Here is a 55,924-nt window from a genome sequence, read left to right on the forward strand (position 1 = left end):
CACGATCGCGCGACGTGCGATCGGTTCGTCGTCGACGACCAGGGTGGCGATGCTCATGCCGGCGCCAGCTCCTGTGCGGCTCCGGCTTCGGCGTCCTCGATCTCGCGGAACGGCAGGCGGATGCGGCAGGCCACGCCCTGCGGCCAGAGCATGTCCAGCCGCACGTCCGCGCCATCCCCATACAGTTCACGCAGGCGCAGGCACGTGTTCGCCAGCCCGATGCCGTGTCCCTGCGCGTTCGCGCCGGATTCGAGCGTGCTGTTGCGGTTGCGTACTTCCAGGCACAGGCGGTCGCCTTCGCGCCGGCTCTCGATCTCGACACAGTCGCTGCCCACACGGTTGCCGATACCGTGGCGGATCGCATTCTCGACGACCGGCTGCAGGATCAGGCTGGGCACCGCGCAGGCGAGCGTGTCCGGCGCGATGTAGATCTGCGTTGTCAGGCGATCCTTGAAGCGGGTGCGCTGGATGCCCAGGTACAGCTCGATCAGGACCAGCTCCTGGCGCAGGCTGATCTCCTGGCCATCGTAGTCCTCGAGAAACGCGCGCAGCAGTTCGCTCAGGCGCAGCAACATCTGCTCGGCCGAAGCCTTGTCCTCATCGAGCAGGGTCACGATCGCGTGCAGCGTGTTGAACAGGAAATGCGGCTGCAGCTGCGATTTCAGCGCCAGCAGGCGCGATTGCGCCAGCTCGGTTGCCAGACGGCTCGCCTCCACTTCGCGACGAGTCTTCTCGGCATGGAAATGCAGCGCCTGCCGGATCGTGAACAGCACCCAGTAGGTGAAGAATCCGGTGGCCGAATGCATGCTCAGGAAATACCGGAGCTGCTGCCCGAACGAGCTGGGCTCGAACGCCGTCGACACAAAGGCGCCGATCACCAGCGCCAGCAGGGTCACGCCCACGCTCGCCGGCAGTTGCATGCCAAGTCCGCGCAGGCGCACGGGCGCCTGGATCGGATAGCGCTCGGCCAGGCGGAACACCAGCGGCGCCAGCGCGGCCCAGGTGTACCACTGGATCATCGACCAGCGCAGGTAGACGTGCCCGGGCCAAGTCGTCCCGTTGATCGCATCGTTCATGGATCGCTGAACCGCGAACACGACCACGACCGCCGTCCACAGGGCCAGGTAGCGGAACAGGCCGATTTCCGTGCTGCCGAGGCGGATCTGCATGCCGGTGATCCAGATGAGGCACGGGCATCGTAGGCGCGCACCACGGCCCTGCAAAGCGCCGCGTTGCGCCGGCTACGATTCGCCACCGCGTCACGACGATTCGTCCCGAACCGATAGGCAGGGGCGGCGGCAACCGGCCTGATGGCCGCGCCGGCAGGCAGCGCACATCGCTCGCGCACCGCACCGGCGCCCTCACCTGCAGCCGGAGACACCGCCATGCTGAATCGCGCCGTCCTCGTTTCGTTCCTCGCTTCCCTCCTCGCCGCTACCTCCCATGCCCATGCCGGGGGCGCCGCCACGCGTTACTTCGACCTGGTCAATGCGTCGCACGACAGTGTCACTTCGCTCGCGGTTGCGCCCGCAGGCGACAGCGCCTTCCATCAGATCGACCTCGGGGCACCGCTGCGCGGCGGCGTGACATCGGCCACCGTGGAAATCCCGGAAGGCGATTGCGTGCGCGATTTCCTCCTGGTATTCGCCGATGGCCGCACCCTGATCTATCCCGGAATCGACGTGTGCCGCTACCGCCAGTTGCGTCTGACCCAGCGTGATGGCCGATCTGGCCCGGTCGCGCCGGACCGGGCGCTGGTCCGCGTTCCCTAGGTGTCCGCGGGACCCGGCGCGGCCGCCGATATCGCGCAGCCGCGCTCATAGGCCGCGCGCTTTCGGTGCGACGCCGCTGTCAGTGCTGGTTGGGGTAGCGGACGCGTCTCTACACGCACCGTCAACGCATCTTCGATCACAGTAGCGACGATGCGCGCCCCGCCACGCACTGCCGACCCGCCCTGGTGGACGCTGCAACGAAGCGACGATTGCGTCCTGGCCACCGCGATCCACGACGGCCATGGTCTTCGTGCCGACCTCTCTGCAGCCATGCGGCTGCCCGAGGCCGAGCGCCTGCGCGAGGAAGATCCGCATACCGGACAGGCGGTGTCGGCCGTACCCACCCACATCATCGCGTGCCGCTCGCGTTTCGAGGTGGATCTCAACCGCAGCCGCGAACAGGCCGTATACCGCACGCCTGAACAGTGCTGGGGCCTGGACGTGTGGATGCAGCCGCCATCGGACGCGATGGTCGAAGCATCGCTGCGGCTGCACCGCGGCTATTACACGATGCTCGGCGCGCTGCTCGATGATGTCGTGGCCACGCACGGCCGCTTCGTGCTGCTGGACGTGCACAGCTACAACCATCGCCGCGACGGCAGCGATCGCGACCCCATGCCGCAGGCGCAGGCGCCGGACATCAACATCGGTACGTTCTCGATGCCGCGGGCGCAGTGGGATTTCGTCGTGGATCCGCTGATGGAAGCGATACGCGGGTTCGACTTCAACGGTCGCAGCCTCGACGTGCGCGGGAACGTCGCCTTCCAGGGCAAGGGCGAACAAACCCGCTTCGTGCACGAGCGCTATCCCGGCACCGGATGCGCGATCGCGTTCGAGTTCAAGAAGTTCTACATGGACGAATGGAGCGGTCAGGCCGATCCGGCCGAACTGGCTGCGATGCGCGGCCTGGTCGCGTACGCCGCCGACACCTGTCGGGAGCTGCTGCGTGGCTAGGGCGCGCGCTGGCGAACAGGTGCTGGCACCCGAGCAGTTCGGGCGCGATACCGCGTGGGTGCAGGCGCTGCCCGGTGCCGGCCGCGCCTATGTCGACCGTCCGCTGCCGTTCCTCGTGCTCAACCGCCACCCCGAGGGCGACGCGATGGGCCTGGCCAGGCGGATCGCGACGATCAGTCCTTCCAACATCGTCTGGTCCGCGACGGCCGACGCCGACCGTGCAGCGCTGGCCTGCCTGCGCACCGTCCTCGCCCACCAGCGCGCAGAGGACCAGCGGTTCCTGGTGCTGACGCTCTACGACCTGCCCTTCGATCCGCAGCTGGACGAAGCCAGTGCGCGGCTGGAACCTTTCCGCTTCGTCCTCAGCGCCAGCGCCGATGCGGCGGCCCAGGCAGCGGCCCGCTGCATGGGCGAGGCGCTGGCCGAGCTGCGCATCGACCTGCGCAAGCCGCAGATCGAGCCGGTCGACCATGCCGCGGAGGAACCCGGCTTCGCTGCGCTGCTCGACGAGGTGCCCGGGTTGTCGCGGCTGTCGCTGGGGCTGCCGCAGATCCATCGTGTGCGCGGCGAACACGACCGGGTCTATCCGCAGATCCGCGACGAGCTGGAAACCGCGGCTTTCGACTCCGTGCTGCAGGCATGCGCAGCCTTTGCGCGCGCGACGACCGCGTCCGCCCAGACCCTGCATTACCGTGCGTTCGGGCGCAGCCGTCTGGTCGAGGCCGCCCTGCAGATCGACCGCGAGCTGGACCGCATCAGCCGCTCGTTCGACTTCCTGCTCAGCGTCTCGCCAATCAACACCACCGATGCGTTCGAGCAGTTCCAGGCCGCCAAGTGCGCCAAGCCGCCGACCTTCCGCTACCGTCCGCTGACCGTCAGCCCGGAGCAGACCAAACGTGCGCTGTACGCGATCGACGTGCACGCGGCGGAGGACCCGGTGCTGGAAACCCTGTTCAGCGAGAAGCGGCGCGAACTCGACCTGCAGCTGCTGATGCTGCAGAACCGCAACACCGCCGACTTCCGCTATACCTCACTGCTGCAGTACGGACCGGTCGAATCCGACCTGCTGGTCCAAGCGCACGCGATCCTGGCGCAGGTCGCGCCGGGTTCGCGCCCGGTGCGCGATTCGACCCCACTCGACTGCCACGCGGTCGCCCACGCCGCCGAGAACATGATCGCGCGCTACCGCAGGCGGCTGCCCGAGTTCGAGGCCGAGGTCTGCCTGCGCGAGGATATCGGCATGGGGCTGATGGTGAGCGGCCAGCAACTGCTGGTGTCCACCGCCACCCGGTTGCCGCGCGGCCGGCTGGACGCCCTGCTGCAGCACGAGATCGGCGTACACGTGCTCACCGCGGTCAACGGCAACCGGCAGCCGCTGGGGATCTTCGGCGCGGGCCTGGCGAACTACGAGGGTATCCAGGAAGGCCTGGGCGTGTTCGCCGAGTTCCTGGTCGACGGCCTGACCGATGCGCGCCTGCGACTGCTGGCCGCGCGCGTGCTGGTGGTAGAAGCGATGCTGTCCGGCGCCGGGTTCGTCGACTGCTACCGGATCCTGCATGAGCAGCACGATTTCTCCCCGCGCGCGGGGTTCAACATCGTCGCCCGCATCTTCCGTTCGGGCGGCCTGACCAAGGACGCGATCTACCTGCGCGGACTCCAGCAGGTGTTTGCGTTCGTTGCGCGCGGAGACGACCTGGCGCCGTTCTGGTTCGGCAAGATCGCCGAGCACCACGTGACCGTGGTCGACGAACTGCAGCAGCGCGGACTGCTGCGCGCGCCGCTGGCCACGCCCGAGTTCCTGACCCGCCCCATCGCCCGCCGCCAGCTCGAACGGATCCGCAGCGGCACCGCCTTCATCGACCTCATCCGGGAGGGTCCGCCATGCTGATCGCCTTTTTCGTCAACGACATGGCGGACGAATACCCGCGATACACCACCACGGTGCTGGCCTACGAGGCCGCGCGCCGCGGGCACGAAGTCTGCTACATCACCCCGGGGGATTTCGTGCTGAGCCCGGACGACACCATGCGCGTGCACGCGCGCTTCGCGGGCAGGATCGAGGCCCCGACGCGACCCAGTCGGGCGGTCGCCGGCAAGGCGACCAAGACCGCGAAGAAGACGGCAAATAAGGCCTCGAAAAAGACCGGCAAGAGCACGGCAAAGGCGAAGCCGTCGGCGAGGTCCGGCGCGCCGACCGCCAAGCCGGCCGCGCTCACCGCATTCCTGAAGGCCTTGCAGGGCACGCAAAAGACCCGCCTGGTGGACGTCGGCGATATCGACGTGCTGATGCTGCGCAACGATCCCTCCCGCGACGCCAACGAACGCCCCTGGGCCGAGGACATCGGTATCCAGTTCGGGCGTCTGGCCGCGCAGCAGGGCGTGCTGGTCCTCAACGATCCGTCCAGCCTGTCGCGCGCGATCAACAAGCTCTACTTCCAGGGATTCCCGCGCGAGGTGCGCGCCGAGACCCTGATCACGCGCTTTCCCGACGACATCAAGGAATTCGCAAAAAAGCACGGCGGCAAGGTCGTGCTCAAGCCGCTGCAGGGTTCCGGCGGCCAGGGCGTGTTCCTGGTCAACAACAAGGCGGCCGCCAACCTCAACCAGATGATCGAAGCGATCAGCCGCGACGGCTACATCATCGCCCAGGCGTACGTTCCGGAGGCCGAGAAGGGCGACATCCGCCTGTTCCTGATGAACGGGTCGCCGCTCGAAGTCGACGGCAAGTACGCGGCGATGCGCCGGGTCGGCTCGGACGAGGACATCCGCAGCAACATCCACGCCGGCGGCACCGCGAAGCCGATACGGATCACCGAGCGCCAGCTGCGCGTGGCCGAACTGATCCGGCCCAAGCTGATCGAGGATGGCATGTTCCTGGTCGGCATCGACATCATCGGCGACACCATCCTGGAAGTGAATGTCTTCAGCCCGGGCAACCTCCACTCGTGCAGCGAGATGGCCAAGGCCAACTTCGCCGGAAAGATACTGCAGTCGATCGAGCGCAAGCTGGAGATCCGCGAGGAATTTCCCGGACACTTCGGCAACTCTTCGCTCGCGGTGATGTAACGCTACCGCGACGGCTACGCCTCAGATCAAGCCGTGCCTGCGCAGGATCGCCTGCTCGTCGGTGGCCACGTACGCGAAGATGCGCACGCTGCCGCCCAGCAGGGTCAGGAAGTAGTAGTGCGTAAACCTGATCCGCACCAGCCGGCCATCGCTGCGTCTGCGGGTGCGCGAATCCCAGGTCACGCGCGCCATCGCATGCAGGTCGTCGAGCGGCGTGACTTCCAGTGCATCGATCAGCATCGATTCGACCCCGATCTTGCGGTAGCGGGCAAATCCACGCCGCGCCATCAGGCGGAAGACCACGCCGTTCCTGCCGCCGTGGACCCCCGCCGGGCTGGCTTCGACGAAGTAGTCCGCGAACGCCCGGGTCACCGCCTTGTCCACTCCTGGTTTGTCGGCCAGGGCGCGGGCGTAGGTTGCGGCATATCGCTTGAAGAACGCTTCGACCTTTTTCCTGATTGCGGTCCGGGTCATGGGAACTCCGACTCGAGGCAGGTCGGGAGTGTTGCGCGCCGCACCTTGAAGCCCGGTGAATCACCGGCGCCAGGCCAAGCCTTCGTCACGACAGCGCAACGGCGACGGAGGCGGCGGTGTTCACGAGGCCCTGCGCTGTGGCCCGATCCGCTTCTCGAACCAGTGATGGGCATAGGGGTTGTCGTTGTACGCCGGGATTTCGCGGTAGCCGTTGCGCAGGTACATCGCACGCGCCGCTTCCAGCGATCGATGGGTGTCCAGGCGCAGTGTGCGCAAGCCTGTCGCCGCCGCATGCTGCTCGAGCGCTTCCAGCAGCCGTTGCGCGACGCCGAGTCCGCGTGCCGATGGCGCCACCCACATGCGTTTGATCTCGCCCACGCCGCGGGCAATCAGCTTCAAGGCTGCGCAGCCCACGGCCTCGTCGTCCAGGCGGGCAAGCAGGAACAGGCCGACCGGCGGCACCAGTTCCTCGGGCTTGGCGGATGGTCCCTGCGCCGGGTCGAAACCATTCTCGAAGGTCCGGTCCAGTTCGCCCAGGTACGCATCGACGCACGCGCGCGCGTCCGCGCCATCGGGGTCCGCAGGCACGATGACCACCGCGGCCGCGCGCAGCAGGCGCTCCACCTCTGCCATCGCCTCGATCATGCGCGCGCGTTGCGCGGAGCCCAGCGGCGCCAGCAGCGATATCGCGAGCCCCTGCGAACGCTGGTCGAGCGCCTCGAACTCGCGCAGGCCCTTGCGCGTCAGGGTCGCGCGCCGCACCCGCGCATCGGCCGCAGCGGGGTGCGACTTCACCAGACCCTGTCCCTCCAGCGCGCGCAGCAACCGGCTCAGGTAGCCAGAATCCAGCGAAAGCCGCGCCCGCAGCTCGCGCACGTCCGCGCCGTCGCGGCCGATCTCGAACAGCAAGCGCGATTCGGCGAGCGGGCGCCCCCGTTCCAGGTAGTTGTCGCCCAGCACGCCGATCCGCCGGGTGAGGGCACGGTTGAAGCTGCGGACCTGCTGGATCTGGCCTTCATCCATTCTCTGACTTTAATCAGAGAATTGATTCCATGCAAGGGGCCTTGGCTGCGCGCCGCGACCCCGGTACGACGGGCGCCGGGTGCGCCCGCTCGCGCACTCCTGTGGTCAGCGCCCCAACTCGTACAGATATTCCACGAAGGACATCACCGCGCCGTCGTAGCCCTGCACCGCCGGATTGCTCGATTCGATCAGCAGATATTCGTCCGGCGCGTGCGCACCGCTGCCATGGCCCAGGCCGAAATGCCCCGAAGCCAGGCTGAGCGGCGGATTGGTGAACACGAAGCCCGGATACGAACCGGCGTTGCGCGGCGACAGATAGGGCTTCAATCCGCGGCGCTCGAGCACCGTCCGCTGCGCCTGGATCAGCGGCGCGTCCAGCGCGGTGCTGGTGGGATCGTAACCACCGCTCACGTTGACCTCGATGTCGCCGTAGCCGCGTTTGGCCAGGTGCGCCTTGAGCGCGGCGACCGCGTCGTCCTTCTTCATCCCGGGCACCAGGCGCAGGTCGATCTTGGCCAGCGCGCGATGCGGCAGGATGGTCTTGCCGCCCGGTCCGGTGTAGCCGCCGACCAGGCCCTGGATGTTGACCGTGGGCTGGGAGATCAGGCGCTCGTTGGCCTGCTGCCACGACAGATCGTCGATCCAGTGCGCCACGCCGAACTGTTCTTTCGCCTTCGCCTCGCTGCGCAGCTGCGTGGAGGCGGCGATCATCGCCTTTTCCTCCGCGCTGATGGGCGGCGCCTTGGGGTAACCGTCGATGGTGATCGTGTTGCCGTCTTCCGAGACCAGGGTGTCGAGTGCCTTGACCAGACGCCAGGCCGGACTGTCGACCATCGCTTTGAGCGAGGAATGGATGTCCTTCTTCGGGCCCCGGCCCCATTTCTCCCCGCTCGCGACCAGTTCCAGTTCGACCACGCCCTTGGCCCCCAGGCTGATGCCGACCTTGCCTTCGGTGTCCTGCGAGGCCGCTGGCATGAACACGCCCACGGTGTCGCGCAACGCGGCTTCGACCTCAGGCCGGTGCACCAGCTGGCCAATGTGAGGCGAACCGATTTCCTCCTCGCCCTCGGCCACCAGCACCAGGTTCACGGGCATCGGCTGCTTGGCGTCGCGTATGGCGTGCAATGCCGACAGGAATGCGGTCTGCGGGCCCTTCTGGTTCACCGCGCCGCGCCCGACCAGCACCTTGCCCAGGCCGGGCTTGTCGATGATCTTCGATTCCAGCGGCGGCGAACTCCACTCCTTGGGATCGAACTGCTTGACGTCGTACATGAAGTACAGGCCGACGGTCTTGGCCGCACCGGCATCGAGCGTGGCGAACACGCCCGGCTTGCCATCGGTGTCTAGGATCTCGACTTTCTGGAAACCGGCTTCGCGCGCGAGCCTGGCCATGTACTCGGCGCCTTCGCGCGAGTTCAGATCTTCGGCGGCGATGGACGGCAACGCGATCCAGTCCTGCAGGCGTTTCACCGACGCGTCGTGCTGCCCGGCGACAGCACGCTGGATCGCAGCAAGATCGGGTTCGGCCGCGAGCGCCAGCGCGGGCACCAGCAGCGACGCACAGATCGCAGCGACGAGGGTATGACGGAAACGTACGTGGGTATGGGCGAAGGTATCCATGGCTTGCTCCATAAGGCGCGGGTCGAGGCCGCGATGCTAACCCGTGACGACCGCGCCAGCAGTTGCGATCCAACGTGGGCCGTGACAGCGGGCACGGGTGGCACTAACCGACGTGCCCCGGAGCGGCGCCTACGCGCGTAGAATCGAACCCGGACGGCTCTGCGTCGAACCGTTCGCACCAGGCACAGGGGGAGCCGACGCAGGACGGACCCATTCGCGATAATCGGCCGGCAGGCCGGGGAGGCGACCATGCGTTACACCCTGTTCCTGAAATACAAGGATGGGCTGCTGCTTTGCGCCCGCATCCTGCTGGTGATCCTGTTCCTCAAATTCGGCTTGGGCAAGCTGACCAGCTTCGCCAGCACCGCCGATTACATGGCCTCGACCGACCTGCCGGCGCCTTCGCTGATGACGATCATCGCGGTGGCGGTAGAGCTGGGTGCAGGCATCGCGATTGCGGTGGGCTTCTACACCCGCCCGCTCGCCCTGCTGCTTGCGTTCTACACCCTGCTCGCTGCAGTGATCGGTCACCCGTACTGGAACATGCCGGCGACCATGCAGTACGACGGCATGATCAACTTCTACAAGAACTTCAGCATCGCCGGCGGGCTGCTGCTGTTGATCGTGGCCGGGCCGGGACGCTATTCACTGGACAAGCGGTAAGGACGGCTGCCGCGCTGAGCGCCGGGGATCGAAGCCAGCCAACCCCGACGCGATGCTTTGAGCCGGGAGCGAGCCGGCGCACCCGGTATCGTCGCATGATCGGCTCCGCCTTCCGTTCCTTGCCCAAACGCCACCTTCACTGCCCGTCGACGCCCCGCTGCTAGGGTGCGCCGCTGGCAGTTGACGGGGGGCGACATGGGGCTGGACTCGATATCGAAGCTGGACGAGTCGCGTCAGTTCCAGATCCTGATCAACGGCGTCGTCGATTACGCGATCTACCTGCTCGACCCCACCGGCACCATCTCCAGCTGGAACACCGGCGGCGAACGCATCAAGGGTTATACGGCGCGGGAAGTCCTGGGCCGCAACTTCTCGATCTTCTACACCCCCGAAGACGTCAACAACCGCGAGCCGGAACGGGCACTGCGCACCGCTGCGGCCGAAGGCAGGTACGAGCGCGAAGGCTGGCGCGTACGCAAGGATGGCACCCGGTTCTGGGCCAGCGTGATCGTCGATCCGATCCACGATGGCGAACAGTTGATCGGCTTCGCCAAGGTCACCCGCGACATTTCCGAGCGGCGTGCCGCAAGCCTTGCGCTGCAGGAGGCGCAGGAAGCCTTCATGCAGTCGCAAAAGGCCGAAGCCGTCAGCCGCCTGACGCTGGGCCTGGCGCACGATTTCAACAACATCCTGACCGTGATCACCAATTCGCTGGACCGGATCGTGGCCGGCGCCGGCGACGTCGAGAAGATCGCCCGCTCGGCCGACGTCGCCCAGCGCGCTGCGGACCGCGGCGCGCTGCTCACCAAGCAACTGCTCGCGTTCTCCCGTGGCGACCTCACCCGCGCCAAGGTCCAGGACCTCAACGCGGTGATCACGGCCAGCGAACCGCTGCTGCGGCGCGCCTGCGATGTCAGCATCCAGCTCACCTTCGATCTCGAACCCGGTCTGCCACGGGTCGCAATCGATGCCACCCAGGTCGAGGCCGCCCTGCTCAACCTGGTGATCAACGCCCGCGATGCGATGCCGAACGGAGGCCAGATACAGGTCACTTCCCGCGTGCGAACCACCGCCGGCGGCACAAGCAGCGTGGTGGTCGGCGTGCGCGACAACGGCAGCGGCATGAGCGCCGACGTGGTGGCCAGGGCGATGGATCCGTTCTTCACCACCAAGGCCGTAGGAAAAGGCAGCGGGCTCGGACTGAGCCAGGTTTACGGCACCGTGTCGCACCTGGGAGGAACGGTGGCGATCGACAGCACACCAGGCAAGGGGACGAACGTGACGATGGCATTTCCGGTGGCGGCAACCGTCCGCCCTGACGAGAGCGCGAAGCTGGTGAAAGTGCTGATGGTCGATGACGACAAACCGATCCTCGACGTCGTTTCCGAGGCGCTTACCGACCAGGGTTATTGCGTGATCACCGCAAGCAACGGCGATGAGGCGCTGGAGAAGATCCAGAACGACGCGAGCATCGATATTCTGTTTTCAGACGTCGTGATGCCGGGGCTGTCGGGCGTGGACCTGGCCCGCAGGGCGGCCGACATCCACCCCGGGCTGAAGATCGTGCTGGCGTCGGGCCATGCCGAGAGCTGGATCGAGGGCCTGCCGCAGGGCGTGGATTTTGTCGCCAAGCCCTATCGCCTGAGCGAAATCCTGCAGTCCCTTTCCAGGCACGTGGCCGCCTGAGGGCGCTGCGGCGGCCGGGTGGGGGTGATCCCAGCAGGCTGCACGCATGCGTTCGCTACACACCTGGGACAAGGCCTGTTCTATCCAGCTTGCCGTCAATCCCGACCCGCCCGCCTGGGCGCATACTCCCGCGCGCAGTCCACCCTTTGACAGCTCGAGGAGGCTCCGCATGATCCGCAAGCACCCGCTTTTCGCAACCCTCACGGCTCTGCTGCTGGCCGGGCCAGCCATGGCGCAGGAAACCGCCGCGCCGCAGATGACGCCGGAAATGCAGGCCATGATGGCCGCGTACCAGAAGGCAGGCACGCCCGGCGCCGAGCACAAGCAACTCGCTTCGATGGCCGGCAGCTACGACCTCACCATCAAGAGCTGGAACGAGCCGGGCGCGGAACCCAGCACCGAAGCCGGCACGGCCACTCGCCGCATGATCCTGGGCGACCGCGTGCTGGTCGAGGAAGTGACCTCACAGATGATGGGCCAGCCCTTCACCGGCCAGGGCCTGCACGGCTTCGACAACGTCACCGGCAAGCACTGGGCGACGTGGAACGACAGCATGACCACCGGCCTGATGGTCAGCCAGGGCAGCTGCGACGCCCAACTCGCCTGCACCTACACCGGCACCTACCACGATCCCGTGACCAAGCAGCCGGTGACGACGCGCATGACCAGCCGCTGGAGCGACAAGGACACCGAGGTATTCGAGATGTACGCGCCCGGCCCAGACGGCAAGGAAGCGAAGATGATGGAGATCACCTACAAGAAGCGCGCGCAGTAAATCGCGACGCCGGTGCCGGAGACCGCGTCCTTGCCGGATGCAGGCTCCGGCTCTGGCCTGTTGCCCTGTATTCCGGTTGTTCCACGGCTCGTTTTGTTCCGGACCCGTTCCGTTAGCGTGTTCCCATCCGCACGGCGCCACACTGGCCTGTTCCGCGCACGGCCTGTCGCCAGCCCGTCGACGTATTCAACGCGACGTCGGCATAGGTGGAGAACGCGGAGGGCGCGACGTCACCGCTGCGATGCACCGGCATCGCACCGAGCTGGTTGATCGTGTCCAGCGAGAGCGCATGGGTCGGGCCACTGGGCTGCGACTGCGACATCAGGCATCCCGTCGCCTCGTTGGCAGCCGCGCGCGCCGCGGCAGCTGCTTCGACAGCCGCTCCAGCGGCGGAGTTTGCGGCCTGCAGCGCCTTGTCGCCATACGCCAGCGACGGATTCGATTCGACGGCATTCGCGACGGCCTCGGCGGCGGCCTGCGCCTTGCTGGCGGCTTCCTCGGCCCGCTCTGCTGCGGCCTGCGCCGCTGCCGGATCGCAGGCGGCCGCGGCACGCTGCGCGTCGGCGGCGGCGGCCTCGGCATCGAAACCCGCACTGATCGCCGTCTCGGTTTGCTGCGCTGCTTCGTCCGCAGTGTGCGCTGCATTTGCTGCATCCGCAGCGCCCGACGAGCCGGAAGTCGCGCCGGAAGCGCCAGAGGTGGAATCCGTCATGAAGAAGCATCTCCTTGAAGGTGGACATCACGGCCGCCGATAGTCGCGACCGGCAGAAATTCGCAGTCGGCTACCTTAACGACCATGCGCAGGCCCTTGACCTAGGGTGTGCTCCAGGTTGTGCCGGACGCTTTTCCGAGTGTGCCCCCGCACGCGCGTCGCGTCTCGCGCATCCGGGTGTGTGAGGGCAAAGCTCGCGCAGCTGTCCTGCAGCGCACGACGACTCCGTTGTTGTCCACCATGGCGGATGCAGATCGATATTTCCACGGCACGATGCGCGGAGACCACCCATGAACCCCGCGCTGGGCAGGTTGCTGGCGGGGGTGGGCGTCATCGCGCTGGTCGTGCTGGGTTCGCTCGGGCTCCTGCTGTTGCGCGAAGGCGATGACGCGGAGCTGCGCGAGTTGCTCACCACCGGCGAGGTGCGCGAACTGCAGCCGGCCCTGTTCCAGTCCGCACCACTGCGCACGGCCCAAGGCGGCGCCGATCGCGTCTACCTGATAAGCAGCCAGTCCGAAACCATTACCCGCATCGCAGATCGGCGCAGCCGCAGGCCCTCGCGACGCGAGCTGCTGCATTTCGACCTGTGGGCCATCGACCCAACCACGGCGACGGTGGCTTGGCGCAAGCGCCTGCGCACGCTGGAAGGCGCGCAGCGCGCGGGCGTCGACCTGCGCAGCTTCGATCTGCTGGGCGTGGATGGCAGAACCCTGTGGCTGACCCTGGATGGGCCGCTGGGCGTATCGCTGGTCGATGGCAACGTGGTCGCTGACGGCGCCCGCATCGATGCAGCCAATCCGGCCATGGCCGGCAAACGCGTCAACGATCCCGGCTATATCGCCTTCGGCAGGCACGGTCTGCAGCTCACCCTGTCCGACGCCAGCCAGTGGCGCATCGACGCGAACGGCCTGCGTGCGGCCCCGCGCGACACGCCGGTGCGCGACCCACGCGGCATCGTGCCGCCGGCCGATTACGCGCGCGGCGCCTCCTCGACGTTCATGACCCGTGCGCTGCCCATCGGCGAGCGCTGGCTGGGCCTGATGACCGAGCAGGAAGCCGAGCTGTATCGCAACCCGCCGGTGGTGCCCGGGCGCGCGCCCGGTGAACGACCCGGCGCGATGCAGCAGTTTCTGGAGGCCAATCACGTGCCTCCCCCGCTCCACCAACCAGCTCCGCAGCCGTATCGACTGTGGGCCGCGCGCGTCGTGCGGGTGTCGGCCGCACCGCCGGACTGGCCCCGGGAATGGCCGGACAACTGGGGCACGCGGCCACAGTTCAGCGCTTACGAGGTTTTGCCGGACGCGCCGGGTTTCCTGCGCGCCGGCCTGCTGCGCGACAGCGGCAAGCACGACCAGGCATTGTGGTACCGGCAGCCCGACAGCGTACTGGTGCTGCACGCTGACAAACTGGGCAAGGAAGGCCGCCTGCAGCTGACCCGGGTCTCGGGCCCGGTGGGCAAGCCGGTGTGGAGCGTCGTGCTACCGATGGATGACCTGCATGCGGTCATGCCCAAAGAGCAGGATCTGGTGCTGCTGGGCAGCGAGCCGCCTCCTGCGTCTGCGGATCAGAAAACGACGGGCCAGGGGCCGCACCTCAAACTGGTTCGCGTCGACGCTCGCACTGGTGGAACTAAAACACTCGACCTGACCGCGAAGAGCCTCGAGCAGTCCAAGTGACCCCGCCTGCCCTGCTCCTTCTTTCGATTGCCGACCATCTAGACGCGATGCAGCGGTATCAGCAAAGCCGAAAGTTTGTCCTCTTCCAGCATGCGCCGCAGGCGCATCTCCACCCGTTCCAGGTCGGGCAGGTGTTGGGGCGCATACAGCGAATACGTCACCCCACGGCTGCCGCTGGAGACCGTATCCCGCCCCACGCTCACCTCGGACGTCCCGCAGCAGCGCCGCCACAGGCTCTGCAATGCCGCGGGCCCGATGCTCTGGCCGTTACCCAGCGTGAATTTGAACATGGCGATCTGGTGCTGCATGCAGTCTGACTCCGTTGGGCGTGCGCCAGTATGCGCCCGCAGCACCGGACAAGGCCGTTTCCAGGCGTCTGGGAACAAAAAGAGGGCGGAACAGCCCGTTCGGGTTCATTTTCAGCGCATGGGCCGTCGGAACGGGCGCACCGAACGCCCGCGATCCAGTCCGCACGCCCCCAACCGTCGTCTCAAACCTCCTGCGCCGCAGCCTCGCGGCCCTGCTGGCGGATCAAGGCCTCTTCGCGCGCATCGTTGATGGCGTGACGCACGCCATCGATATCGGGCGCCGATTCGTCATGCGCGAACTCACCGGTCAGCTCGCTGTCCGGCCGCAGCGCGCCGGCCTCGAACAAGGCCCACATCTCCTCGCCATACCAGGTCTCCAGCAATTCCGGTGCCCAGGCGCCCAGGCTGGCGGTGAGATTGTTGACGTCGCGCAGCAGCATCGTGCGCGCGGCGTTGTTTCCGGCGGCGCTGACCACCTGCGGCAGATCGATGATCACCGGGCCATCGGGCGCAACCAGTACGTTGTATTCCGACAGATCGCCGTGGATCAGGCCTACGCATAGCATCTTCACCACCTGACGCATCAGAAAGCGATGAAAACCGCAGGCCTGGTCGTGCGAAAGCTCCACCTCGCCCAGCCGCGGCGCGGAATGGCCATCGGCATCCACCACCAGCTCCATCACCAGCACGCCGTGGAAGTAGCCGTACGGTTCGGGCACCCGCACGCCAGCGTCGCGCAGCTGGTACAGCGCTTCCACCTCGGCGTTCTTCCAGGCGGTCTCCTGCTGCTTGCGTCCGTACTTGGTGGCCTTGCCGATGGCACGCATTTCACGGCTGCCGCGCACCTTCCGGCCTTCCTGGTACTGCACGCGCTGCTGGAAGCTGCGCTGCGCCATGTCCTTGTAGACCTTCGCGCAGCGCACGTCCTCACCGCTGCGTACCACGTAGACCGACGCTTCCTTGCCGCTCTTGAGCGGACGCAGAACGGCGTCGATCACGCCGTCGTCGATCAGCGCCTGCAGCGCGGCGGGGGTCTTCATGGGCACCTGGGGGAAAAGCGGGGGCGGCATTCTCGCATTGGCGGACGTGCCCCTGCGTCATGGGACCAAGGGACCTGCCGAGCAACGGTCGTGGTGAAATCGGGCAATGCGATCGCAGGGCGGCGCGACGCGCCGGGACGGATCTGACCCACAGGAGTATGCTGTGTCTGCGGCTGCGCACCTGCCCGCGCAGGCCGTCGCGATGCGACGCCGGATGCGCGCATCCACCCACCAGACGGCACCGCGACGCGGGATGGCCAGCGGTACCGAACGGAGGCGAGCATGCTCTCCCCGCGCCTGCACCATTTCCTCGACGAGCGCCATGCGCCCTACACCGCGCTGACCCACCACCGCACCATCACCGCCCAGCAGACCGCGCATGCGGCCCATGTCGGCGACCGCAATTTCGCCAAGACTTTGATGCTCAAGGTCGATGGCAGCCTGGCGATGATGGTGATGCCGGCCGCATATCGCGCCAACCTCACCCGCCTGTCGCGCGCCCTGGGAGGCGCGGTCGTCGAACTCGCGGAGGAAAACGAGTTCAAGGACGCATTTCCCGATTGCGAAGTCGGCGCGATGCCGCCGTTCGGCAATCTCTACGGCATTCCCGTGTACGTCGATGCACGCCTGACCGGCGAGGCCGAGATCGCGTTCAACGCCGGTTCGCATACCGATGCGGTACGGATGCCCTACGCAGAGTTCGAGCGGCTGGTCCAGCCTGAACTGCTTTATCTCGCGCATGTGATGTGACACAGGCCGATCGCGGCGCCGGTGCCGGCGCTGCGATCCGTCGCTCCACATCCGGGTTGCGAAAGGAAGACGCCGTGGCGGGTCTGATCGCACCCTGCCCTGTTCCTGCGCACGCCAGTGCTCCAACTGAAACGACGACCTGTGCCCTGCCGTGGCCGGCGCGCACGCGGAGATGCGTTTTGTTGGCGAATCCGCTGCGAGGAACCCCGTCGTGTCCGAACGCTTCATCAAGATCGCCGCCCTCTACCTGGTCTTCGGCGCTGGCCTGGGCATGTACATGGGCATGTCGCAGGACTTCAGCCTGACCCCGGTGCATGCGCACGTGCTGCTGGCCGGGTGGCTGACGCTCGCCATGGCGGGAGTGGTCTACCGTGCCTACCCTGCGGCCGCAGGCACGCGCCTGGCCGTGGCCCACTTCTGGCTGCACAACCTCGGCCTGCCTGTATTCATGGCCGGCCTCGGCCTGATGGTCACCGGCAAGGCCACGCTGGAGCCGGTCATCGCCGCAGGCGCAAGCGCGGTGCTGCTGGGCCTGGTGTGCCTGGCAATCAACCTGTGGCGGCGGCTGTGACCGATACGGTTTCCTCGAGCGCCAACGGCTGACGATTACCTGGCAGGGCGGGCCCTATCCTGCCCTACGCGGATCGCGGAGGCGCATGCGCAGCGTGCGTCCATTCGCACAGGTGGAGCAGCACGCCCGAGGGATCGTGCACGAACGTCACGATCGCCCCATACGGTTGCAACTGGGGTGGCTGTACACGCGCGCCGGCAAACCGGTTGCCCTGCAGCACGGACGCCACGTGTCGATGCCAGGCCTGCGCGTCGGCCACGGTCAGGTGCAGCATGCAGTTCTCTGCCACCTCCTTGATGTAATAGTCCTGGATGTAGAAGTGCTGCTGGTCCGCAAGTGTGACCAACGCCAGTCCGTCCGCGACATCCCGGGTTTCCCAGCCCAGGCCGGAATAGAACCGCTTGCAGAGCGCGAAGTCCCTGGCGGGAATGAACGGGCGAAGATCGGAGACTTTCAGGTTGGGCATGGGCCTGTCCGGACGCATGGGGAAGCTGGCAGCCGCGACGAGGCATCGCCGGCTGGCACACGGTAGCAAGTGGAACGGCGCAGTTTCCGGACAATCGACGGCATCTGTCCGCCCGATGCCGTGGGACACTGCCGGCATGGGCCAGGCTCCGCATGACCTCGATCCCCGTAGGCGCAGGACCCGCGAGTCGCTACAGTCCGCCTTCACCCTGCTGGCGCAGCAGCGGCGCTACCACGAGATCCGCATCGACGACATCCTGAAGGCGTCGGGGGTAAGCCGCTCGACGTTCTACGAACACTTCGCCGGCAAGGATGCCCTGCTCGCTGCCAGCATGGATGGCGCACTTTCGCTGCTCGCCGATCTGCCCGCGGGCAAGGCGAGCGTGCCGCAGGTTGCAGCTTTGCTCGCGCACTTCTGGGACAACCGCGCCCTGGCGCGCAGCCTGCTGCAGGGCGCCGCGCTGCGGGTGATCCGCAGCGCGCTGATGCGCCAGGTGGAAGACCGACTCAAGCTCGCCGGGAGCGCCCGCTTGCGGCTTCCCCGCCGGCTGGCCGCGCACGCCCTGGCCGATGGCATGTTCTCGCCGATCGTAGCCTGGCTGTCGGGTGAGGCCGCGTCCAGCCCGGCCGATCTCGCCGCAGCGCTGGCGACATCCTCGCAGGCGATGCTCGGGGGGATGCGTACCGTACTGCACCTGCGACAGTAGTCTGCGTCGGGATCTCCATGATTTCACTGCCATCTTCATGGATACCTCCATGCACACGACTGCGTCTTTCGGTCTTATCGCTCCGGGTCACCAGCCATGATGAAGGCACTGACCGCCACGCCCTCCGGAACGGAGACGACGACCTTGACCGCGCTGTCGCTGTCCCAGAACGCGCCACGCTCCGCGTGCGGCGGAGGGCACTCGCGCGATGCGCCACGCGGCGGTGGATAGGCATCGAAGACACGCAGCGCGTGTCCGCTCCGCATTTCATGGATCCTCAAGGCAGCGTCGCGGCGTCTGCCCACCCGCTTCCACGCGTCGATCCGGATCGCACCGGGCCTGCGTACGACTTCGACCTCGCCCCTGACCAGCTCGACGTGGATGCGATCGATCGTTGCCGGCCCATGGGTCGTTAACCAGAACGGCTCCGCATGCTCCGCGATGCCTCTTCCGACGGGCAGCACATGGGCAAAGACCGGTGATGCAAGCACGAAAAGCAGGGCAAGCGGTGCGAACGCCATGGGCGGGGCCGCGGGATCGGGAGTCGCGCCCAACCTATGGCGGATGCAGTCCTATGGATATCCGATTCTTGCGCCTCCCGACGGCAGTGGCCGGCACGGCCGCGGCCTTGCGCAGTTCGATCAGCGTCGCGCGCGCAGCTCGCGGAAGACGCGCAGCATCGCGGCAGCACTGACGTCGACGTCGGCCTCGCTGGTGGCCCAGTTCGAGACCGAGATGCGCATGGCGGCCAGGTCGTGCCAGGTGGTTCCGCTGGCCCAGCACGTGCCATCGAGCTGCACGCCGGTAATGACTTCGCGGGTGAGCGTGTCGTCGTCGCCGAAGCGCACCAGAACCTGGTTCAGGACGACGTCGTTGAGGATGCGCACGCCCGGTTCGCCTCCCAGTACGGCAGCGAACTGCCGGGCGCGGGCGCAACAGCGATCGACGAGGTCGGCGACGCCATCGCGTCCCACCGCGCGCAGCGTCGCGTAGACCGGTATGCCGCGCGCGCGACGCGAGAATTCCGGCACCCAGTCCACCGCGTCGCGTTCAGCGCCGCGGGTCTGGATGAGGTAGGCCGCGGCGACGGTCATCGCCGCACGATGCGCTTCGGCATGACGCACGATGGCCACGCCGCTGTCATAGGGCACGTTGAGCCACTTGTGCGCATCGGTCGCCCAGGAATCGGCCAGTTCGATACCGTCGGCCACCCCGCGCCGTTCCGCGCTGGCGCGCACCCACAGGCCGAAAGCGCCGTCCACGTGCATCCATGCCCCGTGCATGCGCGCGAGTTCGCCGATCTCGGCAAGCGGATCGAAGGCACCGGTATTCACGTTGCCGGCCTGCGCGCAGACGATGGTCGGCCCCTCGAGTGCGGACAGCACCTCGCCCAGGCGATCGGCGCGCATCCGGCCCTGCCCGTCGGCCTCCACGCGGACCAGCGCACGCGTGCCCAGGCCAAGGTAGCGCAGTGCCACGTCGAGCGTGATATGCGCATCCTCCGAGGCGACCACGTGGATGCGCGGCGAACCGTTCAGCCCCTCGGCTTCCACGTCCCAGCCCACCCTGCGCAATACCTCGTGGCGGGCTGCCGCAAGACAGGTGAAATGCGCCATCTGGCAGCCGGTGACGAACCCTACCCCGCTGCCGCGCGGCAGATCGAACAGTTCAAGCAACCAGCGGCCCGCGATTTCCTCCATCGCTGCCGCCAGCGGGGAGATCACGTGGATGCCGGCGTTCTGGTCCCAGGTCGACACCAGCCAGTCGGCCGCCAGCGCCACCGGCAGCGAGCCGCCGATGACGAAGCCGAAATAGCGCGGTGCGGCGCAGCCGGAAACGCCGCGCTGCGCCTGTTGCGCAAGCAGATCGATCACCGCGCCGGGGTCCTCGCCATGCTGCGACAACGGCGCGTCCAGCGCGGCGATCATCTCCTCGCGACCGGCCCGTGCGCCTACGAAGCGGTGCGGCAGTTCGCGCAGGAAATCGCTGGCATGCGCATGCGCGCGGGCGAGCAGCGGATCGAAGGGATCGGTGGACATGGCGGCTCCCGAGTGGTCGATCGGCGACAGTGACCCATTGTAGGTGGCGCCGCGGCGGCCGCGGCAAGTGCACTCCGGCCTGTGTTTCGCCGCCTGTCTCTCCCCAAAACCGCTCGGAATTACCGCTCGATCCTTGGTCCATCGACGTCAGCGATGAAGCCTGCCTGCACGCCACGCGCTAACATCACCGTCCATCTTCGCGACGCTACAGCCGGGCACGACGTCTCCGGCAATCCCATGCACTCGAAGCTGCCTCCGCTCGCCGACGTCCTTCACCTGATGCCCGATGCGGTGTGCGTGGTCGATGCCGAGGGATACTTCCTGTTCGTCAGTGCGAGCTTCGAACACATCTTCGGCTACACCCCCGACGAAGTGCTGGGTTTGCGGACGTTCGATCTGGTTCATCCGGACGATCGCGCGGCCACCGTTCAATCCGCGAACCAGGTCATGGAGGCAGGACTGCAGCAGCATTTTCGCAATCGCTACATCCACAAAGACGGTCACAGCGTGGACATCCAATGGTCTGCGCGATGGCTTCCCGACTATGGTGTACGCATCGGTGTAGCCAGAGAAGTGACCGAACTGCGCCGCGCGGAGGAAGCCCTCGAGCATCTCGCGGCCCACGACGCGCTGACCGGGCTGCCCAACCGGCACCGGCTGCAGCGCGAACTGCAGTACGCAATGGCGCACGCCGCGCAGACGGGCGATGGCCTGGCCCTGCTCTATCTGGACCTTGATGGGTTCAAGGAAGTCAACGATCGCGGCGGCCACGACGCCGGCGACCGCCTGCTGCGCGAGGTCGCACAGCGCCTGCAGCAGGCGCTGCGCCAGGGTGATCTCGTGGCTCGCGTGGGTGGCGACGAGTTCATCGCGCTGCTGCCCGGTTGCCGCGACGCCGAATGCGCCCGCGTCCTGGCCAACGCGCTCCGTGCCCGCCTGAACCCGCCCTTCCAACTGGCCGATGGTCAGTTGCATCTGGATGTCAGCATCGGGATCGCCTGTTTTCCCGCAGACGGGAGCGACCCGGACGCCCTGGTGGCGCATGCCGACCGCGCGATGTATGCGTCCAAGCGCATGCGGTCGCGGGGCGGTGACGCCGACCTGGATCGTGACATCGCCGCGGACGGCTGAAATCGCGCAGGGCCTGCTCAACCCCTTGGGTGCGCCGTCCCGGATGGCGCGCCGGGCTTGTTCGCCGCCATGGCCGATCGTCGACGACCGGCGCGTTCACGCAGTGCGTTAAGCGTCCGCATCCGCACCCCGCGCCCTCAGACGCTGGAAGGATTTCCCATGCACATCCTGAAACAAGCGGCACTGCTTTGCTGCGGCCTGCTGGCATTGGCGGCGGCGTCCATCGTCTCGGCGGGCGATGATTCATCGCCCGACGCTACCTTCCGTGCCGGCACCGCCCAGTGGATCGCGGCCTACAACGCCGGCAATCTCGACCGGATCCTCGCCCTGTATGCCGAAGACGCCATGGTTATGCCGCCGGACGCTCCCGCCGCCAGCGGTCACGCAGCCATTCGAGAATTCCTGAACAAGGACATCGCTTCGTCCAAGGCCGCGGGTATCACTCTCTCCGATCTCAGCAGCGGCTCGACAACCGGGACATCGGGCGATCTCGGCTGGCATACCGGCACCTTCGCGGTACTCGATGCGAACGGCAAAACGGTCGTTACCGGCAAGTACGCAGAGATTTGGCGACGGGATGGCGGCAAGTGGATGATCATCCGGGATATGTGGAACAACGATGCCCCGGCCGCTGCTGCGGCAGCTCCCGCCATGCCCTAGGACACGCCCAGGACAGACCTGGAACCAGCCGCTCGTAAGGCGGGCCAGGCCCTCCTTACCGGCGTTTCCCCTGTCATGGATGGCCGCCGCGGCGCCCTACGTCAGGTCCGCCTGCCATCGTCCGTCGATACCAGTGATCCGAACTGCGCCCGCAGTTCGTTCATCCGAGCCGCGTCGATGTCGATGCGCAGGAAATCGCGCAAATGCGCATGCGCGCGGTCGACCGGAAGGCCGATCGGCGACAGTGACCCATTGTAGGTGGGGCGGCCAAACGGCTCGGAAATCCGGAACCGGGATAACGGTCCAGGAGGTGGCCAAATATGACGTCCGAGGTCATGGCGGCATGACCTGCGAGGGCATTGCCGGCATGCAAGGCGACGCCCAGGCTTGCGGCCCTCCAACATGCCGCCTCCGGCAAAGGACACGACAATGCTTCGCAGGGATTTTCTCGCCATTGCCGGCGCCGCGCTCGCGGCTGGAGCGATGCCCAAGGCCCTCGCGCACACGCGCGATGCCACGACAGCCGCCGCGCAAACCGGCAGCGGTCACCCCTTCGATATCGTCGCGTTCCGCGCCGCGCGACGCCATGTGCGCACCGCGATGGGCAATATCGCCTGCGTAGAACACGGCCGCGGCGATGCGGCGCTGTTCCTGCACGGGTTTCCGCTCAGCAGTTTCCAGTGGCGCGGCGCGATCGAGCGGCTGTCGCCGTACCGCCGCTGCATTGCCCCGGATTTTCTCGGCCTCGGTGAGACCGAAGTCGCCGAAGGCCAGGGCGTGGCGCCGAACGACCAGGTGGCGATGCTGGTCGCCCTCCTCGACGCCCTCGGCGTCCCCGCGGTCGACGTCGTCGCCAGCGACAGCGGCGGCGCGGTCGCGCAGCTGCTGCTCGTGCGCCATCCGCAGCGCGTGCGCTCGCTGCTGCTGGCCAACTGCGATACCGAAACCGACTATCCCGTGCAGGCGCTGCAGCCGGTGATCTCGCTGGCGAAGGAAGGCAAGTTCGTCGACCAGTGGCTCGCGCCCTGGCATGCCGACAAGGCGCTGGCACGTTCGGCCGACGGCATCGGCGGCCTGTGTTATGTCGACCCGGCGCATCCGACCGACGATGCAATCGACGCCTATCTGGCGCCGCTGCTGTCCTCGCCACGGCGCAAGGCGCTGGCCAACGCCTACGCAATCGCGCTCGAGCCCAACCCGCTGGCCGGCGTCGAAGACGGGTTGCGCCAGCGCCGTGCGCCCGTGCGCATCGTCTGGGGCATGGCCGACGACATCTTCTCGCCCAAGGCTGCCGACTATCTGCATCGCACCGTGGGTAACTCGCGGGGCGTGCGCGAACTGGCTGGCCGCAAGTTGTTCTGGCCCGAAGAGCTGCCGGACGTCATCGCCGAAGAAGCGCGTCTGCTGTGGGGCGTGGGCTAGACCCTCCATCCCCGAGACTGCCTCGCCCATGCGCACCCAGCGTCGCGCCAGCCCGCTGGACCTCGGCGGGACCATGGCGCAGCGGGCCGTAGCTATCCGCCTTCCATTCGCATCGCCTCGATCTCGCGCCGGGGCGGCGCGCCGAACAGGCGGCGGTATTCGCGGCTGAATTGGGACGGGCTCTCGTAGCCGACGCGATGGCCGGCGGCGGCGGCTTCCAGGCCGTCGACCAGCATCATTCTTCGCGCTTCCTGCAGCCGCAGCTGCTTCTGGAACTGCAAGGGCGACATCGCGGTCGCCGCCTTGAAACGCGCATGCAGCGACGAAGGACTCATGTGCGCAGCCGCTGCGAGCTCGTCGATGCGCAGAGGCTCGGCGTAACGCTGCTTCAGCAGTTCGATCGCGCGCGCCACGCGTTGCGACGGACCATCGATCGCGCACAGCGCGCGCAGGCGCTGGCCCAGTTCACCGGTCAACACGCGGTAGTGGATCTCGCGCAGCGCCAGCGGCGCCAGCACCGCGGCTTCCTCAGGAGTATCGAGCAGGCGCACCAGCCGCAGCACCGCGTCGAGCAGCGGTGCGTCGGTGCGGGCGAGGAAAAGTGCGCGCTGCCTTCCGGCGTCGCCCGATGCGGGCGATCCGATCTGTGCCTGCAGTTCGTTCACCTGGGCGGCATCGATTTCGATGCGCAGGCACAGGTAAGGCAGCTCCGGCGAGGCATCGATGATCTGACCGGTCACCGGCAGGGTCATGGACACCACCAGATAATGCAGCGGGTCGTAGACATAGACCTCGTCGCCCAGCAGGGCGTGCTTGCGGCCCTGCACCACCACGCACAGGCTGGGGTGATAGACCGAAGGCAGCGGCTGCGAGGGCGCGCTGGCACGGATCAGCGACAGGGCCCCGATCACGCTGGGATGCACGCCATCGCCGGGCGCATTTCGGGCAACCCGGTCCGCCAGCTCGACGCGCTGCGCCTCCAGCGCCGGGTGCACCGGCACCACGCGGGAATCCCTGTCAATCATGGAGTTAGCGCCTTCGCCACGGGAGCCTGGATTATGCGCCGAGGCCAGGCGCGTGCGCGCTGCCGGTCGTCTCCCTGGAGGATCGTGCAAGCATCGGGGAGCAATGGACTAACGCCATCTGGACCACGGCGCCTACCGTGTCCCTACCCCGCTGCCTCCAGGAAACCACCATGACTGCCACCGATTTCCCCCGCCGCACCCTCGGCCGCCAGGGCCTCGTCGTCTCTGCGCTCGGCCTGGGCTGCATGGGCATGTCCGACTTCTACGGCGACAGCGAAGAGGCGACCAATCTCGCCGTACTGAACCATGCGCTCGACATCGGCGTGAACTTCCTCGACACCGCCGATATGTACGGCATCGGCGGCGCCAACGAAAAACTGCTGGCGAAGTTGCTGCGCACGCGCCGCGATGAGGTGGTGCTGGCGACCAAGTTCGGCAACGTGCGCGGCGAGGACGGCGCTTTCCTCGGCATCGACGGCAGCCCGTCGTACGTGGCCGCGGCCTGCGACGCCAGCCTGAAGCGGCTGGGCGTCGAGCATATCGATCTGTACTACCAGCATCGTGTCGATCCGAAGGTTCCGGTCGAAGAGACCGTCGGAGCGATGTCGCGTCTGGTCGAGGCCGGCAAGGTGCGCCATCTCGGCTTGTCGGAGGCTGCCGGCGAAACCGTTCGCCGCGCCGCGAAAGTGCATCCGATCGCCGCGCTGCAGAGCGAATACTCGCTGTGGACGCGCGATGTCGAGGGCGATGCCCTGCCCGTCTGCCGCGAACTCGGCATCGGATTCGTGCCGTACAGCCCGCTCGGGCGCGGCTTTCTCACCGGCGCCTTCAGGAAGCCGGACGATATCGCCGAGAACGACTGGCGGCGCCAGAACCCGCGCTTCCAGGACGCGAACTTCGCCCAGAACCTGGCGCTGGTTGAAGCGGTCACCGAACTTGCACAGGACCGCGGCTGCACGCCGGCGGAGCTGGCCCTGGCCTGGCTGCTTAATCGCGGCGACGACATCGTGCCGATCCCCGGCACCCGCCGGATCGAGCGCCTCGATGAGAACGCCGGCGCCGCGCGGATTGCGCTCACCGACGTCGAGCAGGAACGTATCGACGAAGTGCTTTCGCAGCACGATGTCGCCGGCACGCGTTATCCCGAAGCGGGGATGGCGACGGTGAATGCCTGACGATCGCGTGCGACCGCGCCTCGATTTTCTGTAGGAGCGCCACTTCGGCGCGACCCGGTAAACCGCCGAAGCCGTCGCGCCTCTGCACGCTCCGCGCTTGTTCCGTCTTCTCGGGGCGAGGAGCACAAGACATTCCATTCGGCTGACCGCCAACCAGCGGCAAGGCCTCGCTCACCTATCGAAATCCAACGGAGATCCCTATGAACGATATCCAGGGCAAAGTCATCGCCATCACCGGCGCCAGCAGCGGTATCGGCGAAGCCACCGCGCTGCGCCTGGCCGGCGAAGGCGCCAAGCTCGTGCTCGGCGCACGCCGCACCGACCGCCTCGAAGCACTGGTCGCGAAGATCCGCGAGCAGGGCGGCCAAGCCGTCTTCCAACCGCTCGACGTGACCCGGCGCGACCAGGTGGAAGCCTTCGTCCGCTTCGCGCTGGACACCTACGGCCGCCTCGACGTGATGGTCAACAACGCCGGCCTGATGCCACTCTCGCGTCTGGACGCGCTGAAGGTCGACGAGTGGGATCGCATGATCGACGTCAACATCAAGGGCGTGCTGTACGGCATCGCCGCCGCGCTGCCGGTGATGCAGGCGCAGGGCCGCGGCCAGTTCGTCAACGTATCCTCGGTGGCTGGCCGCCTGGTGTTTCCCACCGCGGCGGTGTACTGCGCCACCAAGTTCGCCGTGCATGCGCTCTCCGACGGCCTGCGCCAGGAAGTCGGCGAGAACATCCGCGTCACCACCATTGCACCCGGGGCGACCGCCTCCGAGCTTGCCGAGACCATCTCCGATCCGGAGGTGAAGCAGGAAGTGATCGACGTCTTCCGCAAGAACGAAATCCCCGCCGACGCCATCGCCCGCGCGATCGCGTTCGCGATCGGCGAGTCGCGCGAGGTGGATGTCAACGAGATCGTGGTAAGGCCGACTGCACAGGCCTATTGAGTGTGCGTCAGCGCCTTGCATCGCCGACGCGCCACCGCCGCCCGGAGTGGGAGCTTCGACGACCCGCCTCGGGGTGCGCAGTATGCGCTCAGCCCTCAGCCCATCGCTTTCTTCACGAGCGCACCGATCTTTGCCTCGACGGCCGATGTCAACTCCTTCAGCGCGAAGGAGGTCGGCCATAGGGCGCCTTCGTCGAGGTTCGCCGCGTCGCTGAACCCGAACGTCGCATACCTCGATTTGAACTTGTGCGCGCCCTGGAAGGAGCAGACGACCTTGCCGTCCCTGGCGTAGGCGGGCATGCCGTACCAGGTCTTGGCCGAAAGCCCTGGCGCACTGGCCTTGATGAGTGCATGGAGCCGCCTGGCCATGGCGCGATCGGGTTCCGGCATCGCGGCGATCGCCGCGAGCACGGCGCTTTCCCCGGCCGCATTGTCTGCGCCACGGCGCGCCTCGGTCTTCAGCTCCCGGGCGCGCTCCTTCATCGCAGCTCGTTCCTCGTCCGTGAATCCCTCGGCCTTCTTGCGGGGCGCGCTGGAGCTCTTGGTGGCCTGCTTCGTCGCCTGCCTGGTCGCGTTCTTGGCACTTTGGGCACTCTTGGTCATGCTCCGTTCCCTCTCGTTACTCACTGGCGGCTCAGCGCAGTTCGTTGATGCGGATGTGGTTGCCGGCGGGGTCGCGAAAAGCGCAGTCGCGGACTCCGTAGGGCTGCTCGGTCGGCTCCTGGATGACCTCGGCATCGCTGGCCTGCAGCCTGGCGAAGGTGCCGTCGAGGTCGGCGGTCGCCAGGATGAGCATCGCGTAGGTACCTTTGGCCATCATCTCGGCGATAGTGCGGCGCTCGTCGTCGGTGAGGCCCGGCGTTGCGGCCGGCGGGTGCAGGACGATGGAGGTGCCGGGCTGGCCCATGGGACCGACCGTGATCCAGCGCATCCCTTTGTAGCCGACATCGTTGCGGACCTCGAAGCCGAGGGTGTCGCGATAGAAGGCCAGGGAGGCATCCGGGTCGCTGTGGGGGAGGAAGGTCGAGTGGATGGTGATGTCCATGACGGTGGAGCTCGCTGCGGGAGGGGCCGTCATGCTAGATCCGGCTCGGGCGTCGGCGCTTCTCGATTCCTGACCGGTCTGCTCACCTGCTTGGCCACGCACGCCGGCATGCCTGCCGTCGCCGACGCCGCCTGGACCCGATAGACACTGGGCGGCACGCCAACCAATTCCGTGAAGCGGGTACTGAAAGTCCCCAGCGACGAGCAACCAACGGCAAAGCAGACCTCGGTGACGCCGAGGTCGCCACGGCGCAGCAGCGCCATCGCGCGCTCGATGCGCCGCGTCATCAGATAACTGTACGGCGATTCGCCGAATGCGAGCTTGAACTGGCGGCTGAGATGCCCGGCCGACATGTGCACGCCGCGTGCGAGCGCCTCGACGTCCAGCGGCTGCGCGTAGTCGCGGTCGATCCGGTCGCGCACGCGGCGCAGCCGGACGAGGTCGCGCAAGTGATGCGCCGTGGGGGCTTCGCTGGTCACCGGCGCGATCGTCCCATGTCGCAACGGGGCGCTCAAGGCACCGGGAACACGGAACACCACGACGTCAGGCAGCGCACGTCGATGATGGTGTCAGGAGCCGGCGGTATCTGCGCTTGCCTGTGCGCGCTGCGCCTCGTAGCGCTCGCCCCAGTCCGCGAGCGGAGCCATCGCTTCGACGAGCGAAATGCCCAGCGGGGTGGCGGAGTATTCCACGCGTGGTGGCACCTCCGGGAACGCGACACGATCGACCAGGCCGTCGGATTCCAGCTCGCGCAACTGCTGGATCAGCATCTTCTCGCTGATGCCTGACAGCAGACGTTTGAGCTCGCCGAAACGCCGCGACTGCGAAAGCAGTTCACAAAGGATCACCGCCTTCCACTTGCCACCGACCACTTCCAGGGCCGGGCCCATACCGCAGCCATAGGGTTTGTTCGCGGGCATGTCCAATACTGACGTTCTGGTATGTACCTGACTTTACCGTACGTACTTGCGATTGCGGAAGCGGATCGCATGATGTTTGCAGCCACCCGACTGCTTGAGGCGAAACGATGAACGAAGTGACGGTAATTGGACTCGGTGCCATGGGATCGACCATCGCGCGGCTGCTGCTGGACGCCGGCCTGGAGGTGACCGTGTGGAACCGCAGCGCCGACAAGGCAGAGGCACTGGCGCGCGCTGGCGCGACGGTGGCGCCAACGGTCGAGGCGGCGTTGCGCGCAAGCCCGATCGCGGTGATGTGCGTCTACGACTACCGCGCCGCCGATGCGATCCTGGGCGCGCCCGGCGCAGCCGACGCGCTGGCCGGGCGCGTGCTGGTGCAGCTCACCACCGGCAGCCCCGAGGAGGCGCAGGCGGCGCTCGCATTCGCGACGTCGCACGGCGCGCGCTACCTGGACGGTGCCATCCAGGCCGCGCCCAGCCAGATGGGCCAGCCCGATACGCCACTGCTGCTTTCGGGCGAGGAAGCAGCACGGCACGAGGTCGAACCGGTCCTGCGGGCGCTCGCAGGCAACGTGGTGTACCTGGGCGAGGCGATCGATGCGGCCGCGACGATGGACCTGGCGACGCTGTCCTACGTCTATGGCGCCTTCGCAGGATTCCTGCACGGCGCCCGGTTGGCGGAGGCTGCAGGCCTGGACGTCGCCGCGTTCGGTCGTATCGTCAACCAGATTTCGCCCAGCTTCGGCGCGTTCTTCGAGCACGAGGGCGGCGTGATCCAATCGGGCGATTTCGCCATCACCGAGAGTCCGCTGCGCATCTCGATCGAGGCCACGCGGCGGATCCTGCAAAGCACGCGTGCTGCCGGAGTCAACCCGGAGTTTCCTGCTTTCGTGGCCGGCTGGTTCGATCGTGCAGAGGCGGCTGGCCTGGCCGACCTGGAGGCGGCAGCGCTGATCGAAATCCTGCGCGAGAAGCGGACACTGCAGGCTGCCTGAAGCCGTCGATGATCTCGTCCTTCGGACACGGATTGCGAAGGCTCGCTCCTTCGCGTATCGCCATCATCCCCAGGCCGGCTGCCCGGGTTCGAGCGGCACGCATCCCTGGTAGCGCCCCGGAATCGGCACGTAGCGCGTCGCCCGGGTCATTCCGACCTCCGAGGTGAAGTAGCTGGTGAGCGCGAGTTCGCGCACGGTCGAGTACCAGTGCCCGTCTCCCGCCGGCCGGGCCGCGGCGTCGGTCTCGCGCAGCAGGCGCTCGCGGTCGGCCTGGGGCAGCGATTCGAACGAGCCGCCGGCAGCGCGGCATGTCGCCCGGAACGCCCGCAGCCCGGCCGTAACGCGCTGTTGCACGTCCGGCGTCCTGCAATCGGCGAGCAGCAGTGCCATCGTCGCGCCCACGCCCGCTGATTTCGCGCCCGGCGAGGCCGCGGTGTCTGGCAGCAGCGTGTCGGCGATGTCTTCGAGCAACGCCTGGTCGTCCTGCGCGGATGCGCGCGATGCCGACGCCGTATCGCGTCCATCGGGCGTGCACCCGGCCAGCAGGCCAGGAACGGCCAGCGCGCCCATCAGGGCTGTTGCGGCCTTCAGCGCCTCGCGCCGGGTCACCGGAACGCTCGCGCCCGTGCGGGATTCCAGATCGCTCACAGGTTCTGCCTCCCGAGTTCGTCGACCGCATGATCCACCGCGCGCGCGGTGAGCGCCATGTACAGCAGCGAAGGCGACTGGTTGCCGGTGGAAGTCATGCATGCGCCGTCGGTCACGAACACGTTGGGACACGCATGCAACTGGTTCCAGCGATTGAGCAGCGAGGTCTCCGGGTCGCGCCCCATGCGGCAACCGCCCATCTCGTGGATGTCGCGGCCGGGAAACCACTCGCGGTTGTCGCTGGTCTGAATGTCGCGACAGCCGGCGACGTCCAGCATTTCGGTGGCCTGGGCGCGCCAGTCGCTGATCATCCGCTCGTCGTTCTCGTCGTACTCGACCGAGGTCACCAGCTGCGGGATGCCCCATGGGTCCTTGCGCGTTTCGTGCAACCGCACGTGATTGGTTTCCTTCGGGATCGTCTCGCCCTGCAGATAGGCGTAGATCTTCCACGGCCCCGGGCGCGCCTGCGCGTCCTTGTACGTTCCACCCACGCGGTCGGGCGAGTCCGCACCACGGTCGCGGTAGGCGCCGGTGAAGGTGGTATAGCCGCCGACGAAACCGGCGTCCTGCTGCCCCAGGTTGCGGAAGTTGGGAATGATGCATTCCGAGGGCCGGCGGCCGAAGTAGTAACTGTCCTCGTAACCCTCCACCGTGCCGCCACCCCCGGCGCGATAATTGTGGAAGGCGACGTACTTGCCGAGCAGTCCGTTGTCGTTGCCCAGCCCGTGCGGGAATCGCGACGAGACCGAGTTCAGCAGGATCAGCACTGAATTCAACGCGGATGCATTCACGAACACGATGCGCGCGCGGTACTCGGTGACCGCATGGGTATGCGCGTCGATTACCCGCACGCCGGTCGCCCTGCCCCTGGCGTCGTCGTACAGGATCGAATGCACCACCGCATCCGGGCGGAGCGTGAGATTTCCGGTCTTCGCCGCCCACGGCAGCGTGGACGAATTGGAGCTGAAGTAGGCGCCGAACGGGCAACCGCGCCAGCACAGGTTGCGCGACAGGCAGGCGCTGCGTCCCTGCTCCAGGTGGATCGGCTCCGGTTTGGTGAGGTGCGCCCAGCGGCCGTGCACGACATAGCGGTTGCCGTAGTGGGCGCGGATCTTGCGGCCGTAGTCCTCCTCGACGCAGTTGAACTCGAACGGCGGCAGGAATTCGCCGTCGGGCATCGAATCGATCCCGTCGCGGGTGCCGCACACGCCGATGAACTTCTCCACGTGCGAATACCAGGGCGCCACGTCCTCGTAGCCGATCGGCCAGGCGATGCCGTAGCCCTGGCGTTCGGGCGCGGTGAATTCGTACGGGCTCCAGCGCTGGCAGGCACGCCCCCACATGATCGACTTGCCGCCGACCTGGTAGCCGCGGATCCAGTCGAACGGCTTCTCCTGCACGTAGGGGTGTTCGCCGTCCTTGACGAAGAAGTGCACTACGTCCTCTGCTGCGATCTTGGCCAACACCGGGTTCTCGTCCACCAGCTTGCGCGTCAGTGCGCCGCGGTGCGGCAGTTCCCAGGGGGCCAGGGTCGCGGTGGGATAGTCCTTGATGTGTTCGACATTGCGGCCGCGCTCCAGCACCAGCGTCTTCAGGCCCTTCTCGCACAGCTCCTTCGCCGCCCAACCGCCGGAAATGCCGGAGCCGATGACGATGGCGTCGAACGTCGTGTCGCCGGCCGTCGTGGTCATTTCGCTGGCGTGGAGACAAGATTGCGGAACGCGACCGGCCCGTGGTCGCGCTGCGGCGCGTGGATGTCGATATCCCGGCATTCCAGGAGCGCGTCGCCCGCGGCGCCGGTTTCCGTGGCCGCGCCGGCGGGGTCGCAAGCCAGGCCAAGGGCGGGCAATGCCGATGTCGGGTGCCGGTCCATGACGCTTCTCCGGTCGTAGGCGCTCAAGATACCAAGCTACTCGTCTCCTTTCGAGCTTCGAAGATCCCATTCCACGAGGGATCGGTTTTCTCCGTCCAACACGTGCCAAGGTGTTCGCAACTGCAGATCAGGGCGTGTAGGTCACCGTCAGCTTGGCACTCGTGCCATGTCCGATCCACAGATGGCTGGTCGCGTTCTGGTCGGCGGTGAAGCGCAGGCGCAGCTGGGTACGTCCGCCCTTGTTGACCGCGGCAAGTCCAGGAGCCGAGAACACGTTGCTCGTCTGGCTGCCGCCGGAGAACGGCAGCAATTGCGCGACTCCTGTGGCGACCGCGGCATAGGCCCAGTCGGCGGCTTCGGCGGCGCATCCACCCATGCAGCCCCTATGCACGTCGACCACAAGCGTGTTGCCAGCCGGATTCGACCACGGATCGCCGTATGCACTGCCATAGGCCACATCCAGCCTGGCGGACGTGACGGTGGCGCCGTCGGGGATCGCCGAAGTGTCGAACGAGAGCAGCGCGCGGTTGAACTTCCCGTCGGCGCCACGGCCGATCGCCAGGCCATAGACCGATTCCAGGGTGCCGACGGCCGGCGCGCTGCCTCCGCTGCCCGCCTTCACATAGCCGTCGTTGCCATCCTCGTTGTCGAAGACGACCGTGACCGGCGTTGCGCCGCCCGATCCACCGCTCACGACGACGTTCACCTGCGCCGACGTGCCGACATTACCGGCCAGGTCGAGCGCCTTCGCCTGCAGCACGTGCGGCCCGTCGCTGGCATTGGATGAATTCCAGGTCATGGCATACGGCGCAGCGGCGTCGCTGCCGAGCAGGTTGCCGTCTAGCAGAAACTCGACATGGTCCATACCAATGTCGTCGCTCGCCGTCGCGCTGACCGCGACATCGCCGCTGACCGTGGCGCCCTCGGAGGGAGCCGTCAGCGACACGCTCGGCGCAACGCCATCGAGGTTGTCCAGGCCCCAGAACCGCCCGATGTAATAGCTCGAGCAGATGTTCGCGTCGAGGATATAAGCGCCGGCCACGCCGCACTGGGTTTCACCGGTGCCCGGGTCCACCGGCGTTCCGTGGCCCATGCCGCTGATCGTGTAGGTCTCCACCAACGGTTGTCCTGCAGCGTTCTTGTAGAGCCTGTGCGGATAGCCTGCGACGGTATCGGACACGTCTGCGACCTGGTCGATGCCATGGACATCGGTCCACTGCTCCATGCTCTCGGTCAGATTCATGGGGCGGACGGTGTAGTCGGCGTCGCCGTGCCAGATCGACACCAGCGGCCATGGCCCGGTCCATGACGGATATGCGGCGCGCACCCTGTCGCCCCACTGGGCGGGCGCGAGGTTCGTCCCCGGATTCATGCAGCTGAAGGCTGCGCTCTGCGTCGTCGCGCAGCGATACGGCAGGCCAGACAGGATCGCTCCTCCGGCGAACACGTCCGGGTAGGCCGCCAGCATCGCCGCCGTCATCGCGCCGCCCGCCGATAGGCCCGTCACGTAAACCCGCGACGGCGCGATGGCGTGGTCGGCGATCATGCGGTCGACCATCTGCTTGATCGACAGGGTCTCGCCCTGCCCGCGCGCCGTGTCGCCCGATTCGAACCAGTTGAAACAACCGCTGGAATTGTTGGCGCTTTGCTGCTGCGGCAGGACCAGCGCGAACTGCCAGCGATCGGCCAGCATCTGCCAGCCGGTCTCCGCGTCGTAGCTGGACGCGCTCTGCGCGCAGCCGTGCAGGGCCACGACCAGCGGCGAGTTCGCCGGCAGCCCTGCCGGTACGTACTTGAACATCCTGAGCGCGCCGGGGTTGCTGCCGAATCCGGTGACTTCGGACTGCGCCAATGCGGGCGCCTGCAACGCCATCGCCATCAGCAGGAACAGCACGCGCATCGACTGGATCGTGCGGTGCCAGGAACGGCGTGCGCTTGTCGACATCGTTGGCTCCCAGGACCTGGATGGCCCAAGTGGGCCACGACGATCGACGACGCGGCATTGGTCGAAGGGGAAAGCTGCAGTGCAGCAAAACGCTTGGGCTCACTCCCCTCCAGTCGGAAGCGCACTCTGGCTGAGCTCTTTTCCAGAACCGATCCGACGCCCTCCCGGCTGATCACCGGGTACCGCGCAGGTCAGGTTGAAGCCCGGCTTCCGCGCCATCCGCAGCTTCCGCGCCTCCCCCGCTCGCAGCGCCGCGACCTTCGGCGCGGGACCTCCGACGGCCAGGATAGGGTGCCTTCTGGCCTATTTTTATCGTAAAACGATAATATTAGTATCGTTTTACGGCAAATCAGTGAGGCATTCGCATGAACAGCACCTCCGCCCGCGCCCTCTCCGTGGCCCGTCCGGTCATCCAGGGTCTGACTGTCCTCAACATCCTCTATGCCGTCTGCCTCGCCGTGCTGCTGGGCTGGAGCTTTCTCATGCCGGGCTGGCCGGAACGGGCGCTCGGCTTCGACATCGCGTCGAAGTATCCAATGGTGCCTCTTGGGCTCCGCGCCATCGTCGTCATCGGCATCGCCGGCGCTGCGATCGTGCACACGATCCTGCGGCGGCTGCTGGCGATCGTCGACACGGTGCGCGGCGGCGACCCGTTCATCCTCGAGAACGCCCGGCGTCTGGACATGATCGCGTGGAGCGTGCTGGCGCTCGAGGTGCTGCGATTGATCGTCGCGGCCATCGCCGCGGCGGTGTGGGAACCCGATCGCGTGGACGGCTTCTCGATCGCCTCATGGTTTGCGGTGCTGCTGCTGTTCGTGCTGTCGGGCGTGTTCGCCCAGGGCGCCCGCATGCGCGCCGACCTCGAAGGAACCGTGTGATGGCAATCCTCGTCCGCCTCGACGAGCTGCTGCACGCGCGTCGCATGACGCTCACCGAGCTCGCCGCGCGCATCGACATCACCATTGCCAACCTGTCGATCCTGAAGACCGGCAAGGCGAAGGCGATCCGCTTCTCCACGCTCGAGGCGATCTGCGCCGTGCTCGAGTGCCAGCCCGGCGACCTGCTCGCGTTCGACGCGGATGCGCCGACGGACGACCCCGATCAAGACGGAGGGGCTTCCGCATGAATGGCTTCATCTGGATCCACATTGCCGGCGGCATGGTCGCGCTGGCGGCCGGCACGGTCGCTGCTGCCGCGCGCAAGGGTGGCCGCGTACACGTGGCGGCCGGCGGTGCGTTCGCCGCATCGATGCTCGTGCTCGGCGTCACCGCGTCGATCATCGCGCCATTCGCGTCGCCGCCCCAGTCGTCAGTCGGCGGGGTCATGGCCTGTTACTTCGTCGCGACCGGCTGGCTGGCCGCGCGCCGTCGCAGCGACCGCACAGGCACGTTCGAGAAGATCGCGTGTGCGATCGTGTTGGTCCTTGGCGCGCTGATCATCGCCGATGGCGTGCAGCGGGCACTCGCGCCGCCCGGGCAATTCACCGGGCCGCCCGCGCCGGGCGCGCTCATCCTGCTGGGCGGCATCTGCCTCCTCGCCGGGCTCGGGGATCTGCGCTACGTCAGGCGCCGCACGCAGTCCGCCACCCAACGCCTGTCGCGCCATCTGTGGCGGATGTGCTTCGCATTCTTCATCGCCACCGGTTCGTTCTTCCTCGGCCAGCAGGACGTGTTGCCGATGGCTGTTCGCGGATCTCCGATTCTGTTCGTCGCGGCGTTCGCGCCGCTGGCACTTCTGCTCTTCTGGCTGGTGAGGGTCAGATTTTCCGGATATCCGCCGGGGGACGCGGTGCCCAACCCGGACTCGACGAATGCCACACAGTCCCGCCAGCAGGTCAGGCATGAAACCCGACGGCTGATCCGGCCGGCATTGGCCCACGCTCGTTCCACCCAATCTCCGGAGGAGTGACACCATGATCGCCCGCCCATTCGTCCAGTTCTTTGCGCCCGATCCGCGCCGTGAGGGTGTCCGCCCCGTCCAGATCTGGGGCCTGCGCCTGTTCTTCTTGCTGATGCTGGTGTTCGTCACGCCGACCGCATGGCGTGCGCTTCTGACGCACGAAGGGGCGTGGGATCCCGTGCGCGCGGTCGCATTCGCCGTGTGGGCCACCTATCCCGCACTCGCACTGTTCGGCGTAATCCGGCCACTGCGCTGGCTGCCGCTGATGTTCTTCACCATCGGCTACAAGGCGATCTGGCTCGCGTTCGTCGCCTATCCGCTATGGCAGGCCGGCGCGCTGTGGGGGACGCCCACCGGCGAAGTCGCCAGCTCCTTCCTTGCGCTGCCGCTGCTGGCGGCGGTGGTGCCGTGGGGATATGCGTGGCGGACGTATTTTGCGTGGCCGCGGCGCGTGATCGAGGCAAGCCCCACGTCCGCGTGTTGAAGTCACGTAAGCCTGCGACTGCGCCGCGTTGTCCGCCGCTCGGCGAAAACGTAGGGCGAGCTCAAGCCCGCTCTATGCCGTACCGCGTCGGGCATGCATCCAATCACCAGACTTCGCAGCGATCCGCCTCCGGCCGCACCATCGGTGCATCGGCCTTGCACTGGAAGACCTCACGAAACGCAGGCAGATTCGACAGCGGTCCGTTGACGCGGTACTTGGCGACGGGATGCGGATCGCCCTGGATCATGGTGCGCTGGGTTTCCATGCGCGTTTCGTCGCCGCGGAACTGACCCCAGGCGATGAAGAACTGCTGCTCGGGGGTGAAGCCGTCGAGGGTCGGTTCCGGGCCCTTGCCCTCGCGCGACTTCAGGTAGGCCCGGTAGGCAATTTTCGCCCCAGCCAGGTCGCCGATGGATTCACCCAGCACCAGCTTGCCGTTGTGGTGCACGCCGGGCTCGATGAAGTAACCCTCGAACTGCTTGACCACGCACTGGCCTTTGGCCTCGAACTTCTTGTTGTCGGCTGGCGTCCACCAGTTGGCCAGGCGGCCCTGGGCATCGAACTGCGCGCCCTGGTCGTCGAAGCCATGGCTGATCTCGTGGCCGATGACCACGCCGATCGCGCCGTAGTTGACGGCGTCGATGGCGTTCACGTCGAACGCGGGCGGCTGCAGGATGCCGGCCGGGAACACGATCTCGTTCTGCAGCGGGTTGTAGTAGGCGTTCGAGGTCGGCGGGGTCATGCCCCAGCGGCTGCGATCGGTCGGCTTGCCGACCTGGCTGCGGTTGTCGGCGACGTTCCAGCGTGAGGCGGCGACGATGTTGTCCCACGCCGAATCACGCGTCACGACCACGCCCTGGTAGTCCTTGAACTTGTCCGGATAGCCGAGCTTGGGGAAGAACGTCGCGCGCTTCTCCAGCGCCTTCTGCTTGGTCGCCGCGTCCATCCAGTCCAGTTCGCGGATGGTGTCATCCATCGCCAGGAGGATGTTCTTCACCATCTCCTGCATCTTGGCCTTGGCTTCCGGCGGAAAGTACTTCTCGACGTATTTCTGGCCTAGCGCTTCGCCGAGCTGCTGGTCGGTGGCTTCGGCACAGCGCTTCCAGCGCGGCTTGATCTCGGTGGTGCCGGCCAGGAACCTGCCGTTGAAGGCGAAGTTCTCCTCGACGAAGGGCCCGGACAGCGAGTCCGCAGCGGTATGGAGCACGTGCCACCGCAGATAGGTTTTCCATTGCGTCAGCGGGGTTGTCGCGAGTTCCTTCTCGACCTGCTGCAGGAATTTCGGCTGGGTCACGTTCACCGCCTCGCGCGGCATGCTGGCGGCGTCGAAGTACCTAACCCAGTCGAAGCCCGGGGTGAGCTTGGGCAGGTCGGCGAACGCGGTCGTGTGGTCCTGCAACTTCGGGTCGCGCAGCTGCACGTTGTCGAGCGAGGCCTCGGCCAAGCGCTTCTCGAAGGCGAACACGGTCTGGGCGTTCTGTTTCGCCTCTGCCGGTTGGGTGCCGGCGAGTTCGAACATCTTGGCCACGTGTTCGAGATACCTTGCGCGCGCTTCGACGAAGCGGGGTTCTGGCTTGAGATAGTAGTCGCGGTCGGGCATGCCCAGGCCGCCGGCGTAGATGTGGGCGATGGTTCTGGACGGTTCGTGCAGGTCCTCGCCGGCGAAGACCTGGAACGGCACGGCCACACCCACGTCGTGCAGCGTGCCGATCATGCGCTGCAGTTCTGCCTTGTCCTCGATGGCGTCGACCTCGGCCAGCCAGGGCTCGACCGGCTTGCTGCCGAGTGCATCGACCCGTGATTCGTCCATGCACGCGGCGTAGAAGTCGCCGGCGAGCTGGCCGGCGCTGCCCTTGGGCCAGTCGGTTTTCGCCGACAGCTCGGTGAGGATATCGCGCACGTGTTCCTTGTTGACCTCGCCAGATTGCCAGCGGCGGCTCCAGCGGTCCATGTAGTCGGGAATCGGATTCTGCTTTCGCCACGCGCCGTTGGCGTAGTCGAAGAAATCGGTGCAGGCATCGCCGTTGCGGTTGATGTCGTCGGGATTGATCCCGTGCAACGCGCCGGCGGATGCGGTGGCGGCTGCGAGCAAAGCAACGAGTGGAAGGCTGGACCTGACCACGGCAACGCCCCCTGGCTGGATGTACGACCAACTATAGCCGCGAAGTCTTGCCAGACCCGTCCCAGAAGTCCTGCCTGCCGGTACACCGCGCGCGTGAAACGCCCGCTCCGTCCGCCCCTATGCCCATCGCGGCAAGCAAACCCCGTCGCTCGAAATCCACTTCTGCCCGCACTGCCCATCTGCTTATCGACCATTTCGACGGCCTGGGCTCTTTCGACGACCTGCCAGGCGACGGCCGCTGCGTCCGCGACCTGTGGTTCTAGGGCGGGCCTTGCGGATCCGTGCGCCGGCCGCTGGGCAGGTGTCGATCCGCATCGTCCCCGCACGTCGTCCTAATGAACGCGCATTCAACGTCCACGCGTGATCGATCGAGAAGCAACGTTGGGAGGAAAAACGTATGGCAGACAGCAACAACCATCGGGTGGCCGAACTTCCCCTGACACCGCACCCGGCGATGACCCGACTCCGGCATCTTGTCGGAACATGGAAGAACGAAGGCGCCGTTCCGGGCACCTCCGTCTACCGGATGGGTCTGGGCGGCCACTACCTGATCCAGGAATTCGAGACCACCACGCCCCGCGGCCGGACGCTGACCGGCATCGAGTACGTCACGTGGGACGAAGACACGCAGACCCTGCGCTCCCACCTCATGGCCGACGACGGCAGCAATTTCACCTATACCCACCAGGTCGACGACGACGGCACGCACTGGACCTGGTTCGGCGACAAGGGCTCGGACAATTTCTTCAAGGGCCAGCTGAGCGAGGACGGCAGGGTTATCACCGGCCGATGGCAATGGCCCGGCGGTGGGTTCGATGTGGTCTCCCGGAAAACCGACGGCTAGGTTCAGCAACCGGTCCGTCGCGCAGCGCCGACGTCCGCGTCCCGCTCCTTGCCACGGACTCGCGCGTGCCGTGCAGGTCGTCACCAAGCCAGTCGGTTGAGGCACGCCTAAGGCGCGAGGCATTTGCGCTACGCTTCAGTGCCGTCGGCGACGTGCGCCCACACCCCGGTGCGCCCAGGCGCGATGTCGTCCCGCAGCGTATGCCGATCCGGATAGTCGCCGCCATTCTGCGAGCGGAATGCGACGGGATCCTCTTCGAAAAGACGTTTCACGCGGCCACGCCATGCTTCCTTGGCGGTCGCGACGTCCTCGCAGCTCATCCGATCCGTTCCGTATACGGAGTGGGCGCGCAGCACGTCCATGCCCGCGAAGAACAAGGCCCCATGCGTGAGCGGAAACAGGATCTCACCCATGGGTCCATTGATTCCCCGCGGCCCATAGTCCACCTCGGGTCCTCCGGCGAGGACCGACACCAGCGCCCGCTTCCCCTTCAGGACACCGTCGCCATAACGGTACTGATTGGTCCCGTTCTTGTAGCCATAGCCGAATCCATACGCGAATACGCGTTCGATCCAGCCTTTCAGGATGGCCGGCACGCCGAACCACCAAAGCGGGAACAGCAGGATCACGGCATCGGCGCTGGATAGCTTGGCCTGTTCTGCGGCGACATCGTCCGTCTGCCGGCCGGTCGAATAGGCATGCGCCGATTCCGCAATGAAGGAAAGCCGATCGGGGTCGACGCGGCTGGGAAAGTCGTCCTGGTCGTAGACGGCTTTCCAGCGCATCCCGTAGAGATCAGACCGCACAACTTCATGACCCTGACCCTCGAGGGTCTCGACCGCGACCTCCACCAGCTGGCGCGTCAGCGAGGCCGGTTCGGGATGGGCATAAACGACCAGGACTCTCTTCTTCACCGTAACTTTCTCCATGCAACCCAGGGAGTTGCAGGATGAATCCGACGGATTCATATTTGAAATCGATAATCCTTTGATGTGTGATCCACCAAATGAATACGTCGCGCCTGGACCTCAACCTTCTGGTGACGCTCGAGGCATTGCTCGCGGAGCGAAGCGTCACCAGGACAGCGGCGCGGCTTCACCTCAGCCAGCCTGCAGTCAGCGCCCAGCTGAGCCGTCTCCGGGACATGTTCGGGGATCCCCTGCTTGTTCCCGCCCACCGCGGGATGACGCCCACCGCGAAGGCCCTGGAGTTGCTGGGACCGCTGCGCCTCGCCCTGGACGACCTGCGCAACACGCTTCACGCCCACAGGGATTTCTCGCCGGCCCGATCCAGGCTCGCCATGACCATCGCCTGCACGGATTACGTAGAGGCCGTGGTGGTCCTGCCGTTGGTACGGGCCTTACGGCAACGGGCCCCTGGTGTGCGGATCGCGGTTCGCCGCTTCAATCCTGCGCAGACGGAACAGCAATTGGCGAGTGGCGATGTTGATCTGGCAGTGGCCACGCCCGACCCGGCTCAGTCGCACCTCAGGACCCGCCTCCTGTTCGAGGAAAGCTATGTGCTCATCGGGCGCCGCGACCATCCCCGCCTAAGGACCGGCCTGACCCTGGAGGAGTTCGTTCAACTGGAACACGTGGTCGTGTCGCCATCGGGTGGCAGTTTCACAACACCGATCGACGACGCGCTGACGGCGCTCGGTCATCGACGTCAGGTCGTCCTGTCGGCGGCTTCGTTCCTGTTCGTCCCGGAAATCGTGGCCGACAGCGACCTGGTTGCGCTGGTGCCGCGACGGCTGTTGCACGGCCAGCGCGACCGGCTCACGTCGATCGATCTTCCCTGGCTTGCCGAACAATTCGATGTGAGCCTGATCTGGCACGAGCGCACGCATGGGCACGCAGGGCAGCGCTGGATCCGCGAGCTGCTGGTCGAGTTCACCGCCGACGCCACCGCGGACGGCAAGCTAATTGCACCCAAGCACGCCGCCAGGCGTCGCAGCGCATCGCGCCGGGTCGGTTGAGCCTGGGTACCGGCGAATCTGCGTGCGCCGCGTCAGCTCACCGCGCCTGCGCGAGATAGCTGCGCGCCTCCTCCAGTGCAGGCTGGCGCGTGCCGCCCTGCGCCACTTCAAGCAATGCGGCGTAATAGGTACGCGCCTGGGATGAGTCCTCAAGCGCTGATGCGGCCCTGGCTGCGCCCAGCAATGCGTTGAATCGCTGCGGATACAGTTCCAGCGCTCGCCGATAGGACGTCAGCGCATCCGCTGGCTGTTTCTGCTCCATCAGCAGGTCGCCCATCGATTCGTACGCCGGCACGGTCGGCCCCGGAGTGACTGCATGCTTGGGCGTCGAAGTTTCCAGCTCGGCGGCCTGGCGCATCAGCGCGACGCTGGATTCGCGCTGCCCTTCCGCGTGCGCGATCCAGGCCGCCAGTTCGAGGTGCAGCACCCGGATGTTGCGCGCAAACAGGTCTTCCCCCGACTTGCGCGTCGCGGCTTCGAGCGCTTCGAGCCGTGTGCCGGCGGCTTTGGCCTTGGCCATTTCGCCAAGATGCGCCGCGCCCAGCCCGTGCGCGAACTGCGCGATCGCTTCCGGCCATGGAAAGCGATCCCAGTCGACGACCGTCGGCTGGCGCGGCACGATCTGCGCAGCCTCGCTCCAGGCGCGCCGCTCCAGTGCGTATCGGGCCTGGGTCGAGGCCAGGTGGAAGGCGGTCTTGAACGAGGGCTGCAGCCGTTCGGTTCCTCGCAGCCGCTGCAACTGCGCCGCGGCCTCTTCGTCCGCGCCCTTCTGCAGATAGGCATACACCAGGTATTCGATGGCATGCGGGAATTCATCCCAGACGAATTCGCCATGCTCGCCGGCGGGATACTCCAGCGCGGCTTCCGCGGCCAGCAGGTTGCCCCGCACGACGCCGTCCCAGTCGCCGAGCCGGGTGTAGATATGGGTCGGCATATGCAGCGCGTGCGGGTTGCGCGGGGCGATCGAATCGTACTTGCGGGTCACGTCCAGCGATTCACGCTCGCGGCCGGGCATGTCATTGGCGTGGACCAGGTAGTGCATCGCGCCCGGGTGGTCCGGGTTGCGTGCGTACTCGCGCATCAGGATGCCGGCGGCGCGATCTGCGTGCGCGCGCGAAACGGCATTGGCGGGCGCCGTGGCCAGGTGCGCCAGGGCATAGAACATGGCCGCCTCCGGATCGTCCGGAATGGCGGCATGCAGGGCTTCCTGCGCCTGCTCCCAACGCCGGATACGCAGCCAGTAATCGGTCCCAGCCGGCTCGAGGAAAAACGCCTCGGCCGCGGCGACGAAGAGTCTTTCGCGTTGTGTCGGCGGGTTCAGGGCCTTGGCCTTCTGGACTTCATCCCATCCACGCTGCAGCTCTGCGGGACCGGGACGGGTCGGCCACAGGGGCTGGAACAGGGTCATGGCCACGCCCCAGTGCGCCATCGCGCAGTCCGGATCGGTGCTGGCGACCTGCTCGAACGCGGTGCGCGCCTGCGGATAGGTCATGTGATGCAGCAGCGTGGCCGCGCGATTAAACTGCGACTGCGCGGCTTCGGAACAAGAGACGGGAAAGTAGACCACGTACCGCAAGTGGTCCGCGTGCGGGTGTTGCTCTTGCGCATCGGCCGCGCCGGCGAAACCGGCCAGCAAAGCGATTGTGGCCAGCCAGGCACAGAAATTCCGAATACCACCATCGCCACTCATCGACAGGTTCCGGAAACACACGGGACTTTTAACGCAAACGTCGGTGGCGACGGGATCAGGACATCGACATAGGCCGCTGCGCTTCCGGCTGCCACGCTGTACTTCCGCGTTTCGGAGCCGAGAACGCGCGCGCGACACCTCAGCGGTAGCGGTTCATGCGTGCACGAGGCCGCGCGAACGAAGCGTCGACTCGCTACAGCGTCGAGGTCACCTCCCCGCCCTGCGCGCGCAGGAAGTCGGAGGCCTGGCCGGCCTGATCGCCGGAGAACGCGTGCACCACCACCGTCGTGTTGCCGGATTCCATCGCCTCGCGCGCAGCCTCCACGTAGCGGTCGTGATCGGGACGCAGCGCCACCAGGCCGCCCAGCATCAGTCCGGCGACGGTGCCGAAGAACAGCAGCACCAGCGCCGCCGCGACCGGCGAATTGACAATGAACGGCAACCCGGCCGCGTAAAGCGCCGCGAAAGCCAGCAGGCCGACGACGGCACCCACGATGCCGAGCCTGACGTGCGCGACGACGATCGTGCGCCAGACGCCGCGACTCTCCGGCTCCAGCTTGCGGCCAGGATGCGGCTCGGCCGGCGTGATCAGCTGCACCTGCGCCGAGCCCAGCGACAGGGCCGCCGCCACCGCCTGTGCGGCGGAACGCGCGGCGGATTCGTTCGCAAACACGGCGGCGACCTTGCTGTTGGACAACTCGCCGGTGATCGGAGAGGTTTCCGACATGGCAGGCTCCTCGCGCTGATGCGGGGAGCCTTGCAGAAGCCGTGTTTCCGCCCGGTGAGCGTCAGCGAGCCCCGTGCCTTCCGGCGTTCATCCCAAGCAGGCGAGTCTGGCCGTACTTCTCCTCGTGCCGCGATCCGGGCGACAGTCAGCGCGACGCCGGCTTGTAGTGGCCGCCGATCGTGCGCGCTGCGACATTGACCCGGTTCCAGCTGTTGATCGCGACGACCAGCAGGGTCAGATCGACCAGTTCGGCTTCCTCGAACAGCTGCCTCGCCCGTTCGTACAGCGCATCGGACACCGGCTCGGGCCCTGCCAGCTCGGTCAGTTCCTCGGCCCAGGCCAGGGCGATGCGCTCGCGCTCGCTGTACAGCCTGGTTTCGCGCCACGCTGGCAGCAGGTAGAGGCGCTGTTCGGTCTCGCCCGCAGCGCGCGCATCCTTGCTGTGCATGTCCAGGCAGAAGGCGCAGCCGTTGATTTGCGAGACGCGCATCAGCACCAGCTCGATCAGGGCCGGTTCCAGGCGTCCGGCCGCGTGGACCTTCTGGCCCAGGTCGATCAGCGGCTGCATGGCGGCGTAATGGCGTTGCACGGAAAAACGGGTCATGGGAAAGCTCCTTTGCGATGAAGGCGGCCGGGGCGGGTTGCCTCGGATTTGGCCGTTTCAATGCAAGGACGCAGACCCAGCCGGTTTCGTGACCGCCAACAAGCGGGCCAGCTTGCCCGGGTGCCGCAGTGCGTGGATCGCGGTGATGCGCTCGCCGTCGCATTCGATCCACATCGCCGCGGACAGCGTGCCACCCGCGTGCAGGAACAGCGCCGGCGCGCCGTTCAGGCTGGCAAGTTCGTAGTGCACGCCCGGGCCATGGAAGTTGTGCGCCAGCTGCAGGTAGAGCCGGGCCAACCGCTCGGCACCATGCAACGGCCGCAGAGTGGCGCGCGCCCCCCCCCCCCCCACCCCGGTGTGGTCGGGGGACGCGGCGGACACCGCGCGCCCCCGGTGCCGGCTCGGTTCCGCCATCGCGGCGACGAAGCGCTGCAGCATCCGGCGCTGGGCGCTCTGGTCCACGTTGAATCGCGGACGCCCTTCGCGCAGGCGCAGCTTCGCCCGGTGCACGCGCTGGCGGCAGGCGTCCTCCGCGATCTCCAGGATCGCCGCCGCCTCGGCATGGCTGTAGTCGAACACCTCGCGGAGCAGGAAGGCCGCGCGCTCTTCCGGGCTCAGTCGTTCGAGCAGCAGCAGGAACGACAGCGTCAGCGATTCGCCGCGTTCGAGCGTGACATCCGGATGCTCGGCTTCCGGCACCAGCGGCTCGGGCAGCCACGGACCGGTGTAATGCGCGCGCTCGGCCTTGACGCGGCGCAGGCGGTCCAGCGCCAGGCGCGTGGTCACGGTGACCAGCCAGGCTTCCGGATCGTCCAGCGTAGTGACGTCCTGCGCATGCAGGCGCAACCAGGCGTCGTGCAGCACGTCCTCGGCGTCGGCGGGCGTGCCGAGCATGCGGTAGGCCAGGCCGAACAGGCGCGAGCGGTGTTGTTCGAACAGGGTGGTCTCGGGATCCATGGGCTTCTCCGTCGGGGCATGGCCAGGACGCGCGGCCGCGGGAAAACGTGACTGGCGAAGTGCGCTCATCTGGAATGCCGCACTGCCCGTTGCGTGGCCATGTTAGTGCGACACCCCGCCCGTGCTCCCCTGCCGCGTGAATGCGGATGCCCTCGCCGGTGCGATCTCGTCGAAGCTAACTCCTCGACCGGAACTCCATTGCACCGTGCAGCCAGCGATACAGCGCCGGCAGCACCAGCAGCGTCAGCAGGGTCGAGGAGATGATGCCGCCGATCACCACGGTCGCCAGCGGGCGTTGCACTTCCGAACCCGCACCCACGTTCAGCGCCATCGGCAGGAAGCCGAGCGAGGCGACCAGCGCGGTCATCAGCACGGGTCGCAGGCGCCCCAGAGCGCCATCGACGATAGCGGTTTCGAACGGGACGCCCTGTTCGCGCAGCTTGCGGACAAAGGCGATCATGACCAGGCCGTTCAGCACCGCGACACCGGACAAGGCGATGAAGCCCACCCCCGCGGAGATCGACAGCGGGAGGTCGCGCAGCGCCAGGGCGATCACGCCGCCGGTCAGGGCCAGCGGCACGCCGCTGAATACGATGACCGCATCCCTGGCCGAACCGAACACCCAGAACAGCAGCGCGAAGATGATGGCCAGGGTGACCGGGACCACGACCGACAGACGCTGGCTGGCCGAGATCAGCTGCTCGAACGTGCCGCCGTAGCCGAGCCAGTAGCCGGTGGGCATCTCGACCTCCGCGGCGATGCGCTGCCGGAGTTCGCCGACAAAGCCGCCCAGGTCCCGCCCGCGCACATTGGCCGTAACCACCACGCGGCGCTTGCCGTTCTCGCGGTTGATCTGGTTCGGACCGGTCCGGATCTCGATCCTGGCCACTTCGCGCAAAGGCACGGTGCGCGGCGTGCCGCTGGTCCATTGCGCGTCCTGGCTGGACTCATCGCGGTTGTCGTCGCCGCGCAGCGGAATGGGCAGGTCACCCAGAGCGGCCGGATCCTGGCGCAGCGCCTCGGGCAGACGCACCACGATATCGAAGCGGCGATCGCCTTCGAACAGCTGACCGGCCACTTCACCGCCGATTGCGGTGGCCACGGTGTCCTGCACATCGCCCGGGTTCAAACCGTAACGCGCCAGTGCCTGTCGATCGGGAACCACGCTCAGCAGCGGCAGCCCGGTGGCCGGTTCGGTTTCCACATCAGCCGCGCCCGGGATGGTCCGTGTGACGCGTTCGACCTGCTCGGCCAAGGCGACCAGCTGCTCAAGATCGTCGCCATGGACCTTCACCGCGACATCGGCTCGCACGCCCGAGATCAACTCGTTCATGCGCATCTGGATCGGCTGGGTGAACTCGTAGTTGTTACCGGGCAGCCGGCGCGCCACGGCTTCCAGTTCTTCGAGGAACTCGGCTTTGGTCTTGCGCGGGTCGGGCCAATCCTCGCGCGGCTTGAGCATGACGAAGGTGTCGGTGACCGAGGGCGGCATCGGATCATTGGCGATCTCGGCGGTGCCGATCTTGCTGAAGACCCGTTCGACCTCGGGCAGCCTGGCGAAGCCCTGCTCGAGTGCGGCCTGCATGGACACCGCCTGGCTCAGGCTGGTGCCCGGAATCCGCAACGCATGCACGGTGACGTCGCCTTCGTCCAGGCTCGGGATGAACTCGGTACCCAACCGCGTTGCGAACAAGGCGCAAATCACCACGAATGCCGCCGCGCCGGCGAGCACCGTCATTCGCCGCCGCAGGGCCCAGGCCAGCATCGGCGCATAGCGTCGCCTGGTCCACAGGATCAGCCTGTTTTCCCTCTCGGCGACGCGGCCGCCAAGGAAGGTGGCGACGGCGGCAGGCACGAAGGTCAGCGACAGCACCATCGCGCCGGCCAGCGCCAGCACCACGGTGATCGCCATCGGGTAGAACATCTTTCCCTCGATCCCGCTGAGCGCGAAGATCGGCAGATACACCGCCGTGATGATGCCGACGCCGAACAGGCTGGGGCGGATCACTTCGGTCGTGGCCACGGCGGTCAGGTCGAAGCGTTCCCCATCGTTCAACTCGCGCCCCAGCGCGTGCTGCGCCTCGCCGAACCGGCGCACGCAGTTCTCGATGATGATCACCGCGCCGTCGACGATCAGGCCGAAGTCCAGCGCGCCCAGACTCATCAGGTTGCCCGACACCCCGCCACGCACCATGCCGATAATGGTGAACAGCATCGACAGGGGGATCACCGCGGCGGTGATCAATGCGGCCCGGAAATTGCCCAGCAGCAGGAACAGCACCGCGATCACCAGCAAGGCGCCTTCGATCAGGTTCTTGCTGACCGTGCCGATGGTGCGGTCGACCAGTGCGGTGCGGTCGTACACCGGTTTGGCGCGCACGCCGGCAGGCAGGCTGGCGTTGGCCGCCTCGACCTTGGCTGCGGCCGCCTGCGATACCTCACGGCTGTTGGCGCCGACCAGCATGAACGCCGTGCCGAGCACGACCTCGCGACCGTCTTCGGTCGCCGCGCCCGTGCGTAGTTCGCGCCCTTCGCCCACCTGCGCAACGTCGCGCACGCGGATCGGCACGCCCTCGCGCCGGTCGAGCACGATGTCGCGAATGGCATCGAGATCGGTCACCTGGCCAGGGACCCGCACCAGGAACTGCTGTCCGTTGCGCTCGATGTAGCCGGCACCGATGTTCTGGTTGTTGGCCGCAACCGCGGCCACCACGTCGTGCAGGCTGAAGCCGAGTGCGACCAGGCGGGCCGGATCCGGAGTGATATGGATCTGGCGCGCGTAGCCGCCGATGGTGTTGACCTCGGTGACGCCCGGCGTATTGCGCAGCTGCGGCCGCACCACCCAGTCCTGCAGGGTCCGCAGGTCGGTGGCCGTCCACGGCTTGCCGTCTTTCCTGCGGGCCGCAGGGTCGGCTTCGACCGTGTACATGAAGATCTCGCCCAGACCGGTGGCGATCGGACCCAGTTGCGGCTCGAGATCGGCCGGCAGCTGCGATTTCACCTGCTGCAGCCGTTCGGCGACCTGCTGGCGGGCAAAGTACAGATCGGTGCCGTCCTCGAACGCCACGGTCACCTGCGAGAGCCCATAGCGCGACAGCGATCGGGTGTAGTCGATCCGGGGCAGACCGGCGAGCGCGGTCTCGATCGGATAGGTGACGCGTTGCTCTGCTTCCAGGGGCGAAAAGCCCGGCGCTTCGGTGTTGATCTGCACCTGGACGTTGGTGATGTCCGGGGTGGCGTCAATCGGCAGCCGCTGGAAGCTCCACACGCCCATCGCAACCAATGCCAGCGTCAGTGCCAGCATCAGCCAGCGGTGCGCGATGGCGAAGCGGATGATCCGCTCGAGGCCCGGGCGTGCGTGCTCACGGCCGGCGGCGGACATCGGTTCAGTGGTCATGCGAGGCACCGGACTTTTCGATGTCGGCCTTCACCAGGTAGCTCTGCTCGACCACGATCGGGTCGCCCGGCTTGATTCCGGAAAGAACCTCGGCCCGTTCGCCGTCGCGTTTGCCCAGTTCGACCGGGCGCACCTCGTAGGTGTTGCCGTTGCGGGTGAACACGACATCCCAATCGCGGAAGGTCTGCAGCGCGCTCAGCGGCACCACCACGCCGGCGGGTTGGCGGTCCACGGTGACCTTCGCCTTGACCGCCGATCCGGGCCGCCACAGGCCGTCGGCGTTGGCGATCGTTGCACGGGCCACCGTGCTCTGGCTCGCGGTCGCCGTACCCGGCAGAACGCGCTCCAGCGTGGTCTCGACGCTGACGCCATCGCTCATCCGCGTGATCGTGACCGGCACGCCCGGACGGATGTGCTGGGCATCGGCACCGAAGATATGCAGATCCACCCAAAGCGAGGACAGGTCGGCGATTTCGAACAAGGGCGCGCCCTCGCCCGCGACCGCGCCGACCGACGCGCTGCGCGCCAGCACGACACCGGAGATCGGTGCGCTGACCGTATACGTGGTGAGGCTCAGATTGCTCTCCACGCTCGCCAGCGCCTGGCCCGCACGCACCGGATCGCCGACGTTGGCGCGCAGACTGCGGATCGGTCCGGGGAAGCGCGCCATGACTTTCGCAACGCGCCCTTCGACCGGAGTCAGCAGCCCCTGCACCTCGTGTTCGTCGGCGATCACCCCGGGACCGGCGGGCTGAACGCGAATGCCGGAGGCGTGCGCCACGTCGGCCGCGATTTCGGTGCGACCTTCGTAACTCGGATATGCCCAGCGCAACGCCTTGCCGCCGATATTGGCCAGCACTTCCACGTCGAACGAATGCGGCTCACCGACGATGGTGCCGGCCATCAGGCTGCCGTCGGCCTGCGGCTTGAGGATGTGGTACTCGGCCACGTTGCCCAGGCGCCTGAGCCGCACCTGGACGGTGCCGGCACTGGCGGGCAGCGGCTTGTCGTCCCGGTACAGCCAGGCCTGGTACTTCGGCGGGGTGCCTTCCTCGGCGATGGCCAGCTCGACGGCATGACCCTCTTGCTCGAGCAAGCGGCCACCATGAGCGCCCTTTACGATTTCGTCTGCGGCATGCTCACCGTGATCGTCATGTCCGGCTTGTTCGGATGCGCCGCCGCAGGCGGTCAGCCACAGCGCCAGCGCCCAGGCGCTGATCAGTCGATGGGGTTTCACGGGGCGGTTCCTTGTATGGCGGGTACGGCTGGGTTCGCGACGAACGCCTCGCCCGTGAGCCGCTGGATTTCGATCAGGGCGCGCTGGGCATCCAGCGCAGCGTCGAGTTGTTGCTTGCGGGCGGTGGTGCATTCGGACTGCAGCTGCGCCCATTCCAGATAGCTGATGGCGCCGGCACGATAGGCGCGTTCGGCGGCGGCTTCGGCCTTGGCGAGCTTGGGCAGCACGTCGCCTTGCAGGCGCGTCACCTCGACCTGCGCCGTGCGGTACTGCCCATGGGCTACGGCCAGCGTCGAATACAGCGAAATCCCTTTCGACTCGCGCTCGATCTCCACTGCTGCCAGCTCCGCCTCGGCCGCGCGGATTCCGGGTTCGGCGCGGCCGCGGGCGCCCAAGGGGATCGAGACGCTTCCGATCAGGGCGAAGTCATCGGTTTCCCGCAAACGACGCACGCCGATCTGCCAATCCACATCGGCGGCCGCTTCGGTCCGGGCCAGCTGCAGGCGCGCTTCGCGGATGCGCTGTTCGCCAACGAACTGGGTGAGCTCCGGTGTGCGCTGCAGCAGCTCCGCCAGGACTGCGAATTCGGCCACCTCCGGCAACGCGAGCGGGTCGGCAGCCGCCGCTTCGAAGTCCGGGTTGCGCTCGCCCCACAACGCGGCCAGATGCTGACGCGCTGCGGCCCAGCGCTGGTCGGCGCGAGCAAGATCCAGTTCCGCCCGGGCCAGCGCGGCCTGGGCGGTCAGCACCACCGATTCGGGCGATGCACCGGCGTGCAATCGCTGGCGCGCGCCGCCCACGGTGCGCTGCCGCTGACCGATATCGAACTGGGCAATCTCGCGCTGTCGCTGCGCCGCCACGATGGCCAGGTAGCGGCGCGCGACCTCGGCCAGCAGATCGAGACGACGCGCCTCGCGTTCGACCGCCAGCGCATCGATGCGGCTCTGCGCCAGGGTTCGCCGGGCATCGAGTTTGCCACCGCGCTCGAGCACCGAGGCGAGTGTCAGCGAAAGTTCCGCCTGCTCTAGGCCGCGGGCCTCACCCGTACCGAAGGCGTTCTCGACGCTGGCGCCGGCCACCAGCGCAGGCCCTTGCGCGGCGCGGTCGCGTTCGGCCGACAGCACATCGCGACGACTGCCGATCAGGCGCAGGTCAGGATGGGAGTCGGCGACGCGCGCAAACGCATCGTCGAGGGTCAGGACATTTCGCGTCTGTGCCAGTGCGGACTCGCACAGCACAACCGACAGGGCAGCCATGGCCGCCAAACGCAACCACATGGGGATTTCTCCGACAGGACAACGAGATCGGCCGGCTACGCCGGCGACTGCGTCAGGCCGCGATCGGAGGTCGGAACGGCACAGGGCACGCGATCGGCTTGAAATCGACCGACAGCGATGGCATCAAGGACGCGGTCATCGGAACCGCTGGCATCGCATCGAGTGATCGCATCATCGCTGCGGCGTGGGCACAGCAGTCATTGCAATCGGCAAACGAGCAGCAGTCCTCACCGGTGGGCAGATCCGGCGCTGTGGCGACCCCGGCCTGCGAGGTCTCTACCAGGACGTGCGCAGCATCGCTAATCCCGCATTCGGCCGCGAGCACCGGCTTCACCAGCACGCCGGCCATCAACATGGCCAGCACGAGGAGTCGGAGTACGGAAGCAAGCGGGGCCACCAAAGACATGGCCGACAGGGTACCCGCGACGGGATCGCGACACAATTTCATGTACGCCCGCTCGCTCAGCCCATGCGAGTGCGTACCAGGCGCCAGCAAATTGCGGCCCGAGCTCGTCGGCGAGACGATGACTTGCTCCGCCACTTCATTCGACCCTGAGAAACACCTGCCCGCGCCAGAAGATCTGGCCGGCGTCGGCATCGCAGCGCAGCGGCTCTGGCGCCTCCAGGATGTCGGTCGATGCGGCAAACACGCCTGGCTGTGCAGGCTCGAGCTCCAGCTGCAACGCGCCGACCTGAGCATTCAAGCCGGGTGCATCCTGGTACACCCGCATCGTTCCGTACAGCGGGTTGCCGAACTGGCCCGTGCAACGCTCGAGCGCTGCGGCATCCGGCCGCCAGGTCCATCCGCCCCATTGCGGATCGGCGCGGGCTTCTTCGGCGTCGCTACGACGCCCTGCTGCCTTGGCCTGGACCTTCGCCGGATAGGCTTCCAGCGCCTTGCGCAGACGTCGGTCCTCGTCGGGTTGTCCTGTCGCCAGACCGATGAAGGACTTCAGCATCTCCAGCATCAGGCCTTCCATCGCGCTGTCGCTGTTGGCCATCAGCGACAACCCCGCCCGCGCCGTAGGCACCAGCACGGTCACGGACACCGCGCCGTTGTACGAACCCGGATGCAGGAGCGCCTGCTGGCCACGGTAGGTGCAGCTATACCAGCCCAGGCTGTAGCCGTTGCAATCGATTTCCCCATCGGCAAGGTTCGACTCGGCGATCGGTCGCTGCGAACGTTGCAGCGCGGCGGTGGTAAACACGCCATTCGAATCGGCGGTGCCCAGGTTCAGCTGCATCCAGCGGGCCATCGCCCTGGGCGATGCCACCAGACCACCCGCGGCATGCATCAGGGCATCGGGTTTAGGCGGCAGCACGTGCCATTGCGCGCCATCCCACTGGTGATTCCAGGCCAGGTGCGCGGCGGGCACGGTGGAGGTGCGCGGCGAAATGCCCTCCAGCGCCAGCGGGCGCAGCAGCGCGCTGTCGAGCCAGTCGCGCCAGTTGCGGCCGGTGCGGGCTTCCAGCGCCGCGCCATAGATCAGGTCGCCGATGTTGGCGTAACGGAAGCCCGCCTCGCGCGGCGTGACCTCGCTCGCCAGCAACGCCGGATACTCGGCCGCGGGCACATCGCGGACATAGGCGGTGACGACATTCAGCGTGCTCGTGGAAAGGCCTTCCTGGTGCGACAACAGGTCGTCCATCGTGATCCGGTGCGGGTCCGCGGGCGTTGGCAGGCGCAAATCCGGCCAGACGTCGGCCAGCATCGTCGACAGGGGCAATTCGCCGCGCGCATCCAGCATCGCGCCCAGCAGCCCCATGAAGGATTTGGTCTGCGACGCGATGTAGAAGCGCGTATCCGCATCCGCCGCCACTGCGGCATTCGCGCGCGCGCTGCCACCCACGTGGATCCATGGCGTCGCATCGCCTTGCACGATGACGGCCGCCATCGCCGGCGCACTGCCCGGGACGCGCAGCACGGCATCCACCGCGTCCTGGATCGGCGCGCTCAATGCAGGCGCGACTCCGGGGAGCGCATTCAGCGCAGTGGGTGCCGGTGTAGTGGCTGCCACCACTCCCGAAGCGCATGGCAACAGCGAGAGCAGCATAAACCGTGCACACTTCACAGACTCGAACACGCAGCACCCCGTCATACGGTGGGCGCCATCGCCCGTCCGTGCTGGAGATACGGGCACCGATGTTCCGGTTGCGCATCGACCGCGTAATGGGTTGTGATGCCACCTGGCTCCGGAAGCCCGGTCCAGACGCTCCGCTTCCCCAAATACAGGACTGACGCATGCATCCACGTTCCAGCCTCATCGCCCGATCGGGCCGCTGCATTCTCCTTTGCGCCGCACTGTTCACTGCCGGCGCCGCGGCAGACACACCGGCTGAGAAGGAAGAATGGATCACGCTCTTCAACGGCCGCGATCTCAGCGGATGGACCCCGAAGATCTCGCATCACGCGTTGGGGGACAACTTCGGAAACACGTTCCGGGTCGAAGATGGGCTGCTCAAGGTGCGTTACGACCAGTACAAGTCTTTTGACGGCAAGTTCGGGCACCTTTTCTACCAGGAGCCATATTCCTACTATCGTCTGGTGGTGGAATATCGCTTCGTCGGTGAGCAGGCGCCGGGCGGCCCCGGGGATTGGGCCTTGCGCAACAGCGGTGCGATGCTGCATTCCCAACCCCCGCGCACGATGGAGCGCGACCAGGACTTCCCCATTTCCATCGAGGTGCAGTTTCTCGGCGGGTTGGGTGGCGGCAAGGCGCGCTCGACATTGAACCTGTGCACGCCGGGGACCGATGTCGTGTACCAGGGTTCGATCTATCCCGAGCATTGCCTGGAGTCGGCTTCCAAGACCTACGACGGCGACCAATGGGTGCGCGCCGAGATGCTCGTGCTCGGCAGCGGCCAGATCACGCATTTCGTCAACGGCGAAAAGGTGCTCGAGTATGCGTTGCCGCAATTTGGCGGCGGCACCGTGTCGAATTTCGATCCGGCGGCCAAGCCCGACGGAAAACTGATCGAAGGCGGCTACATCTCGCTGCAGAGCGAGTCGCATCCGGTCGACTTCCGCAAGGTGGAGCTGCTCAACCTGGCCGGCTGCATGGACCACAACGCGAGCAACTACAAGCGCTATTACGTCAAGTCCGTCCCGGAAAGCTGCGTCTACGCGAAAGGCTCGAAACCCGCACCGTAACCCCGCTTCGCGTCGTCTCCGTGCAGCCCGGCTCGCCGGGTCAATGAATCGCTCGCCGGGATCCGCTCCTGGCCTCGTCACCACCTACGGCGCAGGGGAGTGCCGTACCCGCATTGGAAGAACGATGGAGAAACCTGCCGCACGTCACCGATATCGCACCACGTCGCACCGGCACCGGTTCATCGTCGTAGCGGCCGCGCTCGTGATCTCCGCGCTGACTGGCGCGGCTACTCTGCATGCCCAGGAGAGCGATGCGACGCGACGCGCGAAGCATGCGGTCGACGAAGCCAATCCCCTGGTCGGCACGGCGCCGCTCGATCGGCGGGAGCTGATCGGCAACGCGCCACCGCCCGGCGAGCCGCTGTATTCGGGCATCACCTCGCCCGGCGCGCGCCTGCCCCATAGCTCGGTCGAGGCCGCGCCGGTCAATGTCAACGTCGAGCTCACCTATCCGACGGGCGTGGCGACGCCTTATCACTATCCCAATCCGACGATGATCGGCTTCACCGGGGGAGGCGGCCCATCCTATGGCGCCCGGGCCCAGCCCATCGTCATGCCGGTGGTCGGCGACTGGACGGTGCCGCCGGTCTATACCCAGGCCTGGTACGACAAGGCCGGCGAAATCGCCTCACCCGGCTACTACTCGGTGTTCCTGGACACGTTCAAAACGCGGGTGGAGCTGACCGCGACGCAGTGGACCAGCCTGATGCGGTTCACCTTCCCCGCCACCGATCGTGCGCATGTGATCGTGAATCTTTCGGGCCGCGGCGGCGCTGTGGAGATCGTCGGCGACCGGATGATCCGCGGCGTGGCTGCCGCACAGCGCGATCGCGAGGCTGTGGACGGCCGCTATTTCGTCGCGGAATTCTCCCGGCCGTTCACCGGCCATGGCACGTTCCGCAAGGCGCCCGGCGAAGCCCGCGGCTATGGCATCGGTGACAAGGACGTGGCGCCCGGTACCCGCAAGGTGGAAGGTAGCTTCGCCGGCGGCTATCTCGACTTCGCCACCCGCAACGGGGGGACGGTGCTCGTCAAGATCGCGCATGGCACGAGCTATGCCGACGCCGAGCGGCGCCTGCGCGAAGAGAATCCGGGCTGGGACTTCGACGCGGTACGCGGCAAGGCGCGCGCGGCCTGGGCGCAGCTGTTCGATCGCGTCGAAGTCAACGGAGGTACGTCGAAGCAACGCGAGATGTTCCATTCGACCCTGTTCCAGTCCTTCGCCAGTCCCCGGCTCGTGGCGCGCAAGGGCGAACGGTTCGTCGACACCAATGGCCACCCTCGCGTCGCGGAGCACGATCGCTACGGGCCGGTGCCCTTCTGGGATACCGGCCGCAACCAGATCGTGCTGCTGATGCTGCTCGAACCGCGGATCGTGCAGGACATCATGCGCTCCGAGCTCGAGATGGCGCGCGAGCGCGGCTACATGAACACCTCGTTCCACGCCGACAATGCCGTATTCCTGTACGGCGGCGCC

Annotated in this window: 55 protein-coding genes and 2 pseudogenes (2 of these 57 only partly in view); 26 read left to right on the forward strand and 31 right to left on the reverse strand. The window is 67.0% G+C overall.

Annotated elements, in window-relative coordinates; all coding sequences use genetic code 11:
* A protein-coding gene (locus MC380_RS08840; protein WP_242164254.1) for a LytTR family DNA-binding domain-containing protein crosses the window boundary here: on the reverse strand, positions 1-57 show its 5' portion. Its footprint begins 726 nt before the window's first position; the window shows 57 of its 783 coding nt (coding positions 1-57); it begins with the start codon at positions 55-57; its stop codon lies beyond the left edge, outside the window.
* A complete protein-coding gene (locus tag MC380_RS08845; RefSeq protein ID WP_242103645.1) occupies positions 54-1,169 on the reverse strand; it encodes a histidine kinase in 1,116 nt (371 codons plus the stop codon). The genes MC380_RS08840 and MC380_RS08845 overlap by 4 nt, the downstream gene beginning before the upstream one ends.
* 216 nt (positions 1,170-1,385) lie before the next feature.
* Here MC380_RS08845 and MC380_RS08850 point away from each other — a divergent pair, with 216 nt between their 5' ends.
* The 4 genes from MC380_RS08850 (at position 1,386) to MC380_RS08865 (ending at position 5,792) form a co-directional block, all read left to right on the forward strand.
* Positions 1,386-1,772, forward strand: coding sequence for a hypothetical protein (locus MC380_RS08850; RefSeq protein WP_242103644.1), 387 nt, complete (start codon positions 1,386-1,388; stop codon positions 1,770-1,772).
* Positions 1,773-1,922: 150 nt separating this feature from the next.
* The gene (locus MC380_RS08855) at positions 1,923-2,726 is read left to right on the forward strand and encodes an N-formylglutamate amidohydrolase (RefSeq protein WP_242103643.1); all 804 of its coding nucleotides are present in this window, start codon (positions 1,923-1,925) and stop codon (positions 2,724-2,726) included.
* Positions 2,719-4,614, forward strand: a complete 1,896-nt coding sequence (locus MC380_RS08860; protein ID WP_242164256.1) for a tyrosine/phenylalanine carboxypeptidase domain-containing protein — start codon at positions 2,719-2,721, stop codon at positions 4,612-4,614. Before MC380_RS08855 ends, MC380_RS08860 begins: the two co-directional genes overlap by 8 nt.
* Entirely contained in the window at positions 4,608-5,792 is a 1,185-nt protein-coding gene (locus MC380_RS08865) for a hypothetical protein (RefSeq protein ID WP_242164257.1), read from the forward strand. The genes MC380_RS08860 and MC380_RS08865 overlap by 7 nt, the downstream gene beginning before the upstream one ends.
* Positions 5,793-5,813: 21 nt before the next feature.
* On the opposite strand, the gene MC380_RS08870 is transcribed toward MC380_RS08865, so the two are convergent.
* The 3 genes from MC380_RS08870 to MC380_RS08880 all read right to left on the reverse strand — a co-directional run bounded on the left by MC380_RS08870 (position 5,814) and on the right by MC380_RS08880 (position 8,909).
* Positions 5,814-6,266 carry a hypothetical protein gene (locus tag MC380_RS08870; protein ID WP_242103640.1) on the reverse strand — a complete coding sequence of 151 codons (453 nt, stop codon included), beginning with the start codon at positions 6,264-6,266 and terminating at the stop codon, positions 5,814-5,816.
* Positions 6,267-6,386: 120 nt separating this feature from the next.
* On the reverse strand, positions 6,387-7,289 hold the full coding sequence (locus tag MC380_RS08875; RefSeq protein ID WP_242103639.1) for a helix-turn-helix domain-containing GNAT family N-acetyltransferase: 903 nt from the start codon (positions 7,287-7,289) through the stop codon (positions 6,387-6,389).
* Positions 7,290-7,394: 105 nt separating this feature from the next.
* On the reverse strand, positions 7,395-8,909 hold the full coding sequence (locus MC380_RS08880) for a M20/M25/M40 family metallo-hydrolase (protein ID WP_242164259.1): 1,515 nt from the start codon (positions 8,907-8,909) through the stop codon (positions 7,395-7,397).
* Between the two features lie 249 nt (positions 8,910-9,158).
* On the opposite strand from MC380_RS08880, the gene MC380_RS08885 reads away from it, so the two are divergent.
* The 4 genes and pseudogenes from MC380_RS08885 to MC380_RS08900 all read left to right on the forward strand — a co-directional run bounded on the left by MC380_RS08885 (position 9,159) and on the right by MC380_RS08900 (position 12,033).
* Entirely contained in the window at positions 9,159-9,572 is a 414-nt protein-coding gene (locus MC380_RS08885) for a DoxX family protein (RefSeq protein WP_242103637.1), read from the forward strand.
* Between the two features lie 195 nt (positions 9,573-9,767).
* Positions 9,768-10,868, forward strand: a pseudogene (locus MC380_RS08890) (PAS domain S-box protein); the annotation flags it as partial.
* 57 nt (positions 10,869-10,925) lie between these two features.
* A pseudogene (locus MC380_RS08895) lies at positions 10,926-11,258 on the forward strand (response regulator); the annotation flags it as partial.
* A gap of 169 nt (positions 11,259-11,427) precedes the next feature.
* Positions 11,428-12,033 (forward strand): DUF1579 domain-containing protein, encoded by a 606-nt coding sequence (locus MC380_RS08900; RefSeq protein ID WP_242103636.1) that lies wholly within the window; start codon positions 11,428-11,430, stop codon positions 12,031-12,033.
* A 112-nt stretch (positions 12,034-12,145) separates the two neighbouring features.
* Here the strand turns inward: MC380_RS08900 and MC380_RS08905 are convergent, their stop codons facing one another.
* Positions 12,146-12,745, reverse strand: coding sequence for a hypothetical protein (locus MC380_RS08905; protein WP_242103635.1), 600 nt, complete (start codon positions 12,743-12,745; stop codon positions 12,146-12,148).
* A gap of 290 nt (positions 12,746-13,035) precedes the next feature.
* On the opposite strand from MC380_RS08905, the gene MC380_RS08910 reads away from it, so the two are divergent.
* Positions 13,036-14,421: a PA2928 family protein gene (locus MC380_RS08910; protein WP_242164262.1), complete on the forward strand. Its 1,386-nt coding sequence runs from the start codon at positions 13,036-13,038 to the stop codon at positions 14,419-14,421.
* Positions 14,422-14,459: 38 nt separating this feature from the next.
* Here the strand turns inward: MC380_RS08910 and MC380_RS08915 are convergent, their stop codons facing one another.
* Complete coding sequence (locus MC380_RS08915) at positions 14,460-14,729, reverse strand: hypothetical protein (protein WP_242103633.1); 270 nt, start codon at positions 14,727-14,729, stop codon at positions 14,460-14,462.
* Positions 14,730-14,911: 182 nt separating this feature from the next.
* Positions 14,912-15,769 (reverse strand): PA4780 family RIO1-like protein kinase, encoded by an 858-nt coding sequence (locus tag MC380_RS08920; RefSeq protein ID WP_242164264.1) that lies wholly within the window; start codon positions 15,767-15,769, stop codon positions 14,912-14,914.
* A 282-nt stretch (positions 15,770-16,051) separates the two neighbouring features.
* On the opposite strand from MC380_RS08920, the gene MC380_RS08925 reads away from it, so the two are divergent.
* Positions 16,052-16,519, forward strand: coding sequence for a YbaK/EbsC family protein (locus MC380_RS08925; protein WP_242103631.1), 468 nt, complete (start codon positions 16,052-16,054; stop codon positions 16,517-16,519).
* A 211-nt stretch (positions 16,520-16,730) separates the two neighbouring features.
* Entirely contained in the window at positions 16,731-17,090 is a 360-nt protein-coding gene (locus tag MC380_RS08930; RefSeq protein WP_242164266.1) for a hypothetical protein, read from the forward strand.
* Between the two features lie 64 nt (positions 17,091-17,154).
* On the opposite strand, the gene MC380_RS08935 is transcribed toward MC380_RS08930, so the two are convergent.
* Entirely contained in the window at positions 17,155-17,556 is a 402-nt protein-coding gene (locus MC380_RS08935; RefSeq protein ID WP_242103629.1) for a glyoxalase, read from the reverse strand.
* Positions 17,557-17,692: 136 nt separating this feature from the next.
* Here MC380_RS08935 and MC380_RS08940 point away from each other — a divergent pair, with 136 nt between their 5' ends.
* Positions 17,693-18,262 (forward strand): TetR/AcrR family transcriptional regulator, encoded by a 570-nt coding sequence (locus tag MC380_RS08940; RefSeq protein ID WP_242164268.1) that lies wholly within the window; start codon positions 17,693-17,695, stop codon positions 18,260-18,262.
* A 74-nt stretch (positions 18,263-18,336) separates the two neighbouring features.
* On the opposite strand, the gene MC380_RS08945 is transcribed toward MC380_RS08940, so the two are convergent.
* Both MC380_RS08945 and MC380_RS08950 read right to left on the reverse strand, forming a co-directional pair.
* A complete protein-coding gene (locus MC380_RS08945) occupies positions 18,337-18,783 on the reverse strand; it encodes a hypothetical protein (RefSeq protein WP_242164270.1) in 447 nt (148 codons plus the stop codon).
* A 120-nt stretch (positions 18,784-18,903) separates the two neighbouring features.
* Positions 18,904-20,301: an aminotransferase class V-fold PLP-dependent enzyme gene (locus MC380_RS08950; protein WP_242164272.1), complete on the reverse strand. Its 1,398-nt coding sequence runs from the start codon at positions 20,299-20,301 to the stop codon at positions 18,904-18,906.
* 81 nt (positions 20,302-20,382) lie between these two features.
* Here MC380_RS08950 and MC380_RS17915 point away from each other — a divergent pair, with 81 nt between their 5' ends.
* From MC380_RS17915 to MC380_RS08970, 3 genes are all read left to right on the forward strand, one after another.
* A complete protein-coding gene (locus MC380_RS17915) occupies positions 20,383-21,432 on the forward strand; it encodes a sensor domain-containing diguanylate cyclase (protein WP_343223563.1) in 1,050 nt (349 codons plus the stop codon).
* Between the two features lie 159 nt (positions 21,433-21,591).
* The gene (locus MC380_RS08965) at positions 21,592-22,092 is read left to right on the forward strand and encodes a nuclear transport factor 2 family protein (RefSeq protein ID WP_242103625.1); all 501 of its coding nucleotides are present in this window, start codon (positions 21,592-21,594) and stop codon (positions 22,090-22,092) included.
* A 429-nt stretch (positions 22,093-22,521) separates the two neighbouring features.
* Complete coding sequence (locus MC380_RS08970) at positions 22,522-23,514, forward strand: alpha/beta fold hydrolase (protein WP_242164274.1); 993 nt, start codon at positions 22,522-22,524, stop codon at positions 23,512-23,514.
* Between the two features lie 92 nt (positions 23,515-23,606).
* Here the strand turns inward: MC380_RS08970 and MC380_RS08975 are convergent, their stop codons facing one another.
* Positions 23,607-24,539 carry an AraC family transcriptional regulator gene (locus MC380_RS08975; RefSeq protein WP_242164276.1) on the reverse strand — a complete coding sequence of 311 codons (933 nt, stop codon included), beginning with the start codon at positions 24,537-24,539 and terminating at the stop codon, positions 23,607-23,609.
* Between the two features lie 170 nt (positions 24,540-24,709).
* Between MC380_RS08975 and MC380_RS08980 the strand changes: the two genes are divergently transcribed.
* Together MC380_RS08980 and MC380_RS08985 are read left to right on the forward strand one after the other, a co-directional pair.
* Positions 24,710-25,714, forward strand: coding sequence for an aldo/keto reductase (locus MC380_RS08980; protein ID WP_242164278.1), 1,005 nt, complete (start codon positions 24,710-24,712; stop codon positions 25,712-25,714).
* A 200-nt stretch (positions 25,715-25,914) separates the two neighbouring features.
* A complete protein-coding gene (locus MC380_RS08985) occupies positions 25,915-26,655 on the forward strand; it encodes an SDR family oxidoreductase (RefSeq protein ID WP_242103621.1) in 741 nt (246 codons plus the stop codon).
* A 95-nt stretch (positions 26,656-26,750) separates the two neighbouring features.
* Here the strand turns inward: MC380_RS08985 and MC380_RS08990 are convergent, their stop codons facing one another.
* From MC380_RS08990 to MC380_RS09005, 4 genes are all read right to left on the reverse strand, one after another.
* Positions 26,751-27,257 carry a DUF1801 domain-containing protein gene (locus MC380_RS08990; RefSeq protein WP_242164279.1) on the reverse strand — a complete coding sequence of 169 codons (507 nt, stop codon included), beginning with the start codon at positions 27,255-27,257 and terminating at the stop codon, positions 26,751-26,753.
* A 31-nt stretch (positions 27,258-27,288) separates the two neighbouring features.
* Positions 27,289-27,699, reverse strand: a complete 411-nt coding sequence (locus tag MC380_RS08995) for a VOC family protein (protein WP_242103619.1) — start codon at positions 27,697-27,699, stop codon at positions 27,289-27,291.
* 29 nt (positions 27,700-27,728) lie between these two features.
* A complete protein-coding gene (locus tag MC380_RS09000; RefSeq protein ID WP_242164282.1) occupies positions 27,729-28,178 on the reverse strand; it encodes a helix-turn-helix transcriptional regulator in 450 nt (149 codons plus the stop codon).
* Between the two features lie 90 nt (positions 28,179-28,268).
* On the reverse strand, positions 28,269-28,619 hold the full coding sequence (locus MC380_RS09005) for a helix-turn-helix domain-containing protein (protein ID WP_242103617.1): 351 nt from the start codon (positions 28,617-28,619) through the stop codon (positions 28,269-28,271).
* A gap of 107 nt (positions 28,620-28,726) precedes the next feature.
* Here MC380_RS09005 and MC380_RS09010 point away from each other — a divergent pair, with 107 nt between their 5' ends.
* Positions 28,727-29,614, forward strand: coding sequence for an NAD(P)-binding domain-containing protein (locus MC380_RS09010; protein WP_277929454.1), 888 nt, complete (start codon positions 28,727-28,729; stop codon positions 29,612-29,614).
* Positions 29,615-29,677: 63 nt separating this feature from the next.
* Here the strand turns inward: MC380_RS09010 and MC380_RS09015 are convergent, their stop codons facing one another.
* From MC380_RS09015 to MC380_RS09030, 4 genes are all read right to left on the reverse strand, one after another.
* Positions 29,678-30,262 (reverse strand): gluconate 2-dehydrogenase subunit 3 family protein, encoded by a 585-nt coding sequence (locus tag MC380_RS09015; protein ID WP_242164284.1) that lies wholly within the window; start codon positions 30,260-30,262, stop codon positions 29,678-29,680.
* On the reverse strand, positions 30,259-31,953 hold the full coding sequence (locus MC380_RS09020; RefSeq protein ID WP_242103614.1) for a GMC family oxidoreductase: 1,695 nt from the start codon (positions 31,951-31,953) through the stop codon (positions 30,259-30,261). Before MC380_RS09020 ends, MC380_RS09015 begins: the two co-directional genes overlap by 4 nt.
* Positions 31,950-32,162: a hypothetical protein gene (locus MC380_RS09025; protein WP_242103613.1), complete on the reverse strand. Its 213-nt coding sequence runs from the start codon at positions 32,160-32,162 to the stop codon at positions 31,950-31,952. Before MC380_RS09025 ends, MC380_RS09020 begins: the two co-directional genes overlap by 4 nt.
* A 100-nt stretch (positions 32,163-32,262) precedes the next feature.
* On the reverse strand, positions 32,263-34,080 hold the full coding sequence (locus MC380_RS09030) for a PHB depolymerase family esterase (protein WP_242103612.1): 1,818 nt from the start codon (positions 34,078-34,080) through the stop codon (positions 32,263-32,265).
* Positions 34,081-34,445: 365 nt separating this feature from the next.
* On the opposite strand from MC380_RS09030, the gene MC380_RS09035 reads away from it, so the two are divergent.
* From MC380_RS09035 to MC380_RS09050, 4 genes are read left to right on the forward strand one after another with little or no spacing between them, the layout of a single operon-like run.
* Complete coding sequence (locus MC380_RS09035) at positions 34,446-34,958, forward strand: DUF2975 domain-containing protein (RefSeq protein WP_242103611.1); 513 nt, start codon at positions 34,446-34,448, stop codon at positions 34,956-34,958.
* Positions 34,958-35,206, forward strand: a complete 249-nt coding sequence (locus MC380_RS09040) for a helix-turn-helix transcriptional regulator (protein ID WP_242103610.1) — start codon at positions 34,958-34,960, stop codon at positions 35,204-35,206. The genes MC380_RS09035 and MC380_RS09040 overlap by 1 nt, the downstream gene beginning before the upstream one ends.
* A gap of 32 nt (positions 35,207-35,238) precedes the next feature.
* Positions 35,239-35,988, forward strand: coding sequence for a hypothetical protein (locus tag MC380_RS09045; protein WP_242103609.1), 750 nt, complete (start codon positions 35,239-35,241; stop codon positions 35,986-35,988).
* Between the two features lie 4 nt (positions 35,989-35,992).
* Positions 35,993-36,463, forward strand: coding sequence for a hypothetical protein (locus MC380_RS09050; RefSeq protein ID WP_242103608.1), 471 nt, complete (start codon positions 35,993-35,995; stop codon positions 36,461-36,463).
* A 103-nt stretch (positions 36,464-36,566) separates the two neighbouring features.
* Here MC380_RS09050 and MC380_RS09055 read toward each other — a convergent pair whose 3' ends face one another.
* Positions 36,567-38,585 carry a M13 family metallopeptidase gene (locus tag MC380_RS09055; protein ID WP_242103607.1) on the reverse strand — a complete coding sequence of 673 codons (2,019 nt, stop codon included), beginning with the start codon at positions 38,583-38,585 and terminating at the stop codon, positions 36,567-36,569.
* 397 nt (positions 38,586-38,982) lie between these two features.
* Here MC380_RS09055 and MC380_RS09060 point away from each other — a divergent pair, with 397 nt between their 5' ends.
* Positions 38,983-39,429 (forward strand): DUF1579 domain-containing protein, encoded by a 447-nt coding sequence (locus MC380_RS09060; protein ID WP_242164286.1) that lies wholly within the window; start codon positions 38,983-38,985, stop codon positions 39,427-39,429.
* A gap of 128 nt (positions 39,430-39,557) precedes the next feature.
* On the opposite strand, the gene MC380_RS09065 is transcribed toward MC380_RS09060, so the two are convergent.
* The gene (locus MC380_RS09065) at positions 39,558-40,397 is read right to left on the reverse strand and encodes an NAD(P)H-dependent oxidoreductase (protein ID WP_242164288.1); all 840 of its coding nucleotides are present in this window, start codon (positions 40,395-40,397) and stop codon (positions 39,558-39,560) included.
* A gap of 38 nt (positions 40,398-40,435) precedes the next feature.
* On the opposite strand from MC380_RS09065, the gene MC380_RS09070 reads away from it, so the two are divergent.
* A complete protein-coding gene (locus MC380_RS09070) occupies positions 40,436-41,407 on the forward strand; it encodes a LysR family transcriptional regulator (RefSeq protein ID WP_242164290.1) in 972 nt (323 codons plus the stop codon).
* 37 nt (positions 41,408-41,444) lie between these two features.
* Here MC380_RS09070 and MC380_RS09075 read toward each other — a convergent pair whose 3' ends face one another.
* The 9 genes from MC380_RS09075 to MC380_RS09115 form a co-directional block, all read right to left on the reverse strand.
* Entirely contained in the window at positions 41,445-43,097 is a 1,653-nt protein-coding gene (locus MC380_RS09075; RefSeq protein ID WP_242164292.1) for a tetratricopeptide repeat protein, read from the reverse strand.
* A gap of 193 nt (positions 43,098-43,290) precedes the next feature.
* On the reverse strand, positions 43,291-43,824 hold the full coding sequence (locus MC380_RS09080) for a hypothetical protein (RefSeq protein WP_242164294.1): 534 nt from the start codon (positions 43,822-43,824) through the stop codon (positions 43,291-43,293).
* A gap of 145 nt (positions 43,825-43,969) precedes the next feature.
* Positions 43,970-44,428, reverse strand: a complete 459-nt coding sequence (locus MC380_RS09085) for a carboxymuconolactone decarboxylase family protein (RefSeq protein ID WP_242164295.1) — start codon at positions 44,426-44,428, stop codon at positions 43,970-43,972.
* A 57-nt stretch (positions 44,429-44,485) separates the two neighbouring features.
* Positions 44,486-45,385, reverse strand: coding sequence for a sigma-70 family RNA polymerase sigma factor (locus MC380_RS09090; protein ID WP_242164296.1), 900 nt, complete (start codon positions 45,383-45,385; stop codon positions 44,486-44,488).
* 175 nt (positions 45,386-45,560) lie between these two features.
* Positions 45,561-48,782 (reverse strand): CusA/CzcA family heavy metal efflux RND transporter, encoded by a 3,222-nt coding sequence (locus MC380_RS09095; protein ID WP_277929903.1) that lies wholly within the window; start codon positions 48,780-48,782, stop codon positions 45,561-45,563.
* Positions 48,772-50,019 (reverse strand): efflux RND transporter periplasmic adaptor subunit, encoded by a 1,248-nt coding sequence (locus tag MC380_RS09100; RefSeq protein ID WP_242103599.1) that lies wholly within the window; start codon positions 50,017-50,019, stop codon positions 48,772-48,774. Before MC380_RS09100 ends, MC380_RS09095 begins: the two co-directional genes overlap by 11 nt.
* Complete coding sequence (locus MC380_RS09105) at positions 50,016-51,296, reverse strand: TolC family protein (protein ID WP_242164297.1); 1,281 nt, start codon at positions 51,294-51,296, stop codon at positions 50,016-50,018. Before MC380_RS09105 ends, MC380_RS09100 begins: the two co-directional genes overlap by 4 nt.
* Positions 51,297-51,348: 52 nt before the next feature.
* A complete protein-coding gene (locus MC380_RS09110; protein ID WP_242164298.1) occupies positions 51,349-51,744 on the reverse strand; it encodes a hypothetical protein in 396 nt (131 codons plus the stop codon).
* A 94-nt stretch (positions 51,745-51,838) separates the two neighbouring features.
* A complete protein-coding gene (locus MC380_RS09115; RefSeq protein ID WP_242164299.1) occupies positions 51,839-53,254 on the reverse strand; it encodes a serine hydrolase in 1,416 nt (471 codons plus the stop codon).
* A 284-nt stretch (positions 53,255-53,538) separates the two neighbouring features.
* Here MC380_RS09115 and MC380_RS09120 point away from each other — a divergent pair, with 284 nt between their 5' ends.
* Both MC380_RS09120 and MC380_RS09125 read left to right on the forward strand, forming a co-directional pair.
* Positions 53,539-54,447 (forward strand): DUF1080 domain-containing protein, encoded by a 909-nt coding sequence (locus MC380_RS09120; protein WP_242164300.1) that lies wholly within the window; start codon positions 53,539-53,541, stop codon positions 54,445-54,447.
* A gap of 124 nt (positions 54,448-54,571) precedes the next feature.
* A protein-coding gene (locus tag MC380_RS09125; protein ID WP_242164301.1) for a GH92 family glycosyl hydrolase crosses the window boundary here: on the forward strand, positions 54,572-55,924 show its 5' portion. Its footprint extends 1,050 nt past the window's final position; only the first 1,353 of its 2,403 coding nucleotides appear in the window; it begins with the start codon at positions 54,572-54,574; its stop codon lies off the right edge, out of view.

This window comes from Lysobacter sp. M15 (assembly GCF_022662515.1).
In the GTDB taxonomy this organism is placed as follows: domain Bacteria; phylum Pseudomonadota; class Gammaproteobacteria; order Xanthomonadales; family Xanthomonadaceae; genus JAKPBU01.

Excerpts from the sequence above, each read along its gene's own strand:
- MC380_RS09105 (WP_242164297.1), bottom strand. The coding sequence starts at position 51,296 with ATGTGGTTGCGTTTGGCGGCCATGGCTGCCCTGTCGGTTGTGCTGTGC.
- MC380_RS08900 (WP_242103636.1), top strand. The coding sequence starts at position 11,428 with ATGATCCGCAAGCACCCGCTTTTCGCAACCCTCACGGCTCTGCTGCTG.
- MC380_RS08855 (WP_242103643.1), top strand. The coding sequence starts at position 1,923 with ATGCGCGCCCCGCCACGCACTGCCGACCCGCCCTGGTGGACGCTGCAA.
- MC380_RS08920 (WP_242164264.1), bottom strand. The coding sequence starts at position 15,769 with ATGAAGACCCCCGCCGCGCTGCAGGCGCTGATCGACGACGGCGTGATC.
- MC380_RS09005 (WP_242103617.1), bottom strand. The coding sequence starts at position 28,619 with ATGCCCGCGAACAAACCCTATGGCTGCGGTATGGGCCCGGCCCTGGAA.
- MC380_RS08945 (WP_242164270.1), bottom strand. The coding sequence starts at position 18,783 with ATGGCGTTCGCACCGCTTGCCCTGCTTTTCGTGCTTGCATCACCGGTC.
- MC380_RS08975 (WP_242164276.1), bottom strand. The coding sequence starts at position 24,539 with ATGATTGACAGGGATTCCCGCGTGGTGCCGGTGCACCCGGCGCTGGAG.
- MC380_RS09050 (WP_242103608.1), top strand. The coding sequence starts at position 35,993 with ATGATCGCCCGCCCATTCGTCCAGTTCTTTGCGCCCGATCCGCGCCGT.
- MC380_RS09065 (WP_242164288.1), bottom strand. The coding sequence starts at position 40,397 with ATGAATCCGTCGGATTCATCCTGCAACTCCCTGGGTTGCATGGAGAAA.
- MC380_RS08845 (WP_242103645.1), bottom strand. The coding sequence starts at position 1,169 with ATGCAGATCCGCCTCGGCAGCACGGAAATCGGCCTGTTCCGCTACCTG.
- MC380_RS08950 (WP_242164272.1), bottom strand. The coding sequence starts at position 20,301 with ATGTCCACCGATCCCTTCGATCCGCTGCTCGCCCGCGCGCATGCGCAT.
- MC380_RS09110 (WP_242164298.1), bottom strand. The coding sequence starts at position 51,744 with ATGAAATTGTGTCGCGATCCCGTCGCGGGTACCCTGTCGGCCATGTCT.
- MC380_RS09120 (WP_242164300.1), top strand. The coding sequence starts at position 53,539 with ATGCATCCACGTTCCAGCCTCATCGCCCGATCGGGCCGCTGCATTCTC.
- MC380_RS08880 (WP_242164259.1), bottom strand. The coding sequence starts at position 8,909 with ATGGATACCTTCGCCCATACCCACGTACGTTTCCGTCATACCCTCGTC.
- MC380_RS08875 (WP_242103639.1), bottom strand. The coding sequence starts at position 7,289 with ATGGATGAAGGCCAGATCCAGCAGGTCCGCAGCTTCAACCGTGCCCTC.
- MC380_RS08870 (WP_242103640.1), bottom strand. The coding sequence starts at position 6,266 with ATGACCCGGACCGCAATCAGGAAAAAGGTCGAAGCGTTCTTCAAGCGA.
- MC380_RS09075 (WP_242164292.1), bottom strand. The coding sequence starts at position 43,097 with ATGAGTGGCGATGGTGGTATTCGGAATTTCTGTGCCTGGCTGGCCACA.
- MC380_RS08925 (WP_242103631.1), top strand. The coding sequence starts at position 16,052 with ATGCTCTCCCCGCGCCTGCACCATTTCCTCGACGAGCGCCATGCGCCC.
- MC380_RS08935 (WP_242103629.1), bottom strand. The coding sequence starts at position 17,556 with ATGCCCAACCTGAAAGTCTCCGATCTTCGCCCGTTCATTCCCGCCAGG.
- MC380_RS09080 (WP_242164294.1), bottom strand. The coding sequence starts at position 43,824 with ATGTCGGAAACCTCTCCGATCACCGGCGAGTTGTCCAACAGCAAGGTC.
- MC380_RS08970 (WP_242164274.1), top strand. The coding sequence starts at position 22,522 with ATGCTTCGCAGGGATTTTCTCGCCATTGCCGGCGCCGCGCTCGCGGCT.
- MC380_RS08885 (WP_242103637.1), top strand. The coding sequence starts at position 9,159 with ATGCGTTACACCCTGTTCCTGAAATACAAGGATGGGCTGCTGCTTTGC.
- MC380_RS08990 (WP_242164279.1), bottom strand. The coding sequence starts at position 27,257 with ATGACCAAGAGTGCCCAAAGTGCCAAGAACGCGACCAGGCAGGCGACG.
- MC380_RS08980 (WP_242164278.1), top strand. The coding sequence starts at position 24,710 with ATGACTGCCACCGATTTCCCCCGCCGCACCCTCGGCCGCCAGGGCCTC.
- MC380_RS09035 (WP_242103611.1), top strand. The coding sequence starts at position 34,446 with ATGAACAGCACCTCCGCCCGCGCCCTCTCCGTGGCCCGTCCGGTCATC.
- MC380_RS08865 (WP_242164257.1), top strand. The coding sequence starts at position 4,608 with ATGCTGATCGCCTTTTTCGTCAACGACATGGCGGACGAATACCCGCGA.
- MC380_RS09045 (WP_242103609.1), top strand. The coding sequence starts at position 35,239 with ATGGTCGCGCTGGCGGCCGGCACGGTCGCTGCTGCCGCGCGCAAGGGT.
- MC380_RS09020 (WP_242103614.1), bottom strand. The coding sequence starts at position 31,953 with ATGACCACGACGGCCGGCGACACGACGTTCGACGCCATCGTCATCGGC.
- MC380_RS09010 (WP_277929454.1), top strand. The coding sequence starts at position 28,727 with ATGAACGAAGTGACGGTAATTGGACTCGGTGCCATGGGATCGACCATC.
- MC380_RS09090 (WP_242164296.1), bottom strand. The coding sequence starts at position 45,385 with ATGGATCCCGAGACCACCCTGTTCGAACAACACCGCTCGCGCCTGTTC.
- MC380_RS08965 (WP_242103625.1), top strand. The coding sequence starts at position 21,592 with ATGCACATCCTGAAACAAGCGGCACTGCTTTGCTGCGGCCTGCTGGCA.
- MC380_RS08940 (WP_242164268.1), top strand. The coding sequence starts at position 17,693 with ATGGGCCAGGCTCCGCATGACCTCGATCCCCGTAGGCGCAGGACCCGC.
- MC380_RS08905 (WP_242103635.1), bottom strand. The coding sequence starts at position 12,745 with ATGACGGATTCCACCTCTGGCGCTTCCGGCGCGACTTCCGGCTCGTCG.
- MC380_RS08915 (WP_242103633.1), bottom strand. The coding sequence starts at position 14,729 with ATGCAGCACCAGATCGCCATGTTCAAATTCACGCTGGGTAACGGCCAG.
- MC380_RS09070 (WP_242164290.1), top strand. The coding sequence starts at position 40,436 with ATGAATACGTCGCGCCTGGACCTCAACCTTCTGGTGACGCTCGAGGCA.
- MC380_RS09085 (WP_242164295.1), bottom strand. The coding sequence starts at position 44,428 with ATGACCCGTTTTTCCGTGCAACGCCATTACGCCGCCATGCAGCCGCTG.
- MC380_RS09040 (WP_242103610.1), top strand. The coding sequence starts at position 34,958 with ATGGCAATCCTCGTCCGCCTCGACGAGCTGCTGCACGCGCGTCGCATG.
- MC380_RS09060 (WP_242164286.1), top strand. The coding sequence starts at position 38,983 with ATGGCAGACAGCAACAACCATCGGGTGGCCGAACTTCCCCTGACACCG.
- MC380_RS09095 (WP_277929903.1), bottom strand. The coding sequence starts at position 48,782 with ATGACCACTGAACCGATGTCCGCCGCCGGCCGTGAGCACGCACGCCCG.
- MC380_RS08850 (WP_242103644.1), top strand. The coding sequence starts at position 1,386 with ATGCTGAATCGCGCCGTCCTCGTTTCGTTCCTCGCTTCCCTCCTCGCC.
- MC380_RS08995 (WP_242103619.1), bottom strand. The coding sequence starts at position 27,699 with ATGGACATCACCATCCACTCGACCTTCCTCCCCCACAGCGACCCGGAT.
- MC380_RS08910 (WP_242164262.1), top strand. The coding sequence starts at position 13,036 with ATGAACCCCGCGCTGGGCAGGTTGCTGGCGGGGGTGGGCGTCATCGCG.
- MC380_RS08985 (WP_242103621.1), top strand. The coding sequence starts at position 25,915 with ATGAACGATATCCAGGGCAAAGTCATCGCCATCACCGGCGCCAGCAGC.
- MC380_RS09030 (WP_242103612.1), bottom strand. The coding sequence starts at position 34,080 with ATGTCGACAAGCGCACGCCGTTCCTGGCACCGCACGATCCAGTCGATG.